Source organism: Streptomyces sp. NPDC059787 (genome assembly GCF_042732315.1).
GTDB lineage: Bacteria > Actinomycetota > Actinomycetes > Streptomycetales > Streptomycetaceae > Streptomyces > Streptomyces atrovirens.
The window spans coordinates 1-57671 of the sequence record NZ_JBHWHX010000021.1 but is presented as its reverse complement, the minus strand read 5'-3'; the positions used below and the strand labels follow the sequence as shown (position 1 = coordinate 57671).

46 protein-coding genes and 2 pseudogenes (1 of these 48 running past the window's edge) are annotated in these 57671 nt (G+C 70.8%); 15 read left to right on the top strand and 33 right to left on the bottom strand.

The window, feature by feature from the left end:
• The 9 genes from ACFV5H_RS21010 to ACFV5H_RS20970 all read right to left on the bottom strand — a co-directional run.
• A protein-coding gene (locus ACFV5H_RS21010) for an ABC transporter ATP-binding protein (RefSeq protein ID WP_385053153.1) crosses the window boundary here: on the bottom strand, positions 1 to 488 show its 5' portion. The gene continues 487 nt to the left of window position 1, outside the view; only the first 488 of its 975 coding nucleotides appear in the window; the start codon lies at positions 486 to 488; its stop codon lies beyond the left edge, outside the window.
• Between the two features lie 6 nt (positions 489 to 494).
• Positions 495 to 1475: an ABC transporter permease gene (locus tag ACFV5H_RS21005; protein WP_385053155.1), complete on the bottom strand. Its 981-nt coding sequence runs from the start codon at positions 1473 to 1475 to the stop codon at positions 495 to 497.
• Entirely contained in the window at positions 1468 to 2391 is a 924-nt protein-coding gene (locus ACFV5H_RS21000; protein ID WP_385053158.1) for an ABC transporter permease, read from the bottom strand. The genes ACFV5H_RS21005 and ACFV5H_RS21000 overlap by 8 nt, the downstream gene beginning before the upstream one ends.
• A 6-nt stretch (positions 2392 to 2397) precedes the next feature.
• On the bottom strand, positions 2398 to 4023 hold the full coding sequence (locus tag ACFV5H_RS20995; protein WP_385196619.1) for an ABC transporter substrate-binding protein: 1626 nt from the start codon (positions 4021 to 4023) through the stop codon (positions 2398 to 2400).
• A gap of 206 nt (positions 4024 to 4229) precedes the next feature.
• Positions 4230 to 5360, bottom strand: coding sequence for an ABC transporter ATP-binding protein (locus tag ACFV5H_RS20990; RefSeq protein ID WP_385053164.1), 1131 nt, complete (start codon positions 5358 to 5360; stop codon positions 4230 to 4232).
• A 27-nt stretch (positions 5361 to 5387) separates the two neighbouring features.
• Positions 5388 to 6449, bottom strand: a complete 1062-nt coding sequence (locus ACFV5H_RS20985; RefSeq protein ID WP_385053167.1) for an ABC transporter ATP-binding protein — start codon at positions 6447 to 6449, stop codon at positions 5388 to 5390.
• 11 nt (positions 6450 to 6460) lie between these two features.
• Positions 6461 to 7438, bottom strand: coding sequence for an ABC transporter permease (locus tag ACFV5H_RS20980; RefSeq protein WP_385053170.1), 978 nt, complete (start codon positions 7436 to 7438; stop codon positions 6461 to 6463).
• Positions 7439 to 7551: 113 nt separating this feature from the next.
• Complete coding sequence (locus tag ACFV5H_RS20975) at positions 7552 to 9351, bottom strand: ABC transporter substrate-binding protein (protein WP_385053172.1); 1800 nt, start codon at positions 9349 to 9351, stop codon at positions 7552 to 7554.
• A 114-nt stretch (positions 9352 to 9465) separates the two neighbouring features.
• On the bottom strand, positions 9466 to 10506 hold the full coding sequence (locus ACFV5H_RS20970) for an ABC transporter permease (protein ID WP_385053174.1): 1041 nt from the start codon (positions 10504 to 10506) through the stop codon (positions 9466 to 9468).
• Between the two features lie 441 nt (positions 10507 to 10947).
• On the opposite strand from ACFV5H_RS20970, the gene typA reads away from it, so the two are divergent.
• Positions 10948 to 12855 carry a translational GTPase TypA gene (typA, locus tag ACFV5H_RS20965; protein WP_385053177.1) on the top strand — a complete coding sequence of 636 codons (1908 nt, stop codon included), beginning with the start codon at positions 10948 to 10950 and terminating at the stop codon, positions 12853 to 12855.
• A 57-nt stretch (positions 12856 to 12912) separates the two neighbouring features.
• Here typA and ACFV5H_RS20960 read toward each other — a convergent pair whose 3' ends face one another.
• On the bottom strand, positions 12913 to 15237 hold the full coding sequence (locus ACFV5H_RS20960; protein ID WP_385196616.1) for an ABC transporter family substrate-binding protein: 2325 nt from the start codon (positions 15235 to 15237) through the stop codon (positions 12913 to 12915).
• 290 nt (positions 15238 to 15527) lie between these two features.
• Between ACFV5H_RS20960 and ACFV5H_RS20955 the strand changes: the two genes are divergently transcribed.
• From ACFV5H_RS20955 to ACFV5H_RS20940, 4 genes are read left to right on the top strand one after another with little or no spacing between them, the layout of a single operon-like run.
• Positions 15528 to 15821: a hypothetical protein gene (locus tag ACFV5H_RS20955; protein WP_385053183.1), complete on the top strand. Its 294-nt coding sequence runs from the start codon at positions 15528 to 15530 to the stop codon at positions 15819 to 15821.
• Positions 15822 to 15867: 46 nt separating this feature from the next.
• A complete protein-coding gene (locus tag ACFV5H_RS20950; RefSeq protein WP_385196614.1) occupies positions 15868 to 16704 on the top strand; it encodes a hypothetical protein in 837 nt (278 codons plus the stop codon).
• Positions 16705 to 16719: 15 nt separating this feature from the next.
• Positions 16720 to 18654 (top strand): fumarate reductase/succinate dehydrogenase flavoprotein subunit, encoded by a 1935-nt coding sequence (locus ACFV5H_RS20945; protein WP_385196612.1) that lies wholly within the window; start codon positions 16720 to 16722, stop codon positions 18652 to 18654.
• On the top strand, positions 18651 to 19427 hold the full coding sequence (locus ACFV5H_RS20940; protein ID WP_385053190.1) for a succinate dehydrogenase/fumarate reductase iron-sulfur subunit: 777 nt from the start codon (positions 18651 to 18653) through the stop codon (positions 19425 to 19427). The genes ACFV5H_RS20945 and ACFV5H_RS20940 overlap by 4 nt, the downstream gene beginning before the upstream one ends.
• A gap of 39 nt (positions 19428 to 19466) precedes the next feature.
• Here ACFV5H_RS20940 and ACFV5H_RS20935 read toward each other — a convergent pair whose 3' ends face one another.
• The 10 genes from ACFV5H_RS20935 to ACFV5H_RS20890 form a co-directional block, all read right to left on the bottom strand.
• On the bottom strand, positions 19467 to 20756 hold the full coding sequence (locus tag ACFV5H_RS20935) for a M48 family metalloprotease (protein WP_385053193.1): 1290 nt from the start codon (positions 20754 to 20756) through the stop codon (positions 19467 to 19469).
• A 134-nt stretch (positions 20757 to 20890) separates the two neighbouring features.
• The gene (locus tag ACFV5H_RS20930) at positions 20891 to 22222 is read right to left on the bottom strand and encodes a hypothetical protein (RefSeq protein ID WP_385196609.1); all 1332 of its coding nucleotides are present in this window, start codon (positions 22220 to 22222) and stop codon (positions 20891 to 20893) included.
• A 91-nt stretch (positions 22223 to 22313) separates the two neighbouring features.
• Entirely contained in the window at positions 22314 to 22874 is a 561-nt protein-coding gene (locus tag ACFV5H_RS20925) for a GNAT family N-acetyltransferase (protein ID WP_385196607.1), read from the bottom strand.
• Between the two features lie 34 nt (positions 22875 to 22908).
• The gene (locus tag ACFV5H_RS20920) at positions 22909 to 25524 is read right to left on the bottom strand and encodes a SpoIIE family protein phosphatase (protein ID WP_385053201.1); all 2616 of its coding nucleotides are present in this window, start codon (positions 25522 to 25524) and stop codon (positions 22909 to 22911) included.
• 266 nt (positions 25525 to 25790) lie between these two features.
• Positions 25791 to 26198, bottom strand: a complete 408-nt coding sequence (locus ACFV5H_RS20915; RefSeq protein ID WP_385196604.1) for an ATP-binding protein — start codon at positions 26196 to 26198, stop codon at positions 25791 to 25793.
• Positions 26199 to 26361: 163 nt separating this feature from the next.
• Positions 26362 to 26775: a (deoxy)nucleoside triphosphate pyrophosphohydrolase gene (locus tag ACFV5H_RS20910; protein ID WP_385053207.1), complete on the bottom strand. Its 414-nt coding sequence runs from the start codon at positions 26773 to 26775 to the stop codon at positions 26362 to 26364.
• Positions 26776 to 26824: 49 nt separating this feature from the next.
• Positions 26825 to 27013, bottom strand: coding sequence for a hypothetical protein (locus ACFV5H_RS20905; RefSeq protein WP_030859980.1), 189 nt, complete (start codon positions 27011 to 27013; stop codon positions 26825 to 26827).
• A gap of 499 nt (positions 27014 to 27512) precedes the next feature.
• The gene (locus tag ACFV5H_RS20900) at positions 27513 to 28265 is read right to left on the bottom strand and encodes a GntR family transcriptional regulator (RefSeq protein ID WP_385196602.1); all 753 of its coding nucleotides are present in this window, start codon (positions 28263 to 28265) and stop codon (positions 27513 to 27515) included.
• 147 nt (positions 28266 to 28412) lie between these two features.
• Positions 28413 to 29612, bottom strand: coding sequence for a DUF4190 domain-containing protein (locus ACFV5H_RS20895; protein WP_385053213.1), 1200 nt, complete (start codon positions 29610 to 29612; stop codon positions 28413 to 28415).
• Positions 29613 to 29843: 231 nt separating this feature from the next.
• Entirely contained in the window at positions 29844 to 30674 is an 831-nt protein-coding gene (locus tag ACFV5H_RS20890) for an SDR family NAD(P)-dependent oxidoreductase (protein WP_385196600.1), read from the bottom strand.
• Between the two features lie 91 nt (positions 30675 to 30765).
• Between ACFV5H_RS20890 and ACFV5H_RS20885 the strand changes: the two genes are divergently transcribed.
• The 4 genes and pseudogenes from ACFV5H_RS20885 to ACFV5H_RS20870 all read left to right on the top strand — a co-directional run bounded on the left by ACFV5H_RS20885 (position 30766) and on the right by ACFV5H_RS20870 (position 35361).
• Positions 30766 to 31698 carry a LysR family transcriptional regulator gene (locus ACFV5H_RS20885; protein WP_385053220.1) on the top strand — a complete coding sequence of 311 codons (933 nt, stop codon included), beginning with the start codon at positions 30766 to 30768 and terminating at the stop codon, positions 31696 to 31698.
• A gap of 145 nt (positions 31699 to 31843) precedes the next feature.
• A complete protein-coding gene (locus ACFV5H_RS20880) occupies positions 31844 to 33115 on the top strand; it encodes a phosphatase PAP2 family protein (RefSeq protein WP_385196681.1) in 1272 nt (423 codons plus the stop codon).
• Positions 33116 to 33185: 70 nt separating this feature from the next.
• Positions 33186 to 34178 (top strand): annotated as a pseudogene (locus tag ACFV5H_RS20875) (hydroxylacyl-CoA dehydrogenase); the annotation flags it as partial.
• A 460-nt stretch (positions 34179 to 34638) separates the two neighbouring features.
• The gene (locus ACFV5H_RS20870; protein ID WP_385196598.1) at positions 34639 to 35361 is read left to right on the top strand and encodes a glycoside hydrolase family 11 protein; all 723 of its coding nucleotides are present in this window, start codon (positions 34639 to 34641) and stop codon (positions 35359 to 35361) included.
• Positions 35362 to 35540: 179 nt separating this feature from the next.
• Here ACFV5H_RS20870 and ACFV5H_RS20865 read toward each other — a convergent pair.
• The 4 genes and pseudogenes from ACFV5H_RS20865 to ACFV5H_RS20850 form a co-directional block, all read right to left on the bottom strand.
• Positions 35541 to 35723 (bottom strand): annotated as a pseudogene (locus ACFV5H_RS20865) (IS5/IS1182 family transposase); the annotation flags it as partial.
• A gap of 249 nt (positions 35724 to 35972) precedes the next feature.
• Entirely contained in the window at positions 35973 to 37187 is a 1215-nt protein-coding gene (locus tag ACFV5H_RS20860) for a nucleotide disphospho-sugar-binding domain-containing protein (RefSeq protein ID WP_385196595.1), read from the bottom strand.
• Positions 37184 to 37984: a MerR family transcriptional regulator gene (locus ACFV5H_RS20855; protein WP_385196593.1), complete on the bottom strand. Its 801-nt coding sequence runs from the start codon at positions 37982 to 37984 to the stop codon at positions 37184 to 37186. Before ACFV5H_RS20855 ends, ACFV5H_RS20860 begins: the two co-directional genes overlap by 4 nt.
• 1043 nt (positions 37985 to 39027) lie before the next feature.
• Entirely contained in the window at positions 39028 to 39756 is a 729-nt protein-coding gene (locus tag ACFV5H_RS20850; RefSeq protein WP_385196590.1) for an SDR family oxidoreductase, read from the bottom strand.
• Positions 39757 to 39904: 148 nt separating this feature from the next.
• Here ACFV5H_RS20850 and ACFV5H_RS20845 point away from each other — a divergent pair, with 148 nt between their 5' ends.
• Complete coding sequence (locus ACFV5H_RS20845; protein ID WP_385196588.1) at positions 39905 to 40411, top strand: NUDIX hydrolase; 507 nt, start codon at positions 39905 to 39907, stop codon at positions 40409 to 40411.
• A gap of 81 nt (positions 40412 to 40492) precedes the next feature.
• Positions 40493 to 41158: an MSMEG_1061 family FMN-dependent PPOX-type flavoprotein gene (locus ACFV5H_RS20840; RefSeq protein ID WP_385196586.1), complete on the top strand. Its 666-nt coding sequence runs from the start codon at positions 40493 to 40495 to the stop codon at positions 41156 to 41158.
• Positions 41159 to 41437: 279 nt separating this feature from the next.
• On the opposite strand, the gene ACFV5H_RS20835 is transcribed toward ACFV5H_RS20840, so the two are convergent.
• The 7 genes from ACFV5H_RS20835 to ychF all read right to left on the bottom strand — a co-directional run bounded on the left by ACFV5H_RS20835 (position 41438) and on the right by ychF (position 52653).
• A complete protein-coding gene (locus ACFV5H_RS20835; RefSeq protein WP_385196584.1) occupies positions 41438 to 42166 on the bottom strand; it encodes a hypothetical protein in 729 nt (242 codons plus the stop codon).
• Between the two features lie 10 nt (positions 42167 to 42176).
• Positions 42177 to 43400 carry a protein phosphatase 2C domain-containing protein gene (locus tag ACFV5H_RS20830; protein WP_385196582.1) on the bottom strand — a complete coding sequence of 408 codons (1224 nt, stop codon included), beginning with the start codon at positions 43398 to 43400 and terminating at the stop codon, positions 42177 to 42179.
• Positions 43401 to 43405: 5 nt separating this feature from the next.
• Complete coding sequence (locus tag ACFV5H_RS20825) at positions 43406 to 45427, bottom strand: protein kinase (protein WP_385196580.1); 2022 nt, start codon at positions 45425 to 45427, stop codon at positions 43406 to 43408.
• Entirely contained in the window at positions 45424 to 46482 is a 1059-nt protein-coding gene (locus ACFV5H_RS20820) for a hypothetical protein (protein WP_385196578.1), read from the bottom strand. The genes ACFV5H_RS20825 and ACFV5H_RS20820 overlap by 4 nt, the downstream gene beginning before the upstream one ends.
• 153 nt (positions 46483 to 46635) lie before the next feature.
• Positions 46636 to 50367, bottom strand: coding sequence for a HEAT repeat domain-containing protein (locus ACFV5H_RS20815; RefSeq protein WP_385196576.1), 3732 nt, complete (start codon positions 50365 to 50367; stop codon positions 46636 to 46638).
• A gap of 8 nt (positions 50368 to 50375) precedes the next feature.
• Positions 50376 to 50762: a hypothetical protein gene (locus ACFV5H_RS20810; protein ID WP_385196573.1), complete on the bottom strand. Its 387-nt coding sequence runs from the start codon at positions 50760 to 50762 to the stop codon at positions 50376 to 50378.
• A gap of 802 nt (positions 50763 to 51564) precedes the next feature.
• Positions 51565 to 52653 (bottom strand): redox-regulated ATPase YchF, encoded by a 1089-nt coding sequence (gene ychF, locus ACFV5H_RS20805; RefSeq protein ID WP_385053226.1) that lies wholly within the window; start codon positions 52651 to 52653, stop codon positions 51565 to 51567.
• A gap of 182 nt (positions 52654 to 52835) precedes the next feature.
• On the opposite strand from ychF, the gene ACFV5H_RS20800 reads away from it, so the two are divergent.
• Entirely contained in the window at positions 52836 to 53417 is a 582-nt protein-coding gene (locus tag ACFV5H_RS20800; RefSeq protein WP_385053229.1) for a DUF6542 domain-containing protein, read from the top strand.
• Between the two features lie 6 nt (positions 53418 to 53423).
• On the opposite strand, the gene ppgK is transcribed toward ACFV5H_RS20800, so the two are convergent.
• The gene (gene ppgK / locus ACFV5H_RS20795; RefSeq protein ID WP_385053232.1) at positions 53424 to 54170 is read right to left on the bottom strand and encodes a polyphosphate--glucose phosphotransferase; all 747 of its coding nucleotides are present in this window, start codon (positions 54168 to 54170) and stop codon (positions 53424 to 53426) included.
• Between the two features lie 71 nt (positions 54171 to 54241).
• Positions 54242 to 55261, bottom strand: coding sequence for a 4-hydroxy-3-methylbut-2-enyl diphosphate reductase (locus ACFV5H_RS20790; protein ID WP_385053235.1), 1020 nt, complete (start codon positions 55259 to 55261; stop codon positions 54242 to 54244).
• A 65-nt stretch (positions 55262 to 55326) separates the two neighbouring features.
• On the opposite strand from ACFV5H_RS20790, the gene xseA reads away from it, so the two are divergent.
• From xseA to ACFV5H_RS20775, 3 genes are all read left to right on the top strand, one after another.
• Positions 55327 to 56550, top strand: coding sequence for an exodeoxyribonuclease VII large subunit (xseA, locus tag ACFV5H_RS20785; RefSeq protein WP_385196571.1), 1224 nt, complete (start codon positions 55327 to 55329; stop codon positions 56548 to 56550).
• Positions 56547 to 56801, top strand: a complete 255-nt coding sequence (locus ACFV5H_RS20780) for an exodeoxyribonuclease VII small subunit (RefSeq protein ID WP_385053241.1) — start codon at positions 56547 to 56549, stop codon at positions 56799 to 56801. The genes xseA and ACFV5H_RS20780 overlap by 4 nt, the downstream gene beginning before the upstream one ends.
• A 154-nt stretch (positions 56802 to 56955) precedes the next feature.
• Positions 56956 to 57546: a malonic semialdehyde reductase gene (locus ACFV5H_RS20775; RefSeq protein WP_385053243.1), complete on the top strand. Its 591-nt coding sequence runs from the start codon at positions 56956 to 56958 to the stop codon at positions 57544 to 57546.
• The last annotated feature ends 125 nt before the right edge of the window (positions 57547 to 57671 follow it).

Here is a 57671-nt window from a genome sequence, read left to right as displayed (position 1 = left end):
ATGATGCGCTGGCGCATGCCGCCGGAGAACTGGTGCGGGTACTGCCCGACCCGCTCCCGGGCGGCGGGGATGCGCACCCGGTCCATCAGCTCGACGGCCCTGGCCCGCGCGTCCTTGCGGGACATGCCCCGGTGCACGGTGAACATCTCGGCGAGCTGGTCGCCGACGGAGAGCACGGGGTTGAGCGACGACAGCGCGTCCTGGAAGATCATCGCCATCTCGGCGCCCCGGACCCTGCGGCGTTCGTCCTCCTTCAGCTTCAGCAGGTCCCGGCCCTGGAACAGCACCTCGCCGCCGGTGATCCGGCCGGGTGGCGTGTCGAGGATGCCCATGACGGCCTGCGCGGTCACGGACTTGCCGGAGCCGGACTCGCCGAGCACGGCCAGGGTCTCGCCCGCGTCCACGCCGTAGCTGACGCCGTCGACGGCCTTCGCGACCCCGTCACGGGTGTGGAACTCCACGTGCAGGTCCCGCACTTCGAGCAGCACGGTGGCTCACCTCAGCTTCGGGTCGAGGGCGTCGCGCACCGCGTCGCCGAGCATGATGAACGCCAGGACGGTGACCGCGAGGGCCCCGGAGGGCCACAGCAGCGCGTGCGGGGCGTTGCGGACGTACGGGGAGGCGGCGGAGATGTCGATGCCCCAGGAGACGCTGGGCGGCTTCAGACCGACGCCGAGGTAGGACAGGGTGGCCTCCAGGGCGATGTAGGTGCCGAGCGCGATGGTCGCGACGACGATGACCGGGGCGACGGCGTTGGGGGCGATGTGCCGGAGCATCAGGCGGGAGTGGGAGGCGCCGAGGGCCCGCGCGGCCTGGACGTAGTCGTTCTGTTTGACGGTGATGACGGAGCCGCGGGCGATGCGGGAGATCTGCGGCCAGCCCAGCAGCACGATGAAGCCGATGACGGGCCAGACGGTGTTGCTGGTGATGACCGACAGCAGCACCAGTCCGCCGAGGACGACCGGAATGGCGAAGAAGACGTCGGTGACGCGGGAGAGGACGGAGTCCCAGACGCCCCCGAAGAAGCCCGCCAGGGCGCCCAGGACGCTGCCCAGGACCGCGACGCCCAGGGTGGCGAGGACACCGACCGTGACGGACGTACGGGCGCCGTGGACGGTGCGGGTGTAGACGTCACAGCCCTGGCCGTCGAAGCCGAAGGGGTGGCCGGCCCGGGCGCCCTCCTGGGCCTTGGACAGGTCGCACTTGAGAGGGCTGCCGGGGGCGATCGCCGAGGGCCACAGGGAGATGAAGACGAGGAAGAGGATGACCAGGCCCGAGACGAGGAAGACGGGGTTGCGGCGCAGGTCGCGCCAGGCGTCGGACCACAGGGAGCGCGGCTTGTCCCGTGGTCCGGGGCCGCCTCGGCCCTTCGGCCGCTTCTCCAGGGGCCCGGCCTCCTCGACGCCCACGTCCACGGTGCCGCCGATGGCGGCCCCCGCGACGGCGGGCTCGGGTTCGTAGTGCTGCTCAGGCATAGCGGATCCTCGGGTCCAGTACGGCGTAGAGGAGGTCGACGACGAGGTTGGCGACCAGGAAGACCAGCACGAGCACGGTGACGAAGCCGACGACGGTCTGGGTGCTCTGCCGCAGGATGCCCTGGTAGAGCTGGTAGCCGACGCCGTGGATGTTGAAGATCCGCTCGGTGACGATCGCGCCGCCCATGAGGAAGCCGATGTCGGCGCCGATGAAGGTGACCACGGGGATGAGGGAGTTGCGCAGCAGGTGCCTCACGACCACCCGGTGGTGGGGCAGGCCCTTGGCGACGGCGGTGCGGACGTAGTCGGAGCGCCGGTTCTCGGCGATGGAGGTGCGGGTCAGCCGGGTCACGTAGGCGAGGGAGACGGAGGCCAGGACCAGGCCGGGCAGGAGCAGTTCGGCGAAGGGTGCCTCGGTGGAGACCGAGGGCCGGATCCAGCCCCACTCCACGCCGAGCAGCAGCTGGAGCAGCAGGCCGGTGACGAAGGTGGGCACGGAGATGACGACGAGGGTGAACAGCAGGACGCCGGTGTCGACGGGGCGGCCCCGGCGCAGGCCGGTGACCACGCCGAGGCTGACGCCGACGACGATCTCGAAGACGATCGCGATCAGGGTGAGGCGGATGGTGACGGGGAACGCCGTCGACATCAGCTCGGTGACCTCCTGGCCGTTGAAGGCCGTGCCGAAGTCGCCGGTGAAGACGTTCCCCATGTAGGTCAGGTACTGCTGCCAGACCGGCCGGTCGAGGCCGAACTCCTGCCGCAGCCGCCCCGCGGTCGCCCGGTCGCACCGGCGTTCGCCGCAGAGGCCCGCGATCGGGTCGCCCATCACGTTGACCATCAGGAAGATCAGCAGCGTGGCCCCGACGAAGACCGGGATCATCTGGAGCAGCCGCTGGACGACGTAGCGTCCCATGGCGGTTCAGCTCACCTTGATCTGGTCGTAGACGGGGACGCTGAAGGGGTTGAGCCTGACGTCGGAGAGGCGTTCGGACCAGCCGGCGCTGCCGTTCTGGTACCAGAGCGGGATGGCGGCCATGTGGTCGCGGACGACCTCCTCGGCCTGCTGGAACAGGCCGACGGCCTTGGCGGGGTCGGTCTCCCGGTTGGCCCGGTCGACGAGGTCGTCGAACTTCTCGTCGGACCACTTGCCGTCGTTGGAGGAGGCGTCCGTGTAGTAGAGCGGCTGGAGGAAGTTCTGGATGAGCGGGTAGTCCATCTGCCAGCCGGCGCGGAACGGGCCGCCCATCTTGCGGCCGGTGATCCGGTTGCGGTAGTCGGCGAAGGTGCCGACCGGTGCGGCGACACAGGCGCGCTCGTCGTCCAGCGCGTTGTTGATGGAGTTGCAGACGGCGTCGACCCAGGCGCGGTGGGAGCCGGTGTCCGCGTTGTAGGTGATGGTCACCTTGCCGCCGGGCAGCCCGCCGCCCTCCTGGACGAGCTTCCTGGCCTCGTCCGGCTTGTACGCGCAGTACTCCCCGCACAGGCCGGCCCGGTAGCCGCCGTCCTCGCCGAGGACCGGGGAGGTCCAGTCGGTGGCGGGGGTGCGGGTCCCGCGGAAGAGCGTGTCGGTGATCTGCTCGCGGTCGATGGCCATGGACAGGCCCTTGCGGACCTTCTCCGCGCCGGGTCTGCTCCAGGCGTCGTCGTAGTAGGGGAAGGCGAGGGTCTGGAGGATGCCGGCGGGGGTGTTGAGGTAGCGGTCGCCGAGGTCGCTCCTCACGTTCCTGAGCTGGGCGGCGGGGACGTCGTCGACCAGGTCGAGGTTGCCGGCCATCAGGTCGGTGTAGGCGGTGTTGCTGTCGGTGTAGACCTTGAGGTCGACGCCGCCGTTGCGGGCCTTGTCGGGGCCGGGGTAGTCGGACCGGGTGCGCAGGGACATCTGCGAGCCGCGGGTGTACGAGTCGACCAGGTACGGGCCGTTGCCGACGGGCTTCCTCACCCAGGCGTCGTGGTCGTCGAAGAAGGCGCGGGGCAGCGGGGCGAAGGCGTTGTAGCCGAGGGTGTCGGGGAAGGTCGAGAACTTCTGGGTGAGCGCGACGGTGAAGGTGCGGTCGTCGACGGCCTTCAGGCCGGACAGGGTGTCGGCGGTCTGCTTGCCGCCGTCCTCGGGGTGGACCTCGTCGTAGCCCTCGATGTAGCCGAAGAAGTACGCGTTGCGCTGGTTGTTCCTCAGGCTCGCGCCGTAGTTCCAGGCGTCGACGAAGGACCGGGCGGTGACCTTCTCGCCGTTGCTGAAGGTCCAGCCGTCCTTGACGGTGACGGTGAAGTTCTGCGAGTCGGAGGTCTCGATCCTCTCGGCGAGCATGTCCTTCGCCTCGCCGGTGACCGGGTCGTACCGCTTCAGGCCCCGGAAGATCATGTCGAGGACCTTGCCGCCCTGGACCTCGTTGGTGTTGGCCGGCTCCAGCGGGTTCTGCGGGTCGCCCCAGGAGGCGCTCAGTACGGCACCGGCGTCGTCGGCGCTGCTCTCGCCTCCGCAGGCGGTCGCGGCGAGGGCGACCGCCACCGCGCAGACGGCCCATCGGGCGTGCGTGGCTCCGCGCATCGGGTGCCTCCTCGTACGTGGGCTGGGTGCGTACGCCGATCCTTTACGTCAATATCGATGCAAAGGGTGCACGGCGCACATGTACGGCACCTGTACGAGGGGGACTCCAGCCGTATGTACGTATGAGACGCCCGAGAAGGGCAGCCGAAAGGGCACGGGTGCCGGAGTCCTGCGCTCCCGCACCCGTGCCCTTCAGAGGGTCGACGTCAGGCCTTGGCCACGTCGTTCTTCTCCAGCGCCTTCAGCCCCGGGTCCATCACCACGTCCTCGGCGCGGGCCTCGGTCGTGGGCTCCTCCGGGAAGTGGCAGGCCGTCAGGTGCCCCGGCTTGCTGCCCTCGATCCGGAGCAGCGGCGGCTCCTGCGTCGCGCACTTGTCCTGCGCCTTCCAGCAGCGGGTGCGGAAGCGGCAGCCGGACGGCGGGGAGATCGGCGAGGGCACGTCGCCCTCGAGACGGATGCGCTCCCGCTTCTCCGCGTCGATGTCGGCGTCCGGGACGGCGGACAGCAGCGCGTGCGTGTACGGGTGGCGGGGGCCGTTGTAGATCGAGTCGCGGTCCGCGATCTCCACGATCTTGCCGAGGTACATCACCGCGACACGCTGCGAGAAGTGCCGCACGATCGCCAGGTCGTGGGCGATGAAGACGAAGGCGATCCCCATCTCCCGCTGCACCTCCTGCAGCAGGTTCACCACCTGGGCCTGGATCGACACGTCGAGGGCCGAGACCGGCTCGTCGGCGACGATCAGCTTCGGCTCCAGCGCGATGGCCCGCGCGACACCGATGCGCTGGCGCTGACCGCCGGAGAACTCGTGCGGGAAGCGGTTGTAGTGCTCCGGGTTGAGACCGACGATCTCCAGGAGCTCCCGGACCCGCTTCTCACGGCCGCCCGGCGGGTTGATCCCGTTGATCTCCATCGGGCCCGAGATGATCGTGCCCACGGTCTGCCGCGGGTTCAGCGCCGTGTACGGGTCCTGGAAGATCATCTGGATCTCGGACCGGATCGGCGCCAGTTCCTTGCGGCCGGCCCGGCTGATGTCCTGGCCCTTGTACTCGATGGTGCCCGTGGTCGGCTCGTACAGCCGGGTCAGCAGCCGGCCGGTCGTCGACTTGCCGCAGCCGGACTCGCCGACGAGGCCGAGGCTCTCCCCAGGGAAGACCTCGAAGTCGACGCCGTCGACGGCCTTGACCGCACCGACGGTGCGCTTGATCGGGAAGCCGCCCTTGATCGGGAAGTGCTTCGTCAGACCACTGACCTTCAACAGCGGTGCGCTGTCACCGTCCCGCTGCTGCGGGACGGTGTCGGCGACCGCCGTGGTCGTCTTGCTGTTGTCGCTCATGGTGATGCCCCAGTCGCCGGTTTCCGCTCAGCCCAGCCGGGGCTGAATCGTCTCGATGAACACCTGCTGCCGCTGCTCCGCCGTCAGGTGACAGGCGGCGGCACGCCCCTGGGCGAGCAGCGGACGCTCGCCCGAACAACGCTCCCCCGAGACCTTGTCGGTGAAGCCGCACCGCGGGTGGAACGGGCAGCCCGAGGGCGGGTTGAGCAGGGAGGGCGGCGATCCCGGGATCGGCATCAGCGGCTCGTCGACGGAGGCGGAGAGCCTCGGCATCGAGCCCAGCAGGCCCCAGGTGTACGGGTGCTGAGGCGCCTTGAGCACCTCGCGCACCGAGCCGCGCTCCACGGCGCGGCCGGCGTACATCACCAGGATGTCGTCAGCCATGTTGGCGACCACACCGAGGTCGTGGGTGATCATGATGATCGCGGAGCCGAACTCCTGCTGCAGGTCCTTGAGCAGGTCGAGGATCTGCGCCTGCACCGTCACGTCGAGCGCCGTGGTCGGCTCGTCGGCGATGAGCAGGTCCGGGTCGCAGGAGAGCGCCATGGCGATCATGGCGCGCTGGCGCATACCGCCGGAGAACTGGTGCGGGTAGTCGTCGACCCGCTGCTGCGGGTGCGGGATGCCGACCTTCTGGAGCAGGTCGATGGCGCGCACCCGGGCGTCCCGCTTGGAGGCGCCGGTGTGCTTCATGAACGGCTCACCGATCTGCCGGCCGACCGTGTAGTACGGCGACAGCGCGGTCAGCGCGTCCTGGAAGATCATCGCCATCTTCTTGCCGCGCAGCGTCTCCAGCTGCTTCTCGCCGGCCGTGGTCAGCTCCTGGCCGTCCAGCGTGATCGACCCGTCGACGGCGGTCTTCTTGCGGTTGTGCAGGCCGAGGACGGCCAGGTTGGTCACCGACTTGCCGGAGCCGGACTCGCCCACGATGCCGAGGGTCTTGCCGCGCTCCAGGTCGAAGGAGAGCCCGTCCACCGCCTTGACGATGCCGTCGTCGGTGGAGAAGTGGACCTTGAGGTCGCGCACCGAGAGGAAGGCTTCCCCCGCGGCGGCGGCCGGAGCCTCTTCGGGCTTGGTCTGAGTGGTCACGGTGGGTTCTCCTAGGACAGACGCACGCGCGGGTCGATGACGGCGTACAGGGCGTCCACGATCAGGTTGAAGACGATGATGAGCGCGGCACTGACCAGCATGACGCCCATCAGCATCGGCAGGTCCTTGTCGATGACGGAGGACAGCGCGAGCCGGCCGAGTCCGGCCAGACCGAACGTCAGCTCCGTCACCATGCCGCCCGACAGCAGCGAGGACAGGTCGATGCCGAGGATGGTGATGATGGGGATGAGGGAGCCGCGCCAGGCGTAGCGGAAGAAGACGAAGTTGCCCGACATGCCCTTGGCGCGGGCCGCCTTCACGTGCTCTTCCTGGAGCTGCTCGATCATCGAGGAACGGCTCATACGAGTGTAGTTGGCGGTGAAGATGGTCGCCATGACGACCCAGGGGATCAGCAGGCCCATGAACCAGCCGCCGAGGTCCTCGGAGAAGGGCACGTACTTCGGCTTGTCGAGCCATCCGGTGCTGTAGACCAGGCCGAGCAGCACCAGCGGGCCGAGGAAGTAGATCTGCATGGAGCTGATGACCAGCGAGCCGGAGCTGAAGCTCTTGTCCACCCAGGTGCCGCGGTACTTCGCGGCGAGCATGCCGGCGCCGAGGCCGACGACGAGGAAGACCAGCAGGCTGCCGACGGTCAGCGAGAGCGTCAGCGGGAAGCGGTCGACGATGGTGTCCCAGACGTTCTGGTCGTTGGCGAAGGAGACACCGAAGCAGGGGGCGGCACAGTGACCGACGGCGAAGTCACGGCCGGCGAAGATGCCGATCAGGAAGTTCCAGTACTGGACGGTGACCGGCTTGTCGAGGCCGAGGTTCTTGTGGATGATCTCCAGCGCGTCCGGAGTGCAGTTCTTGCCACAGGCCAGCAGCGCCGGGTCCTGCGGGATCGCGAAGAACATGAAGAAGGTGAACGCACTGATCAACACCAGGATCAGCGCCGCGCCGAATGTCCGGCGAATGAGGAATGGAAGCATGGCAGGAAGCTGCTCTCAGGACGGCGGCAATTCGGAGGGTGAGTCTGGAGACGTCCGGGGCCCGGTGGTGGGCGCTCCGCCGCGCGCCCACCACCGGGATCCCGGGCCGGCGGTTACTTCTTGAGGAAGACCCGGGTGACGTCCACGTAGCTCGAGTCGGAGCTGTAGCGGATGCCGCCGACGTTCGAACCGAAGATCTGGAAGACCTTGGTGTAGTAGATCGGGGCGGCCGGGTTGACCTCCTTGGCGATGTACTCGCTCAGCTCGGTCCACGCCGTGGTGGCCTCGGCGGTGTCGGTGATCTTCAGGATGCGCTGGATCTCCGAGTTGACGTGGTCGTCGTTGATGTGCGAGTAGTTCGACGCACCGTCCTGGATCTGCGTGCCGTCGTAGAGCGGCGGGACGACCGTGGAGGCGGACGGCCAGTCCTGGCCCCAGCCGGTCATGTACAGGTCGTAGGTGTTCTTGACCTTACCGACCTGCTCGTACCAGGTGGCGCTGTCGATCTCCTTCTTCTGGATGTCGAGACCGATCTTCTCCAGGGCGTCGGTGATCAGGACGGCCTGCTGCTGGCGGACCGGGGTGTTGGCGTAGGCGTAGACGAGGCTCTTGCCCTCGAAGCCGCCTTCCTTGATCAGCTTCTTGGCGGCCTCGATGTCGCCGTTGGGCTTCTTCGAGCGGTTGAACGGGTCGAACGCCTCGCTGTAACCCGGAGTCGTCGGCGAGGTCAGGGAGTTGGCGACCTCACCGCCGTAGGCACCGCCGTCGGCCTTGAAGACCGAGGTGGAGGGCATCGCGAGGGCGATGGCGTCACGGAGCTTCTTGTCCTTGACGCGGTCCATGTTGAAGTTCAGCTGCCACACGTAGGGCGCGTAGCCCTGGATCGTGCGCTTCATGGCCTCCTTGTTGCTCACCACCTTCTGGAGCTGGGTGGTGGCGACCTGGCCCGTGAACATCATCGCGTTCTTGGCCTCGCCCTGGTCGGCCAGGAGCGTCTTGGTCTGGTCCTCGTCGTCGTGGTTCATCGAGATGTCGAAACCGTCGACGTACTGGTGACGCACGGAGTCGGACTTCGCGTCCCACTCGGTGTTCTTGACCAGCTTCATGGACTTGCCGGGCTTGAACTCGGCGATCTTGTACGGACCCGTGGCGACCGGGTCGGAGTCGTACTTCTCCTTGGTGTCCGTCTCCTCCGGGACGACGCTGTAACCGGGCATGGTCAGCATCTGCGGGAGGTCGGGCTGCGCGTCCTTGAAGTGGAAGACGACCGTCTTGTCGTCCGGCGTCTCCAGGACGTCGTTCGGCAGGTGCTTGCCCTTGAACGGGCCCGCGTACGCGTCGCGGTAGGTGGTGCCGGCGCCGGACAGCCACTGCTGCAGGTAGGTCGGACCGTCGGTGATGAACGTGTCGTACAGCCGCTCGATCGTGTGGCGGATGTCCGCCGAGTTGATCGGGTTGCCGTTCTCGTCCTTCAGGTCGTCCTTCAGGGTATAGGTCCAGGTCTTGCCGCCGTCCGAGACCTTGCCCGCGTCGGTGGCGAGGTCGCCCACGACGGTCAGGTTGCCCTGGTCGTCCTCGGAGTACTGGGTGAGACCGCGGTAGATGAGGCGGCTGAGCAGCTTGCCGTCCGAGACGTAGATCTGCCCCGGGTCCAGGTGGGAGAAGTCGTCCTCCTGGTAGACGGCCATGGTGCCGCCCGGCTGGGCGCCCGGGATCTCGGCGGCCGGACCGGTCGACGCCTTCACGTCACCGATCTGCACCGGCTTCGACTGCGACTTGGCGTCCTCTTTCTGCTTGCTGTTGTCCTTGGCCGGACTGTCGCTGCCGCCGCCACCGCAGGCGGTGAGGGTGAGGGCGCCGGCGGCGACCGCGACGATCGCGGCCGAGGCGGCACGGTTACGGAAGATGCTCATGGGGACGGATCCACCTGCCTGTGAGTAGTGAGCACTGCTGGTACACGGCCGGAACCGGGCCGTACGGCGCCGGGGACCGGCCGGGCGGGAGTGTGGGGGGATTTCCCCTGTGGCTCAGCGCCCCGTCTTGGGATCGAAGGCGTCCCGCACCGAGTCGCCGAGGAGGTTGAAGGCCACGACGAAGATCACCATGGCCACTCCGGGGAAGAGCATGTAGTACGGGTCCTGCTCCACGGTGCTGGCGCCGATGGCGAACATCCGCCCCCAGTCGGGGGTGGGTTCGACGTAGCCCACACCCACGAAGGAGAGGAACGCGATACTGAGGATGGTGGAGGGCAGCATGAGCGTCGCCTGCACCAGCGTCGGCGTGACGATGTTGGGCAGCAGCTCCTTGCGGATGATGCGCCAGGGCGAGGCCCCGGAGATCCGCGCCGCTTCGATGAACTCCCGGTCCCGCAGGGAGAGGGTGGCACCTCGGACGATCCGCGCCATGCTCATCCAGCCCAGGAAGGCCAGCACGATGATGATCGCGGAGGTGCGCACGTAGGTGGGCGTCTCCTTGTCCGGGGCGACGAACACCGTGGTGATGACCGGCATCGCGGCGACGAAGAACAGCTGGCTGGGCAGGGCCATGAAGAAGTCGGTCATCCGGCCGAGCCAGTAGTCGATCTTCCCCCCGAAGTAGCCGCCGGCGAGACCGATCAGCACGCCGATCACCGTCATCAGGAGCGTCGCGACCAGCGCCGTGGCGAGCGAGGTCCGGATGCCGTACAGCAGCTGCGTGAACACGTCACGGCCCAGACCGGGCTCGACGCCGAACCAGTACTCCCCGTCCATGCCGCCGAAGGCCTTCGCCGGCATGGTGAACATGTCGAGAAGTTCCGGGTTTTCCTGCCCGTAGAGGGTGTACGGGTCCTTGCCGTACACCTTCGAGATGAGCGGGGCGCACGCGGCGACCACGAAGAAGAAAATCACCACACACGCGGAGACGACTCCGGTACGGTCGCGCTTGAAGCGCTGCCACATCAACTGGCCGGGGGAACGACCCTCGGGCTGCTTTTCACCCTTGGCGACCGTTTTGTCGGTGGTCTCCGCGAGCTCAGGGTCCAAGACAGCCGCGGACCCGGAGCCCTCGGCCTTGATTGGACTGGTCATCGTGTTCGTCCCCCGGGGGGTTGGAGAGTTGAGCGCAGCACAGATACCGGCAGGTTCTGTGGTTTGGGGGAACTTTCGCCAAGACAGTCAACGCGCGTCAAGGGCGGAAGGCATAGGGATCTCCCTACCGTTCATATTTTGAGCGAAAATTGCAAAGATTGACACCTACGCGCGCTTGACACCCTTGGAGAGAAACCGGCAATTCGGACAATTAGGTACAGCTTTTTGTTTACATGTCCGAAACGCGTTCGCGCGCACACCGATATCCGAACGCATCCTCCCGGCTCCCAGGAGTAACAGAGGGCCCACGGGCTCGCGAAGGCGGACCCTCCGGCGGCCCCGTACCATGGGGTGAGGCCGAGGCGTGTTCAGCCCGGCAGGGCCCGCACACCACAGACGCTCGTGCGGGGCATTCCTCAGCACTCCGGGAGTACGCCTTTTATGGCCACGCGCCACGACATCCGCAACGTCGCCATCGTCGCCCACGTCGACCACGGCAAGACCACCATCGTGGACGGCATGCTCAAGCAGGCCGGCGCCTTCGCCGCGCACCAGCTCGACTCGGTCGACGACCGCATGATGGACTCGAACGACCTGGAGCGTGAGAAGGGCATCACGATCCTCGCCAAGAACACGGCGGTGAAGTACCACCCCAAGGACGGCGGGGAGCCCATCACCATCAACATCATCGACACCCCCGGCCACGCCGACTTCGGCGGCGAGGTCGAGCGCGGTCTGTCGATGGTCGACGGTGTGGTGCTGCTGGTGGACGCCTCCGAGGGCCCGCTGCCGCAGACCCGCTTCGTGCTGCGCAAGGCGCTCCAGCAGCGGCTGCCGATCATCCTCTGCATCAACAAGACGGACCGTCCGGACGCCCGCATCGACGAGGTGGTCAACGAGACCTACGACCTCTTCCTCGACCTGGACGCCGACGAGGAGCAGATCGAGTTCCCGATCGTCTACGCCTGCGGCCGGGACGGTGTGGCCTCCCTCACCAAGCCCGAGGACGGCACGGTCCCGTCGGACTCCACCAGCCTGGAGCCGTTCTTCTCCACGATCCTGGAGCACATCCCGGCCCCGACCTTCGACGAGGACGCCCCGCTCCAGGCCCACGTCACCAACCTCGACGCCGACAACTTCCTCGGCCGTATCGCCCTGCTCCGCGTCCACCAGGGCGAGCTGAAGAAGGGGCAGACGGTCGCCTGGATGAAGCGCGACGGGTCCGTCTCCAACGTGCGCATCTCCGAGCTGATGATGACCGAGGCGCTCACCCGCAAGCCCGCCGAGAAGGCCGGCCCCGGTGACATCTGCGCCGTCGCCGGTATCCCGGAGATCATGATCGGCGAGACCCTCGCGGACACCGAGAACCCCGTCCCGCTGCCGCTGATCACGGTGGACGAGCCGGCGATCTCCATGACCATCGGCACCAACACCTCGCCGCTGGTCGGCCGCGGCGCCACCGGCAAGGGCGCGGACAACAAGGCGGTCGTCAAGGACCGCAAGGTCACCGCCCGCCAGGTCAAGGACCGCCTGGACCGCGAGCTGATCGGCAACGTCTCGCTGCGCGTCCTGGACACCGAGCGTCCGGACGCCTGGGAGGTGCAGGGCCGCGGTGAGCTGGCGCTGGCCATCCTGGTGGAGCAGATGCGCCGCGAGGGCTTCGAGCTGACCATCGGCAAGCCGCAGGTCGTCACCAAGGAGGTCGACGGCAAGACGTACGAGCCCGTCGAGCGCATGACGATCGACGTGCCCGAGGAGCACATGGGCGCGGTCACGCAGCTCATGGGCGTGCGCAAGGGCCGGATGGACAACATGTCCAACCACGGCTCGGGCTGGGTCCGCATGGAGTTCGTGGTGCCCTCCCGCGGTCTGATCGGTTTCCGGACGGAGTTCCTGACCCAGACCCGCGGCACCGGTATCGCCCACTCCATCCACGAGGGCCACGAGCCCTGGTTCGGCACCCTGACGACCCGCAACAACGGCTCGCTGGTCGCCGACCGCTCCGGTGCCGTCACCGCGTTCGCGATGACCAACCTCCAGGAGCGCGGCGTGCTCTTCACGGACCCGGGCACCGAGGTGTACGAGGGCATGATCGTCGGCGAGAACTCCCGCGCCGACGACATGGACGTCAACATCACCAAGGAGAAGAAGCTCACCAACATGCGGTCGTCCTCGGCCGACTCGTTCGAGGCGATCGTCCCGCCGCGCAAGCTGTCGCTGGAGCAGTCCCTGGAGTTCTGCCGCGACGACGAGTGCGTGGAGGTCACCCCGGAGGCGGTCCGCATCCGCAAGGTGAACCTGGACGCCCGCGAGCGCGCCCGCGCCGCGAGCCGCGCCAAGCACGGCTGACACGGACACGTGGGCGGCACATCCCCGGTGGGGGTGTGCCGCTCTCGCGTGTGCGCGTCAGTCCCCGGCCGACGGCCCGGCGCTCTCCGCGCCCGGTCCCCGCGCCGGTTTCTTCAAAAAGCCCATGTCCTCGTACACCGGTGTACGGAATCCGAACGCGCCGGCGTTGGCCAGGTTCTTGCGGGCGGCGGTGAGCTGGGGGCGCTGGTAGAGGGGGATGGAGCCGGCCGCCGCCCAGATGCGGGAGTCGGCCTTGCGGAGCAGGGCGCGGCGCTCGGAGGCGTCGAGCGTGGTGACGGCCTGGTCGAAGAGCTGGTCGACCCGGTCGGTGCCGACGCGGGTGTAGTTCTGCTCCACGTTCAGCGAGCCGTCGGCGGCCGGGACCGGTTTGGCGTGGACGGGGCGGGCGTCGGTGGCGGGGTAGGCGGTCGCGGGCCAGGAGTACAGGGCGAGGTCGTACTCACCGGACGCGATGTGGTCCTTGAAGTAGCTCTCGTCGTCGACCTTGGTGATCTTCGTGCCGATGCCGATCCGCTCCAGCATCTTCGAGATCCGGCCGGCCACGGTGCGCAGCGTGTCCGAGCCGGGCCCCGAGGGCAGGACGAAGCGGAGGGTGAGCGCCTTGCCGTCCTTGGCGACACGGGCGTTCCCGGCCCGGGCCGGGGCGGCGGTGCCCTTGGGGGCGTAGGCGCCGGGGGCACCGCCCTGCTTCAGCTGCTTGGTGCTGGTACCGGAGTCCCGCGGGGCCTTGTCGTCTCCCCTGTCGTCACCGTCACCCTGCTCCAGGCGCCCGGCATCGGTGCCGGAGCCCCGCGGGGCCTTGTCGTCGCCCCCGCCGGTGTACGTGCCGCCGCCACCCTGCTCCAGGCGCCCGGCGCCCGTGCCGGAGCCCCGCGGGGCCTTGTCGTCCTCGCCGACGATGTACGTGCCGTCGTCGCCGCCCTCGGACTCGGTGTCCTCCTCGGAGTCCCCGCCCTTCTCGCCCTCCGAGCCGGCCGCCTCCTCCCCCTCGTCCTTCTCCTTCTTCACCGGCCCGCCCGGCTCCCAGCCGGCGTCCGCGAGCAGCGCCCGTGCCTCCTTGGCGTCCTGTTCGCCGAGGGCGCCGCTGCCGTCGGCGTAGGCGGTCTGGCCGAACAGTGCGAGGTGGCTGCCGAGGGGCTCGGCGGGCAGGCCGAGCGGTTTCAGGACCGTCTCGGCGATGGCCTGCCGGTCCAGGGCGCGGGCCACGGCACGACGGACCCGCTCGTCGGCGAGGGGGCCGTCGGCGCCGTTGAGGGCGAGCTGGGTGTAGGCGGGCTCCAGTGACTTGCGCACCTCGAAGCCGGCGAGGGCCTTCTGCTGACGGGCGTACTTCGCCGTCTTCTTGCGCAGCTTGTCGCGGGCGGAGATCTCCTCGTCGGCGGCCTCCTCGTCGGAGCCGTTGGCGACGGCCCAGGAGCGCAGCGCGTCCGCGGCGGACCGGTGGGCGCCGGGGCCCGCCAGCGGACCGCTCTCGTCCCGTGGCAGCGCGGCGGCGGTGATGCGGCGGACGGCGGCCGGGTCGATCTCGGCCAGGTCGACGGTGCCGGCGCTGAGCGCGGAGATCCGCTTGTCGTGGGGCACGGCCCGCAGCACGATCGTGGAGAGCCTCGCCGGGTCGCCCCACCAGCGCGCGTTGCGGGTGAGGGTGACCTCATCCTCCCCGGTGTCGATCTTCTTCACCGTGAAGGGCCCGGCGGTGACCTTCAGCTTCTTGCGGGCCCCGTCGTTGAAGGAGTCCGGGGTGCCCATGACCTCCTTCGGGTACAGCGGCGTGAACAGGGACTTCCAGTCGGCGTAGGGACGGCTGAAGGTGACCTTGACCTCGAGGTCGTTCTTGCCCCGCTCGATCTTCTCGATGCGGTCGTAGCCGGCGTTGCGGGCGGTCCAGTAGGCGGTGTCCTTGCCGGACAGGGCGCGCCACTGGGCGGCGAAGTCGGCGGCGCCGATCTCGCGGCCGTCGCTCCAGACGGCCTGCTGGTCGAGCCGGTAGAGCACCACCTGTCGGGGCTCGGTGTCGACGACCTCGGCGGACTCCAGGTAGTCGGGGTTGCGCACCGGCCGGCCCCGGCTGTCCATCCGGTACATCGACGGCAGGACGGCCTGGGCGATCCGGACGGTGGTGGCGTCGGCGTCCGACTGGAAGGTGTTCAGGGTGTCCGGGACGGTGTCCACGGCCCAGCGCAGGGTGCCCCCGTCGGCGATCCCGGACCGGTCGGCGCGTGCGATGTCCGCTCCCGCGAGAGGCTTGCCCGCCGGGTCGTCGGAGCCGCATCCGGCCAGCGCGGGCACCGCGAGCACGCCAACGGTGAGGAAGGCGAGCGGGCGCAGAGCCGCGCGCGGGCCGACGCCGTCGTGGGACATCTCTGGGTACCTCCGGGAAGCCGCGGGCGTTACGATCACTTTTGGTGGTATTTGGAGCTCATCCGATGTACGCGGCCCACTGAAGAGGAAAGGGTTCGGCAACTCAGGGCGACACGGCGGCCACGGGCGGCAAGCCCACCCGTGCGGCGCAAAGCACCGAAGAGCGCACCCGTGCGCCTCGGCCAATCGATGCACATCCCTTCACAGCGCAAGGTGTGACGCGCAACACTCTCAGGCGCATGAACGTTGCCGCCTTGGGCCTGAAGGACCCGCGGAAGTGAGGGCAAGTCATGTCCGTGCACGACGAACTGACATCGGTCCAGCGCTGTCTCGACGACCTGATCCGGTCGGTGGGGCGCCTGGAGAAGGAAATGGGCAGCGGCGGCCTGGAGATGCGCCGCGTCCGCGCCGACACCAATCACCTGCGCGAGAGCGTCGCGCTGCTGCGGGAGACGGCCCCCGCCGTCGCGGCCTCGCAGAGGCGCCCCGATCTCGTGACCATCTCCGACACGCCGTACGACCCCTCCCTGTGGGTGGACACGGACGACGAGGGTCTCGGCGCGCGCGACCGTCGCGCCCCCTGACCCCCCGCCGATCGCGGCGCCCCCCGACCCCTACCGGAGCGGACAAGTGGCCACTGGCACGGAACCTCCTGCCACCGAACCCCATCCCCGAAGCGGCGGTGTGAGAACCGGCACGCGCGCCGCGATCGCCGCACCGCACCTGCGGACCGACCGCTGGTGGCTGGCCCCGGCCGCCACCGCGGCCGGGCTGCTCGCCTTCGTCGTCTACTCGACCTGGCGGGCCTTCGCCAACGCCGACTACTACGCGGCGCCGTACGTCTCGCCGTTCTACTCGCCGTGCCTCGCGGAGAACTGCGAGCCGATGCGGGCCGGGCCGAACTGGGAGCTGTTCGGAAGCTGGTGGGGCGTCTCGCCGGCGATCATCATCCTGATCTTCCCGCTCGGCTTCCGGCTGACCTGCTACTACTACCGCAAGGCCTACTACCGGGGCTTCTGGGCGTCCCCGCCGGCCTGCGCGGTGGCCGAACCGCACACCAGGTACACCGGGGAGACCCGCTTCCCGCTGATCCTGCAGAACATCCACCGGTACTTCTTCTACGCGGCGATCCCGGTCGCCGGCATCCTGACCTACGACACCGTGCTCGCCTTCCGCGACGAGCACTACGCGTGGGGCCACATGGGTCTGGGCACCCTGGTGTTCCTGGTCAACATCGTGCTGATCTGGGCGTACACCATCTCCTGCCACTCCTGCCGGCACATCGTCGGCGGGAAGCTGAAGCACTTCTCCCGGCATCCGGTGCGCTACCGGATGTGGCAGGCGGTGGGCCGACTGAACGCCCGGCACATGCAGCTCGCCTGGGCGTCGCTGCTGAGCGTGGCGCTCGCCGACTTCTACGTGTACCTCGTCGCGTCCGGTGTCTTCGACGATCCGCGCTTCTTCTAGCTGGGGGACTCAACTGTGTCCGTGGTCGACCGACAGGAGTGGGACGTCGTCGTGGTCGGTGCCGGTGGCGCGGGCCTGCGCGCCGCCGTCGAGGCGCGCGAGCGGGGCGCCCGTACGGCGGTGATCTGCAAGTCGCTGTTCGGCAAGGCGCACACCGTGATGGCCGAGGGCGGCATCGCGGCGGCGATGGGCAACGCCAACCCCGGGGACGACTGGCAGGTCCACTTCCGCGACACCATGCGCGGCGGGAAGTTCCTCAACCAGTGGCGGATGGCCGAGCTGCACGCCCAGGAGGCCCCGCAGCGGGTGTGGGAGCTGGAGACCTGGGGCGCGCTGTTCGACCGGACGAAGGACGGCCGGATCTCGCAGCGCAACTTCGGCGGCCACGAGTACCCGCGCCTGGCGCATGTGGGCGACCGTACGGGCCTGGAGCTGATCCGCACCCTCCAGCAGAAGATCGTCGCGCTCCAGCAGGAGGACTTCCGCGAGACCGGGGAGTACGAGTCCCGGCTGAAGGTCTTCCAGGAGTGCACGGTCACGCGCGTGCTCAAGGACGGCGAGCGGGTCTCGGGGGTCTTCGGGTACGAGCGGGAGTCCGGCCGCTTCTTCGTGTTCGAGGCGCCCGCCGTGGTGATCGCGACCGGCGGCATCGGCAAGTCGTTCAAGGTGACGTCGAACTCGTGGGAGTACACCGGCGACGGGCACGCGCTGGCGCTGCTGGCCGGGGCCCCGCTGCTGAACATGGAGTTCGTGCAGTTCCACCCGACCGGAATGGTCTGGCCGCCGTCGGTGAAGGGCATCCTCGTCACCGAGTCGGTGCGCGGGGACGGCGGGGTGCTGCGCAACTCCGAGGGCAAGCGGTTCATGTTCGACTACATCCCCGACGTCTTCAAGGAGAAGTACGCCGAGTCCGAGGACGAGGGCGACCGCTGGTACGACGACCCGGACCACAACCGGCGCCCGCCCGAACTGCTCCCCCGCGACGAGGTGGCCCGCGCGATCAACGCCGAGGTGAAGGCAGGCCGCGGCTCCCCGCACGGCGGGGTCTTCCTGGACGTGTCCACGCGGATGCCGGCCGACGTCGTCAAACGGCGGCTGCCGTCGATGTACCACCAGTTCAAGGAGCTGGCGGACGTCGACATCACGGCGGAGGCGATGGAGGTCGGGCCGACCTGCCACTACGTGATGGGCGGCATCGCCGTCGACTCCGACTCGGCGGCGGCGCGCGGGGTGCCGGGACTGTTCGCGGCCGGTGAGGTGGCCGGCGGGATGCACGGCTCCAACCGGCTCGGCGGGAACTCCCTGTCCGACCTGCTGGTCTTCGGACGCCGGGCGGGACGGCACGCGGCCGAGTACGCGAGCGGGGCGGGGGCGGCGCGGCCCCGCGTGGACGACGTACAGGTCGACGCGGCCGCCGCGGAGGCCCTGCGCCCGTTCTCCGTGGAGGGCGGGGAGCCGGACGGGGGGCCGCCGGAGAACCCGTACACCCTGCACCAGGAACTCCAGCAGACGATGAACGACCTGGTCGGCATCATCCGCCGCGAGCACGAGATGGAGCGGGCCCTGGAGAAACTCGCCGAGCTGCGCCTGCGGGCCCGCCGGGCCGGCGTCGAGGGGCACCGGCAGTTCAACCCCGGCTGGCACCTCGCCCTGGACCTGAGGAACATGCTGCTGGTCAGCGAGTGCGTGGCCCGGGCGGCGCTGGAGCGCACCGAGTCGCGCGGCGGCCACACGCGGGAGGACCACTCCGGGATGGACCGGTCCTGGCGCAACGTGAACCTGCTGTGCGCGCTCACCGACCCCACGGACGGCCTCACGGACACCGACCCGGCACGCGGCCAGGTCACCCTCACCCGTGAGACCACCGAACCCATCCGCCCCGACCTGCTCGCCCTCTTCGAGAAGGAGGAGCTGGTCAAGTACCTCGCCGAAGAGGAGCTCTACGAGTGAGCAGCTACGAGGCCCGCTTCAAGGTGTGGCGCGGGGACGTCGAGGGCGGCGGTCTGGAGGACTTCGAGGTCGAGGTGAACGACGGCGAGGTGGTCCTCGACATCATCCACCGCCTCCAGGCCACCCAGGCCCCCGACCTCGCCGTGCGCTGGAACTGCAAGGCCGGCAAGTGCGGTTCGTGCTCGGCGGAGATCAACGGGCGCCCCCGGCTGCTGTGCATGACCCGGATGTCGGTGTTCGAGCCGGACGAGACGATCACCGTGACCCCGCTGCGGGCCTTCCCGGTGATCCGGGACCTGGTGACGGACGTCGGCTTCAACTACACCAAGGCCAGGGAGGTCCCGGCCTTCGTACCGCCGGCCGGGGTCGGTCCGGGCGAGTACCGGATGATGCAGGAGGACGTGGACCGCTCGCAGGAGTTCCGCAAGTGCATCGAGTGCTTCCTGTGCCAGGACACCTGTCATGTGGTCCGCGACCACGAGGAGAACAAACCGGCGTTCGCCGGGCCGCGCTTCCTGATGCGGGTCGCGGAGCTCGACATGCACCCGCTGGACGCGGCCGGGGACACCGGCCTGGACCGGAGCCGCACGGCCCAGGACGAACACGGCCTCGGCTACTGCAACATCACCAAGTGCTGCACGGAGGTCTGCCCCGAGGGCATCAGGATCACGGACAACGCGCTGATCCCCCTGAAGGAACGGGCGGTGGACCGCAAGTACGACCCGCTGGTGTGGCTGGGGAACAAGATCCGGCGCCGCTCCTCGACGGGCTGAGCGCCGGCCGGACCCCGGTCGCGGCCCGTCGGGCGGGGTCTAGCCGTCGTAACCCTGCCGGACGATGGTGCGTGCCAAGGTGGTGCGGGCCGCGGCGAGTTCGGCGGTGACGCGTCGTTCCCGGCCGGTGTCCATCGTCACGGCAGCGGGTACGGGCGGGCCGGTCAGCAGGCATTCGCGTCTGAGGTGGGTCGGTGGATGGGTGGAGTCGACGCTGTGCCCGCGGCGTGCACCGGCACGGCGCCGCCGTTCGTACTCGTCCTCGGGAACGGACGCCGCGTAGGCGCCGAGCCGCTCCCAGATCGCTTCCGCGCCGGCCTCGGCCGCACGGATGCCGCGCCTTCCCGTGACGGCCGCCTTGTTGCCCTCGCTCCGGAGGAGGACCTCGATCGAGTTCGTCACCAGGAGCCGGTCCATCAGCTCGACCGCCGCCTCGGTGGACCCTGCGCGGGCGGCCGCACGGTCGGCCAGGTACTCGGCCCGCTGGCCGGCCCGCAGCATCAGGTGGTCGAGCAGGAACAGCACTCCTCGCAGGAACAGGCGCGGTACGGCGAAGAACAGGTTGACGAACAGTTCGACAGCGTCCGGGTGGGGGGTCGGGGCGACGTAGTAGTACCAGGTGGTCAGCGAGCGGTACGCCGTCGCCACGACGAAGCGATGGCGGGTGTCGCCGTTGCTGTAGTGGCCGAGCTCGTGGCCCAGCAGCGCGACCTTCTGCTGCGGCGTGAGCATCTCCCACAAGGGCAGCCCCAGCCGCAGTGCCCGCCGTCCGCGGAGGCCGAACTCCAGGACCCCCGCGTTGACCTCCGCCTCGATCGTGATGCGGTCCACCCCGCGCGTACCCACCACCTCGGCGATCTCGTCGATCAGCGCATAGAGCTCGGGCGCGTCCTCGCGCAGCAGGACCGGGGCCGTGTCGCCCAGTTTCGCCACGCGCGGCCTGAGCGTCCAGGCGGTCGCCAGGAGGAACGCTCCCAGCACCATCCCCAAGCCGCCCCACCCCCGCACGAGACACCAGATCCCACCGAGGGCCAGGGCAACGGTCACTCCGTGCACGACGAGCGCGAGGGCGTGGGCGAACAGCGAGGAGGCGTCACGCCGGGCGCGCAGAGTCCCGCCGGCCGTCACCTCGGCCAGTAGTTTCTCGCCGTGCCGCCGGGCCAGGGCACGGCGAGCGCTGTGCAGTCTGTCCTGTTCCTTCTGCTCCGGGCCCGGATCCGGGTCCACGTTCCAGTCGCAGGCACGGCACCACGTGACGAATCTGGTGTCCGTGCGGACGGCGGCACCGCACTCCGGACATGACCGGGTCTTCTCCTCGGTGGTGCGCACGGCCGCGCCCTCCCCCCGACGCCGGCCCCTCCCCAGAGGCCACCTGTTCATGACAGCCAGAGAAGATCACGCCGCCCGGCCGACGTAAAGATCTTCCCGAGCCGGAAGGCGAACCGTGACCCTAAAGAGACTGCTCAGTTCATCCAACCCTCCCGGTACTCCCTCCAGTTCGTCTCCGTCGCCGCGAAGTCGATGTACGGGGCGACGCCGAAGAGCTCCCGGTCGGGGTCCGTCCGGGAGAGGCCGAGGCGGGCGCCGCGGACGGCGGCGGCGACGGTCTCGGCGTGGCCCCAGTGGCTGAAGTCGCTCTCGTAGTAGAAGGGCAGCCCCATCAGCAGGTGCGTGGTGGGCGGGGTGACCTCCAGGGCGAGGGAGGTCTGCTGGGCCACGTAGCCGCCGTAGGTGCTCTCCAGTGGCCGCGCGGTGTCGTACGACATCACGGCGATCTGGTCGACGCGCCGGGCGACCTGGCCGAAGAACTCCTGGGACCACCACTTGGGGTGGTCGGCGAAGAGACCGGCGACGGTGTGGAGGGCCGGGAGCGGGTCGATCTGGTGTGCGGCCACGGACAGTTGGGCGTCCCGGGCGCGGGTGACGGCGCGCAGGTCGTCCAGGAGGGAGAGGTAGTCCCGGTCGCCGGAGTGCAGGGGCTCCAGGTCGAGGTGGACGCCGTCGTAGCCGGCGTCGAGTACCTGGCGGGCGGAGCCGACGACGGCGGCGCGGGTGGCTGCGCGTTCCAGACGCATACCGTCGGGTCCCTCGGTGGCCAGGACATCACCGAGGAAGGCCTGGACGCGGACGCCGGGCAGCTCCCGGTGCACGGCGTCGATCAGCCAGCGGGCGCGCGGGTACTTCGATTCCGGCAGGGTCCCGTCGTGCTCCAGCGGCCCGGAGTGGACGTACAGGTCGCGGATCCCGGTGTCCTCGAGGCGGCGGGCCAGCGCGGTGACGTCGGCGTCCTTCTTCCGCCCGTCGACCCAGGCGTGCCCCAGCCACATGGCGTCCCGGTCGCGGGTGCGGGTGCCGTCCGCCGGGTCTCCCATGTAGTTGACGCGCAGGGCGGTCTCGACGGCGAGGAGGGGGACGACCAGGAGGAGCGTGACCACGAGGACGGTACGTCTGACCCGGCGGACCCAGGGCCTGCGGCGTCCGCGGGCCGGCCCGTCGGGGGCTGCCGCGGAGTCGCCGTCGGCCGGCTCCCGCGGGGAGCCCGCGTCCCCCGCTCCGACCGGCCCCGGCGGGGAAGCCTCCCCCGGGGCCACCGTCGGCTCGGCCCCCGAGGGCGCGCCGGGCGGTGAGCCGTTCCCGGCCGTGTTCCGCCGGGGAGTCTCACCGCTCGCGTCGTCCGGGGCGCTCGCGCCGACCGGTTCCGGTGAGGGAACCCCGCCCTCCGCGGCGTCGGGGGCCGGTTCCGGGGACGGGGGGTCCGTCGTGGTCGCCGGTTCCTGCGGCTCTGCGTGGTCCATGCCGGCTCCCCTTCGGCTGTCGGCTCCCGTCGGGCAGCCGTGTGGTCGATGTTGAGGGGGAGGACGAGGGGAACGGGTGTTCCGGTTGCGATCATGTGGCGCGGGGCGCCTGCCGTACGTGCCGGTGGCCGTCGAGAGGGAAGGCCGGCGGGGCGGCGGGGAGCAGACCGGACAGTACGAAGCCGCTCTTCTCGGCGACCCGGCAGGAGGCCGTGTTGTCGACCTGGTGCAGCAGCTCCAGGCGGGTCAGGCCCTCCCGGGCGAAGGTGGTGAAGGCCCAGTCGGCCAGGGCCGTCAGGGCTCGCGGTGCCACTCCCCTGCCCCGCGCGTGGGCCGCCGTCCAGTACCCGACCTCGGCCGTGGCGGCGGTCGCGATCGACCGCTTGAGCACGACGTGGCCCGCCGGCCGGGCGTCGGACGCCTCCGTCTCCTCCACGGCGAACGCGAGGCGTTCGCCGGCCTCCCAGCCGCGCCGCTGCTCGGCCACCCAGCGCGCCGCGCCCGTCTCGTCGTGCACGGGCGCGCTCGCCCAGCGGCGCATCGCCTCGTCCTCGTACAGCCCGGCCAGGACGGCCGCGTCCTCGGGTGCCCAGGGGCGCAGGGTGAGGGGGCCGGCCGTCAGGCGTACCGGGGCGATCGGGGTGGTGGGCATGGCGCGAGCGTATACGCGCCGTGCCGACGGGCCGTCAGAACAGGCTCAGCAGCGCCTCCGCCGGGTCGGTGAGGGTGGTGTCGGTGCCGGGGAGGGGGAGTTCGAACCAGACCGTCTTGCCGCGGGGGGTCCGGCGGGAGCCCCAGGCCGCGCTGAGCAGGCCGACGAGCTGGAGGCCCCGGCCGCCCTCGTCGGTGTCGCGGGCGCGGCGGCGACGGGGCTGGACCAGACCCGAGTCCCAGACCTCGCAGACCAGGGTGCGGTCGAGGAGGAGACGGAGTCTGATCTCTCCCTCGCCGTACCGCAGGGCGTTGGTGACCAACTCGCTGACCAGGAGTTCCGTGGTGTCGACCAGGGGCTCCATGTCCCAGCCGATCAGCTGCGCGCGGGCGTACTCGCGGGCGCGGCCCACGCTGCGGGGCTCGCGGGGCAGGGTCCAGTCGCCGACGGACTCGGCGGGCAGTCCCTGGACGCGGGCCATCAGCAGGGCGATGTCGTCCTCGCCGTGGTGGGTGTCGAGGGTGTTGAGGACGTGGTCGCAGACGTCCTCCAGGGGTGCGGAGGGGTCCGTCAGGGCGTGCACGAAGGCCTGGAGGCCCTCGTCGAGGGGGTGGTCGCGGCTTTCGACCAGTCCATCCGTGTAGAGCGCGAGAAGGGCGCCTTCGGGCAGTTCGACCTCCACCTCCTCGAAGGGCTCGCCGCCGACGCCGAGCGGCATTCCGGGCGGTACGTCCAGCATCAGCGCGGGCTCGCCGGGTTCGACCAGGACGGGCGGCAGATGGCCCGCGTTGGCGAAGGTGCAGCGCCTGGTCACCGAGTCGTAGACGGCGTAGACGCAGGTCGCCAGGTAGACCTCGGAGAGGTCGGCCTCGCGGGGGCGGCGGGCGGCCCTGGTGGCCTGCTGGACGCCTCCGGGGGCGCCGAGGCCCCGGGCGATCTCGTCCAACTGGGAGAGCACCTCGGCGGGTTCCAGGTCGAGCTGGGCCAGGGTCCGTACGGCGGTGCGCAGTTCGCCCATCGCGACGGCCGCGCGCAGACCGCGCCCCATGACGTCGCCGACGACCAGCGCGGTGCGGTGGCCGGGCAGTTCGATGACGTCGAACCAGTCGCCGCCGACCTCGCTGGGCCGGCCGGTGGCCACGCTGCCGGGCAGGTAGCGGCAGGCGATGTCGAGGCCGGAGGCCTCCGGGTCGCCGGGCGGGAGCAGCGAGCGTTGCAGTATCAACGCGCGTTCGTGCTCACGCCGGTAGAGGCGGGCGTTGTCGATGCAGACGGCGGCGCGGGCGGCCAGTTCCACCGCGAGTTCGCGGTCGCGGTCGCCGAAGGGCTCGCTGCCCTTGGTGCGGGCGAACTGCGCGAGTCCCACGACCGTGTCGTGGGCGACCATCGGCACGGCGAGCGTGGACTGCACCAGGCCGCCGTCCCCGCCGGGGACGCTCTGCGGGCGGGCGGTGCGCAGGGCGTCCGCGCAGGGCGAGTTGAACGGGTAGTGGTGGACGGCGCCCAGCTTCACCGGCTCCCCGGTGACGCTGAACGGCGCGTCGGACACGGCGCTGGCGAAGGCGACGCGACGCACCTCCGCGCTGCCGTCGGCGAGCCCCGGCGGGGTCTCGTCACCGGCCAGCAGACCCTGGTACAGGTCGACGGTGGCCAGGTCGCAGAAGCCGGGGACGACGACGTCGAGGAGTTCGCGGGCGGTCGTCTCCAGGTCCAGGGAGTTGCCGATGCGGGCGCCCGCGTCGTTGAGGAGGGCGAGATTGCGCCGTGCGGCGGCGGCCTCCCGGGCGGCCGCGCGGCGGGCGGTGATGTCGGTTCCGAGCCAGGCGATGCCGATGGGCCGGCCGCTGCCGCTGTGCACGCGGTAGAGGTTGACGGACCAGTGGCGGCGCTCGTCGGAGCCCGGCACGAAGCCCGTGACGTGCATGTCCGTGATGGAGTCGCCGGACTCCAGGACCCGGCGCAGGGTCGCGGCGACCCGCTCGGCCTCCCCGCGCGGCAGGTAGTCGTGCACGCCCTTGCCGCGGTGGTCGTCGGGGGCGCCGCCGAAGATGGACGCGAACCGCTGGTTGGCGCGGCGTACCCGCAGGTCGGGGTCGATCAGCAGGAAGCCGAACGGAGATTGGCCGAATATGGCCTGCGAGGCGGCGAGATCGGTCTCGATACGGCGCAGGGTGCGGACGTCGACGACGATGCAGACGGCGGCCTTCTCCCCCTCCTCGGTCCGCGTCGGCATGACGTAGACCTCGGCGAGGCCCTCCCGGTCGCGCTCGTCCGCCGCCATGGTGGCCGGCAGCCGGAAGGGCACCACTCCGGTCCACTCCCGGCCGTCGAGGATCTCGGCCATCTTGCGCTGGCCGCGCTCCCGCCGGACGGGCTCGATGAACGCCTCGATGGGGTCCATGCCGACGGCCCGCTCGGCGGGGATGCCGAAGATCTGCTCGGCGCGCAGGCTCCACTGGTCGACCAGCCCGTCCGGGCCGATGGAGAACGAGGCGACCTTGATGTAGTCGTAGATGGAGCCGGGCGGACTGCTCTGCCACATCGCGTCGGCGGACGGAGCATCGCCGAAGACGGGGCCGTCCGCGGCCCCGCTCCTCGCGCCGCCCGACGAGTCCTCGGACTCCGTGGCCTTCGCTGGTATCTCGCTCACGCGAACCGTCCCCTCCAGCTCACCGCGTCCGGCACCGGTCACCGGGGGCGGCTGCCCGCAGTATCCAGCACTACGGCGCCGCACAACACGGTGTTCACGATCACAGCACGGTCCCGATGCTTTTCGGTCCGCGCCGTGAGAACACTTCCAGTCTTCTAACCAGCGGACACGTCGTCGAACCCCCCTCTTCGACAACCTCCACAGCCCTCGACCGGTCACTCGACGGAAGTGGCGGGCGCGTACACCGTGAACGGGCGTGCGATCCCTCATCTCGGCACCGCGAGTTCGAACCACACGGTCTTGCCGGCGGCACCCGCCCGGGTGCCCCAGCGGCGGGAGGCGGAGGCCAGGAGCTGCAGCCCGCGTCCGCCCTCGTCCTCGGGCCGGGCGGCGCGTTCGTGCGGGGGCTCGGGGAGGGGGTCGGAGACCTCCACCAGGAGGACACCGGTGTGGTCCGTGGGGCGCGTCAGGCGTACGCCGACGGGGGCGGTGGCGTGCCGCAGGGCGTTGGTGACCAGTTCGCTGACCAGCAGGGCCGCGAGGTCGCCGACGCTGTCGAGGTCCCAGAGGCGCAGTTGGTCACGGACGGCGCGGCGGGCGGCGCGCACGGTTCCCGGGTCCGCGGAGAAGGTCCACGCGGCGTGGTCGCCGTCGGTGTCGCTCACGCGGATCACTTCCCCGCCGAGGGAGTCCGTCCATGTCCGGTTTCATGGGGTTAATGGGCACATACCCGATATCCCGGACGGAGTACCGCGCCCGACGGCGCATCGTGGCACGAGCGGCGCGGAAAGGCGCCCACGCACCGTCACCTCCGCCTCTGCACGCCGGACTCACGCTTCACACGCCCTCCCGGAGGCCGAGGTGCGTGAGGGTGTCGCGGACGGCGGGCACGTCGTGGTCGAGCCAGTCGACGTCCCAGATCCGGCCGGGAGCGAGCCAGCGCAGCTCGTCGTGGTCCTCCAGGGGCCGGGGTGCGGCGGAGCCGGGGCGCAGGCGCGCGGTCCACACCCGCATCACGTACGGCGTCCGCAGCGGCCACTCCCCCGGGACGCGCTCCACGGCCTCGGCGTCGATCCCGAGTTCCTCGCGCAGCTCCCGCACGACGGCCGCCTCGGGGGTCTCGCCCGGTTCGACCTTGCCGCCGGGCAGCTCCCAGCGCCCGGCCAGTTCGGCGGGTGCGCTCCGGCGGGCGGCGAGCAGCCGCCCCTCGTGCCACAGGGCCGCACCGACCACCACGATCCGCTCGCTCATGCGCCGGAGCCTACGGGAGGTGCGGGCAGGGGCCCGCCGGCGGTCGGGGTCAGTCGGCGGACGTTCCGTTCTGGCCGATCCGCTCGACCCAGTAGAGCTGCTTGTGTCCGCGCCCGTCGAGGCTGTCCGCGATCCTCTCGGCCTCGGCGCGGGTCGCGTACCTGCCCACTCGGTAGCGATTGCCGTTGTCGTCCTGACGTACGACGAGCCAGGGAAGAGTCACCGTGCCGTCGTTCATCGCTCCCCTCCACTTCCCGTCCGCGACCGGTGCCGCGCCCCGCCCGATAAGGAAACCCCAGTCCGCATATGCCCGAGCCTACGCCTTACCTTCACTGAGCGAATACGCCTTTTCACAAAGAGGCACGCAACCAGCCAGAACGCAGGGGGCGCACGGTGGCGGACGCGCCGTGCGGGAAGGCCGACACGTCCGGTCAGCGGCACACCGCCCGGCACACCGCGCTCCGGGGGCGACCTGGGAGAACGGCCAGATTGCTACGGCACGGGGGCGACGACGCCACGGGCGACGCGCCGGGGCGGAGACGAACCGGGGGCGCGGAAGGGCGCGCGAAGGCGCACGAGGATCATCTGGAGAGGGCCTCGGCGGGAGCACGGAGGGCCGAGGAGCGGGTTTCCCCGGGGGCGTGAGGGGCTTCGCCGGGAGCGCCGAGGGCCGGGGTGCGGCGGATCGCCTCCGGGGAGGGAGCGGCGGGGTGGGCGGGCCCGTCCCGCCGGGTTCGCTACTTCACCGGGAGGTGGTAGGCGGCCCGGTAGCGGTCGGCGGGGACGATCACGTCGGCGGTCTCGACCGGCCGGCCCGAGGCGAAGTAGGTGCGCTCGATGACCAGGACGACATGCCCGGGGACGCCGCCCAGCAGCACCAGTTCCTCGGCGAGGCCGGGGCGGGCGCCGACCTCCTCGGTGACGTTGTCCACGATCACGTCGATGGCGCGCATGCGCTCGACGACGCCCATGCCGCCGAGCGGCCCCTCCTCGGGCAGCATCACGGGGGTCCGGCCGGTGAGGGCGAGCGGCTCCCAGGAGGTGGAGAGCATCATCGGCTCGCCGGCCTCCCGGAAGAGGTACCTGGTGCGCATCACACGGTCGCCGGGCTCGATGCCGAGCCGCTCGGCGACGGCGCCGGGGGCCTCGGCCTGCTCGCTGCTGGACTCCCAGGTGCCCCGGACGCCCGCGTCGGCCTGCTCCTGACGGAATGGCGTGGCCCCCCGCTCCGGACGGAACCCGGAGCGGGCCACCCGCCGGGGCACCGGACGCTCGCGCACATACGTCCCCGAGCCGGAGCGGCCCTCGACGAGCCCCTCCGCCATGAGGACCTTGCGCGCCTCCAGCGCGACCGTGTCCGAGACGCCGTACTCCTCGCGGATCCTCGCCTGGGAGGGGAGCCGCGTGTGCGGCGGCAGTCGGCCGTCGACGATCTTCTTGCGGAGATCGCCCGCGACACGCAGGTACGCCGGCTGCTCACCGAATGTCACGGGCCGCTCCCATCAGGTTGTACAGACAGCAACAGCGTGGCAACCGTAGGTTGTCCCAGGCAAGCGAAGGCCAGAGAATCACTCGATGTGATGACATCTGCCGGGTGAGGGCTTTACGCAGGCACTTTCTCCCCGCTATGGCGGCCCTCACACCTTCATTCCGCCGTCGCCGGTGTCGCGCTCGACCTCCTCGTCGTACTCGGGTGGCGTGGAGGTCAGCCCCAGGGCATGGCGCGCGGTGACCGAGACGTAAGGGTCGGTCACGTCCCAGCCCGCGTCGGCGTGCTCGATGTACGTGTCCGCGTCGTCGGCCCCGGCGGCCTTCGCCCACGCCCCTTCCGCCTCCTCCAGGTCGGCGGCGAGGTCCCCCACCGCCTGTTCGGCACCGGCGGGCCACTCGTGCGCACGCAGCATCCGGGTCTCCTCGGCGAGCGCGTCCGCGACCTCCGCCGCCCACTCCCTGTGCCCCGGCAGGTCGTCCTCGGGGTACTCCGACCCGGGGGCCTCGTCCAGCACCGCGTCGAGGACCGCCTCGGCCTCCAGATAGGCCAGTTGGTGCGCGTCGAGGGTGGTCCCGTCCCGGCGCAGCGACCCGGTGAGGGTCTTCCGCGGGTCCTGGTCGCCGAAGACGCAGGTGATCTCGCGGTCGCCGAAGCGCCAGCTCTCCCGGGACGGGACGAGGTAGTACACGTTCACGGTGGCGGGCAGCGCCCAGCCGTCCATGACGTAGGCGTCCCGGAGGTCGTAGCACCGCTCGTCGGCGGTGCCGGTGAGGCTGTCGTCGCCCGGATAGCGGTCGCCGGGAAGGCGGACGACGGCGAAGACCTCACCGTCGTGCTCCCGCGCGCAGGACACCCGGTCGGCGTCGGCGGCCCAGCCCTCCAGCCCGCCGGGCGAGTCGAAGCACTCGCCCTTGGCCAGGGCGAGGACGCTGTTGCCGCGCGCCCCGTCCTTGACGCCCTCCCAGACGTCGGCCAGGACACCGGAGGCGAGGGCCGTCACCCACAGCGCGAGCCCGAGCGACGACAGCACGGTTCCGGCGATCGCCATCCCCCGCCCCCGCTCCCCCCGCCGCCCGATCTGCCGCAGCGCGACCAGCCCCAGCACCAGCCCGACGGCCGGCACCAGGCACAGCACGCCGAACACCAGGGCGGCGACGGCGACACCGTTGACGACGGCCGGCGGCCGGGGACCGTACGGCCCGTAGAGCCCGTACGGCGCGAGACCGGGCCCGCCGCCGTAGGTGAACTGCGGCGGCGGATACGGGATCCGGTCCTGGGGAGCAGGGTGTTGACCCTGCGGGCCCTGAGGTTCCTGCGGGGGCCCGTGGGGCGGAGGTATGGACACGAGCCGCATCGTAGGCGCAGGTGACGGGCCCCGTCCCGGGTCGCCCCCCGTCGGACGGGAGTCCGTGGGTGAGCGGTGTTCCCCGAAGCCGGAACCGCGGCGCCCGGCCGCCCGGCGTCCCACCCCGCGTCACCGCTGACGCACGGTTTCCGGGCGCCGTCGGCCGTCTCGGCGGAGGTTTCCCGCGGGGCCCCGTACGCACGTACGGGTCGGGCGCGGCAGCGGGTGCCGTCAGTCGTCGAAGGCCGTGGCGCGGGCGCGCTTCTCCCAGGCCAGGACCTCCACACGGACCTGGTCGAGGTGGCCGAGGACCGCGCCGACGCCGTCGTCGCCGAGCGGCAGCCGCAAGGGGGTGTCCTCCGCCTCCAGGGCGGCCAGGATCAGGGCCGCCGCCTTCGCCGGGTCACCGGGCTGGGTGCCGTCACCGCCGGCGACGGCGGAACGGGTCTCGCCGACCTTGGCGTAAAGGCCGCTGTCCGGGCTGACCCCGGCCCTGCTCGTCTCGAACAGGCCGGTCCGGAACGCCCCCGGCTCGACGATCAGCACCTTGACGCCGAACTCCCGCACCTCGTCCGCGAGCGCCTCCGACATGCCCTCCAGCGCGAACTTGGTTCCGCTGTACGCCGCGAAACCGGCGAAGGACAGCTGCCCGCCCATGCTGCTCATCTGCACGATCGCCCCCGAGCGCCGCTCCCGCATGCCCGGCAGCACCGCCCGCACCAGCGCGGCGGGGCCGAGGACGTGCACGTCGAACAGCTCGCGCAGCTCGTCGTCGGTGGTCTCCTCGAACGCCCCGACATGGGTCCGGCCCGCGTTGTTGACCAGGACGTCGATCCGGCCGTGCCGCGCCACCACGTCCCGCACCGCGGCCTCGGCGCCCTCGACGTCGGCGACGTCCAGGCGCAGCGCCTCCACCTGGTCGGGGTGGGCGGCGACCAGGTCGTCCAGCGCCTCGGGCCGGCGGGCCGCGCCGATCACCACATCGCCGCCGGCGAGGGCCGCCTCGGCGATCGCCCGCCCGAACCCGCTGCTCGCGCCCGTGATCAGCCACACCTTGTTCATCCCGGCTCCTTGAGTATCGACTGCCCTTCGGTTACGTGAACCACCTTGCCGCCGGGGCGGGTTGACCGTCCAAGACCTTGGCTGATAACCGATGGGCATGATGACGGACGTCCACCTGCGGGATCTGCGCTACTTCCTGGCCGTGGCGGAGGAGCTGCACTTCACCCGTGCGGCCGAGCGCGTGTATGTGTCACAGCCCGCGCTGAGCAAGCAGATACGCGCGCTGGAACGGCAGTTGGGCGTCGAACTGTTCCGGCGCGACCGGCGGGGCGTGGCGCTCACCGCCGCCGGTACGGCACTGCTGCCGCACGCCCGGCGCGTACTGGAGGGCTGGGAGGAGGCCGCCACGGCGGTGGAGCGGGCGCGGGCGGCCCAGCGCAGCACGCTGGTCGTGGGCATGAGCACCAGCCCCGGCCGCGGCGGCCTGCTCCCGGCGATCCGCTCCCGCTTCACCTCCGCGTACCCGGACGCCGCGGTCCGGCTGCGGCAGGTCGGCTGGGAGGACCCGACGGCGGGGCTCGCGGGCGGCGAGGCGGACGTGGCGTTCGTCTGGCTGCCGCTGCCCGACGCCGGCCGCTACGACTGGACGGTGGTCGCCGAGGAGCCGCGCCTGGTCGCCCTCCCCGAGACACACCCCCTGGCCGCCCGTACGGACCTCACACTCGCGGACCTCGCCGGCGAACCGTTCCTGGCGCTGCCCCCGGGCGCGGGCGTCCTGCGCGACCACTGGCTCGCCCTCGACGAACGCCCCGGCGGCCCGCCCCGCGTCGGCGCGGAGATCGCCGGCACGGAGGAGACCTACGAGGCCCTGGTCGCCGGCCTCGGCATCTGCCTGGTGGCCGCGGGCAACGCCCCTCTGATCACCCTCGGCGGCGTCACGACCCGCCCGGTCCACGGCCTCTCCCCGAGCCGGTACGTCCTGGCCTGGCGGGCGGAGGACGGCTCCCGTCCCCTGGTCCGGGGGTACGCGGAGGCGTGCCGCCGGGCGACGGGGCAGCCGCGGCCCGCGCGGGGGCGGCCCTGACTCACATCGGATCCACAGGGTGCCGTTAGCATGTGCGGACTCAGGACGACCACCTGATCACCCGATCACCCGATCTTCACCCATAGACCAGGCAGTGAAAACGGAACCAAGCCGAATACCGGCGCACATACGTCAGCCGCGGGCGATGCTGTGGGCGGCCGCGGGTGTCGCGACCCTCGGATTCCTCATAGCCCTGGAATTCGCCGCGCGCCGCTACGGCCTGCCGGGGCCGATCACCCACCACGCCCGCGAGGTGGTCTTCGCCCCCGACTCGGGACCGCTGCTGTACGCCGGTCTCGCGTTGGCGATGGTGGTGCTCACCTGGCGGCAACGGCTCGTCGCGGCGGGCGCGGCGATCGGCATCGACGTCGTCTTCTTCCTGGTGCGGTGGGCGGCCGGCGCCGAGATGAACTTCGGCAACGGCGCGCTGTGGGTGGTCCTGGGCATCGCGGTCGTCGCCGTCACCCGCCGTACCGGCCCGGAACGCCTGCTGCTGCTGAAGGGCACCGGCCTCGGCCTGCTCCTGGTGGCCGGCCACAAGACGGGCGACACCTGGCTGCTCATCACGTCGAAGACCCGCCCGACGGTGCTCGACCCGTACGTCGCGCTCGCCGACCGCGCGCTGGGCGACCCGTCGTGGCTGGCCGGCCGGATCGTCGAGGCGACGGAGCCGATCGGCCCCTTCCTTCTCCACGTGGTCTACGGTCAGCTCCCGCTGGCGGCGGCGCTCGTCGGGCTGTACCAGCTGCGCCACGTGGCGGTGGAGCGCCGCTTCCCGGCCCACCACCTGGTGCGCACCTTCCTGGTCATCGGCCTGCTCGGACCGGCCGTCTACATGGTCTTCCCGGTCGTCGGGCCGGTCTACGCCTACGGCGCCGACGGCGGCCAGTGGGCGGTGGGCCACCTGTGGCCGGACACGCTGCCGTCCATCGGCACCCCGCACCCGGTCCCGTTCGACGAGATCACCCCGCGCAACTGCATGCCCAGTCTGCACACCGCGTGGGCCGTCACCCTCTTCGTCCATACCCGCAAGGGCTCGCGGGCGATGCGCTGGGCGGGCACGTTCTGGCTGGTCGCCACCCTCTCGGCGACGCTGGGCTTCGGCTACCACTACGGCGTGGACCTCGTCGCCGGTGTGGTGTTCGCGCTCACGATCGAGGCGGCGATGCGTTCGCTCGCACGCGGCTGGGACCGGTCGGCCACCTGGCTGGTCGCCTACGGCACGACGGTCTTCACCGTGCTCCTGGCGTCGTACCGCTGGCTGCCGCAGCGGATGGCCGAGCACCCGTGGGCGTTCGGCCCTCTCCTCGTCCTGGCGACGGTCTCGGTGATCTACGGCTACGTGCGCACCACCGCGCCGTGGGAGACGACGGCCGAACCGGAGCGGCAGCGGGAACCACAGCCGGAACCCGCCTGAGTGGCGTGAGGTGACGTCAGGTACCGGTCGGCGTTGACAACACCGGCCCGGTGAGCGAACGCTGACGCGCATGACGGACCGCTGCCTCACGGTCCGGGAGGTCACCGAGTCGGCGGGACGGCCGACCACCCGGTTCCCGGGGACCTGCCGCCCGCGCCGGATCGGGACGTCCCGTGCGGGCCGCCCGATCCGGATGCTGTCCGTGGGACACGGGCCGCGCCACGTCCTGGTGGCCGCCCGTCCGCACCCCGACGAACCGGTCGGTGCCGTGACCGCGCCGGCGCCGGCGGAGTGGACGGCAGACGGTGAGCGACTGTCCGCCGCGGCCGATCCCGCCCTCGTCACCTGGGACTTCATCCTGTGCCCGGCCCCGGACGGCGCCGCGCTGAGCGAGGGCATCGAAGCGGCCACGGCCGGCCCCGGCCCCACCCTGGCGGACTACTACCGCAGCGCCTTCCGCCCGGTCACGGCGGAACAGCCGGAGTGGGCACCGATCGTTCCGCGGCGACTCCCCGAGAGCCAGGCCCTGTTCGACGTGATCGACGAACTGCGGCCGTTCCCCCAGTGCTCCCTGCACGGCGTCGAAGCGGGTGGCAGCGGGGTCCGAGAACATCGGGCTGTCCACCTGGTGCGCACCCGCGCGGTACGGGGGGTGTCACGGCGATCGTCGAAGTGCCCATGTGGGCGAGCGACATGGCCGACGACCCGTCCCCGCACCCGGAGACCGCTCGCGTTGCGCGACCTCTCCGGGCTGGTCCGGGAGGGCGGACGGCAGGTGGCCGCCGTCTTCGACGCGGCACGCGGATTCCTGCCGCCGCCCGGGGACAGCGCACCCGGGCGCGTACTGGAATGGATGGCCGAGGGCCTCTACGACCTGGTCGCCACGTCCCGGGAACCCCTCGCCCTCCAGGCCGCCGCCGAAGGTCGCCGTCTGACGACGGCCGAGATCTTCCCCCTGGACGTCGTGGTCCGCCGCCAGCCGCTCCGCGCGGCGGGCCCGCTCCTACGACTGCTGAGGGCGTCGGACGACGTGACCGCCCCGGCACTGCACCGCGAACTCGACCCGGAGGGCAAATCGCCACACGTTGAAGCGGAACCGTCCACGACAACGCCGCCCCCTGCCGGCCTCGGCAGGTGGGCGGAGCGCCGGAGTACCCTCCTCCCGCCTTCGAAACTTTCGAATTGACCGTACATACTTGCGTTCCGACCTGGTCCGAATCTCCCTTCGGGCCGCATGTCGATCCATGCTATCAGCTGTCTGAGCAGGCAATATGCGCCCATCAAACACTCCCGTGAGCGCAGATATGTTTCCGAAAGAATGCCGAAAGCATTGACAGGGTCATGAAAGTCTCAGAAAACTGAGGCCGCCGAAGCAGCGGACCGCGGTCCCCCGCGACCCGCGACGGGGCCCGGTCGCCCGGTACCGCACGACGGCGGGCACTCCGTCGCGTCCCATGCAAGGCCGCCGGGCGGCAGAAGGCCGCGCGGTCCCCCACCTGCCTTCATCGGAAGGAAACAGCAGCATGCACCAGGACGGCACGCAGCAGGACCAGACCCGGCAGACGATCATTCCCCCCGGCCTGAGCCGCCGGGGCTTCCTCGGTGGCGCCGGCGCCGCCACGCTGGCCACCGCGTCCGGGCTCCTGCTGCCCGGCACCGCCCACGCCGCCACCACCATCACCACCAACCAGACCGGTACCGACGGCATGTACTACACGTTCTGGACCGACGGCGGCGGCTCGGTCTCCATGACCCTCAACGGGGGCGGCAGCTACAGCACCAGGTGGACCAACTGCGGCAACTTCGTCGCGGGCAAGGGCTGGGCCAACGGCGGGCGCAGGACGGTCCGTTACACCGGGTACTTCAACCCGTCGGGCAACGGCTACGGCTGTCTCTACGGCTGGACCTCGAACCCGCTGGTCGAGTACTACATCGTCGACAACTGGGGCAGCTACCGGCCCACCGGCACCAAGAAGGGCACCGTCACCAGCGACGGCGGCACGTACGACATCTACGTGACGACACGTAACAACGCCCCGTCCGTGGAGGGCACCAAGACGTTCCAGCAGTACTGGAGCGTCCGCCAGTCGAAGGTGACCAGCGGCTCCGGCACCATCACCACCGGCAACCACTTCGACGCATGGGCCCGCGCGGGCATGAACCTCGGCCAGTTCAAGTACTACATGGTCATGGCGACCGAGGGCTACCAAAGCAGCGGCAGCTCGAACATCACCGTCAGCGGCTGACATCCGTCCCACGCGCGACCGGCTGCGGGCCCCGTCCTCATGACGGGGCCCGCAGCCGGCGTCGCCCCCTGAGGCCGAGGAGCCCGGCGATGCCGGTCGAAGCTGAGGGCAGCCTGAACCGGGAGGTGCCGGGAGAGCGGGAAGCGGCCCCGACAAAGCCGGGACGTGCCAGTACTGCCAGATGGTGCGGGTCCGGCGAGCGAGACGGCGATGGAGGCGCAGTGGACGCGGGAGGCCGCGTTGCCGGGTCGGTGGCCGTGGTCGCGGGCGAAGCGCCGGTGCAGCATGAGGGTGCCCTTGACCTGCTCGACCACCCGCCGCTTCGGTTGCGGGACGAAGCCCTTGCCCTCGTCGTCCGGGTACTCGCCGTGGATGTGCTGGGCCGGATCATCGGTGTGGTGATCCTCGCCGCGGGCGCTCAGGGCGACGAGGCCGGTATCGCCCTGCCGGACCAGGCAGCCGAACGATGCAGCCGGGCGTCTTCCTGTTCGCGTCCGGTCCCGTCGTCTCCTTCGGCACCGCGTCAGGCCGCACGGCTCCGACCTGAGGTTTCGCGCCCTGCACCGTCGGTTCGTGTCCGCCGGCGTCGGGTGGTCCGGAAGCCCGGGGTGTCATCCCTCGGTCAGTCGCCGGACGGCGTCGAGTGTCCGCCGTGCTCCGTTTTCGGTCGCCAGATGTCGTGCCGCTCTTGCGGCGGATCGGCTGTGCGCCTGCTGCTTCACTACTTGGCCGAGGGAGTCGGCCAGCCGTTCGGCGGTGAGGGACCGGAAGGGGATGGGGGCGGTGGCGGCTCCGAGGGCGGCGAGCCGCCTCGCCCAGAACGGCTGGTCCGCGGTGACCGGCACGGGGACCGCGGGCACTCCGGCACGCAACGCGGCGGCGGTGGTGCCGGCTCCGCCGTGGTGGACCACCGCGGCCAGCCGTGGGAACAGCAGGGCGTGCGGTACGTCCCCGATGGTGAGCACGTCGTCCCCGTCGGCGGTGAGTCCGGCACTGCCGGCCTGGAGAACGCCGCGCAGCCCGGCACGGCGCAGGGCTCGCACAGCGATCTCGCTCAGCCGTTCCCCGTCGCCGGACGCCATGCTCCCGAAGCCGATGAGGACGGGCCGGGGCCCGGCGGACAGGAAGTCCTCGAGGCCGGACGGCAGCCGCTCGGCCGGATCGTGATGGGGCCACCAGTTGCCCACGACTTCCAGGCCGGGGCGCCAGTCGGAGGGGCGGAGCACCAGGGCCGTGCTGAAGCCGTGCAGGACGGGCCAGTTCGCCTGTTCCTGTCGTCGGCGCGTCTCGGAGGGGGAGGCCGGGGGCAGCTGGAGGCGGTGGCGCAGCTGTGCGACCGCCTGTTCGTAGACGCGGTCGGCCATCCGCAGCGCGAAGCGTCCGGTTGCCCGGTTGGCGAGTCGGCCCAGTGAGCGAGAACCGGTCACGACGGGTGGGAAGTCGCCGGTCGGCACGGTGGGCTGGAGGTACACGCCGAGGCTCGGTGTGCCGGTGGCCTCGGTGAGGTGCCAGCCGAGCGGGGCCGTGGTGGTCGACAGCAGGAGCAGGTCCGTGCCTTTGTCCACCACGTCGGCGAAGCCCTGCCCCAGTTCGGTGATGAACGCGGCGGCGGTGCGCATCAGTTCACGTCTGCCTGTGCCGCCGCCGCGCATGCGTGTGTCGGCGGGCAGGCTGCGGAATTCCAGCCCCGCGTCGCGTGCGAGGGGCGCGAAGGTGTCGGTGGCGGCGAGGGCGACGTCGTACCCGGCTCGGCGCAGTTCGGTGCCCAGGCCGGTGTAGGGCGCGACGTCGCCGCGCGATCCGGCCGCGGCGATCATGATCCTCATCGGTCCTCCTCGGAATCGGTGCCGTCGCCTGTGTGACGGGCCGCGTTGGCGTAGACGGCGTCACGCGTGTAGGCGGCCAGGCCCGGCCGTTGCTGCGAGGGCGGAACGACCAGAGCGAACGCGCGCGAGTCGGCGACGAAATCGTCCGCGATGCGCCGGTGAATGTCGGGCGGGCAGGAGGTGAACCAGCGTGCGATGTGCAAGCGGTGTTCCTCGGCGAGGTCCATGGCCCGCTCGCCGTCGCTCGGCTCCCCCTCGTCGAAGGCCGCGAGCAACTCCGCGCGCCAGGCGGCGGCCTCGCCCATGAGCCGGCGCCAGTCCTCCTTGGTGTGGGCGGTCGCGCGCGCCATCGCCTCGCGCTGTCCTTGCGAGTGCGCCCACTTCAGCTCTGCCTCGGTGGCATAGCTCAGGTCGAAGGTGATCTCACCGAAGACCTCGGAGCGTTCCTCGGGTGTCAGGGGCACCCCGGTCTTCTGGACCTCTATCGCCCGTTCCGCCACCTTGGCCAGCCGTTGCAGCCTGGCGATCTCCTGGTTCAGCTGCCGCTGCCGGGCAAGCAGCCGCTCCAGGGCGTTGGCCTGCGGATCCTCGAAGATCGCGGCGATCTCCTCGAGCGGGAAGCCGAGCTCACGGTAGAAGAGGATCTGCTGGAGACGGACCAGGTCGGCCTCACTGTAGAGCCGGTAACCGGCGTGGCTGCGCTCGCCGGGTGAGAGCAGTCCCGCCTTGTCGTAGTGGTGCAGCGTCCGCACCGTCACGCCGGCCATGGCCGCGAGCTGCCCCACGGAGTAGCTCATCCACCTGCCCTTTCGTCGGTACACAGCCTCGAGCCTGACGTAGGGGGAGGGTCAACTCGCGTTCGGCCGAGGGCATGGCGAGGGGCGCGGGGGAGCCCTGTGCCGGTCGGGTGGCGCAACGCGCCCCCCGGACAGTGTCGGAGACTCGTTCCTGCAAGGGCGTGCCGAAGGGGGAACGGTGAGAAGTCGGCGTTGGGCGGGCGTCACCACCGCAGTCATCTGCACAGCGGCCCGCACCGGTCAGGGGGCGGCCCTGCCATGCCGGAGAACGTGACGGCCACACCCTCGTGGCGGTTCTCGGCCGGCCCCGACAGCTCACTGTCCAACGACGCCGAAACCCGCCCCACGGTGAGCCTGGACATCACCAGCCGGGCAGAACGCGACGCCGTGGTGCACATCCGTGTCGGCCGCGCCGATCCCCAAGGCCCTCCGCCGACACTGGAGCAGAGGTCCGGCATCCACACCTGGCGTCCGGTCACGCCGACCACACACGCACACGACGCCACCGGCTCCTTCCCCCTGGATGTCCTCCCTGGTCAGAATCCGGCGTCGCTGCGGATGGATCCGCACGCACGCCCTGCCGAGCAGGGCACCGCCATCCCCGTGGACATCACAGCGCGCGACGGCAGCCACGCCCTCGGCCGCGAGCACCCGCGCATCGACATGACCGCTCTCACCATCGTGGCGACTGCTCCCGACCAGCCGGCAGACGACGTTCCCACGATGCGGCGCGACGGCGGGTGGAAGCCGGTCGAGTACACGATCACCAATCACGCGCGCAGTGACGTCCCGCCATCCGCATGCGACTGGAACTCACGTGCGAGCCGGATGCTGCCGGGTCATGGGACCAGCCGCCGACGGCAGCCATCACACACTGGTCGAGGCGGTCGGCCGACGCCTTCACCTACGCTGAAACGATTCGGGTGGGCCGGCGCCCGGCGGCAGGAGGAGGCAGAAGAGCACGCCCTCGTGACCGGGAGCCATCGGCGGTGGGCTTTCGGACCTGACGCCGGTTGTCGTGCGTCGACATGCGGGCGCATGGGTCAGACCTGTTCGTAGTGGAACGCCTTGATGAAGCAGTCGCGGGGCTGGGCGACGGCGAAGAGGACGCACTCCACGAGCGAGTGCGCGGTGAGGGCGCTCTCGGCCTCGCGTGGTGTGGTCTCCCACTCCTCGGAGAGCGGGTCGGGGTTGACGAAGTCGGGCGGGTAGAGCGAGATCACCCGGACTCCTTGGGAACGCAGGCGCTTGGAGAGGATGTCGGTGAACCCTGCCTGGGCGCTCTTGGCCGCGTAGAAGGCGTCGTGCGCGTCCGACCGGTGGTGGCCCGGTGTTCCGCATGCGGAGACCATCGTCACGACATCCGGTGTCTCCGAGTTGAGCAGGAGGGGGAGGAAGCTCTTCGTGGTCAGGACGGTGCCGGTGACGCCGGAGGCGATGGTGTCGACGACGTCGGCGTCGGTCGCGGACAGCAGGTCCGGCCCTTCGAGGTAGCGAGAGCCGTTGTTGACGAGTACGTCGATACGGTCCGTGTGTTCCGCGACACCGGAAGCGAAGTCGCGGATGGAGGCGGGGTCGGTCAGGTCGCAGGCGAAGGCGTGCACCCGCTGATGGCCGCGGTCACGGATCTCGTCGCCGACTCGTCGGGCGGCGGCGAGGTGGCGTGCCGAGAGGAAGACCTCGGCGCCGAGGTCCGCGAGGCGGATGGCCAGCGTTCGCCCGAAGTCCCGTCCGGCGGCCGTGATGACGACGCGGCGGTTGTCCCACCCCATGGTGTCGCTCCTGGTTCGTGATCGGTTGGTACGGTGCACGGCGGCTGACGTCCGCGTCGTTGGCGGCCCGCTCTCCGGCTGCTGTTCGCTGCCACCGACCACGCCGAAACCGGCAAGCCGCGCAAGGGCCGGCTCTACGCTACCGGTCATGCCCACTCACAAACGGTCGTTCACCGTCAACGATGGTGTCGAGGTGCCCGCCCCCGGCGCGGACGAGGTCTGGACCGTCGGTGCTGTCATCCTCAACCGGGAGGGTCACGCCTTCGCCCAGAAGCGGAGTTCGGACCGTCGCCTGTTTCCCGGTGCCTGGGACATCGTGGGCGGTCATGTCGAGGAGGGGGAAACGCTCCTGGCGGCTCTCGCACGCGAAATCGAGGAGGAGACCGGCTGGCGCCTGACCCACGTGCGGCGGTTGCTCGGCACCACGACCTGGACGGGGAACGACGGCGGTGGCCTGCGTCACGAGGCCGACTACCTGGTCGAGGTCGACGGCGACCTGGACCGCCCCAGGCTGGAATGGTCCAAGCATTCCGCCTACGACTGGTTCGGCCCCGGCGATCTCGCCCGCCTCAAGGAGAACTGCGGACCAGGGGAGTTCATGATCCACGGCCTCGTAGCACGTGCCATCGAGGATCGCCCGGACACGTCCCGGTGACCTGCGTCGGAGGTTCTTCGGGCAGGAGGTCGTTCCAGTTTTCCGGCCCAGGTCACCAGGTCACCTTCTAGGGTCGTCCGTATGATGATCGACGCCGATGCCGCCGGCTTGCTCTTCGAATCCCTCCGGGCGGACGCCCTCACCAGCCCGGACCAGCTGCGCGAGCTGTACCCGCAGCCGAACCCGAACGCGCTCCGCAAGGAGACCGACCGCCTGACCGAGGAGACCCGGGCGCTGATCGCCTGTTCCTCACTGGTGTTCGTCGGCAGCGCGGACGCCGAGGGCCGGGCGGACGTGACACCGCGCGGCGGCCCGGCCGGGTTCGTCTCGGTGCTCGACGAGCAAACCCTGGTCATCCCCGACGCGACCGGCAACAAGCGACTCGACACCCTGCACAACGTGCTGCGGACCGGACGCGTCGGACTGCTCTTCCTCATTCCCGGCCGCCCGACCACGCTGCGGGTCAACGGCCGCGCCTGCGTCTCGGCACGTCCGGAGCTGCTCGCCCGGCTCACTCCCGTCGGCAAACCGCCGGTCACGGCAATCGTGGTGCAGGTCGAACAGGTCTATCCGCACTGCCCGAAGTCACTGATGCGCGCCGGCGCCTGGAAACCGGAGCAGTGGGTACCCGCCGACGCCCAGCCGACCAGCGCCGAGGTGACCCTGGCCCAGCTGGACCTGCCGGGCCTGACCGTCGACCAGATCGAGGAGGCCGAACGGGAGTCACTGCGCCTGCGCTACGAGTGAGTCCGGTCCGGGAGGGCGTTCACGTGGCGCGTCCGGCGATTCGGCGCTCGACGGGACGCGCACCGACGGTCAGCCGGTGAACGGAATGCCTGCGGCCCCGGCGCCCACCACGCGGTCCGCTTCGGCCGGTCCGGCGGCCTCTGGAAGCAGGGAGTCAACGCCCTGGCCCGCCTCCGCGACCACCCCGGTCACCCCCTGCCGGGCACCGCCGCTGGACGGACCTCCACCACGCCTTCGCCGACGGCTGGACCCGGCCGGCCGTGCCGGTGCCGTCGGCCGTCAGTGGAAGCGGTGGTGACCGCAGGCGACATGACGGAGGGTGAGCATGTCGGCGGCGCCGAGCAGACCGCGGGTCAGGAAGTACTCGGCGAGTTCGGCGCGGCTGGGACGCGTGGCGGTGTCCGGCCACAGCTCCGCCCTGACCTCTTTGAGTACCTTGTCGACGTAACCCACGCTGAAGCCGGCACACTGCGCGGCCACCGCTCGGTCCCTCAGGTCCTGGAAGGCGGGGTCCCCGGACAGCCAGGGGGCCAGGACGGCGACCAGAACGGTTCTGGACGACTGCTGAACGAGCATGCGCTCCACCTGGGGGGTGGGTTCGGGGCCGCGGTAGGTCATCGTCCCCGACTGGGTCTCGGCCTCCCCGTCCGGTTCGGCCGCCGGCCCGATCACGACGCCGACCTGGATCTCGCCGTTCGGCCCGAAGTAGAGGACGGTCCGGCCGGGGCCGAGGCGGACCGCTCCGCCCTGGCCGACCTCTTCGTACCCGCCGCGCGGGAAGGCGACCCTGACGCGCCGGCTCCCGGACTCGTTCAGCAGCATCCAGCGGTCGGCGAGGTACCTGATCAGAGCGCAGTTGGGCCGGCGTGAGATGAAACGGCCCCTCTCCTCGTCGTCCGGGGCGATCACCTGCCGGGTGAGGTAGAAGGTCCGCTCCGGAACGAGCTGGTAAGACCGCAGACCACTCGGGCTCTGGAGCTCGATGGCCGCTCGTGGTGCGACGTGCATGACCCCCCGATCATTCACTGAACAGAAGTGGCTGCTCGATTGATCCGCTGAGGACCACATCGGCGACAATTACGGTGATATTATCTGTTCCTCCCGCTTTGAGAGCAGACTTCATCAGAATCGAAGCGGCTTCCGCGGGCGCCATGTCGGCGGTCGCCAGAATCAGCCGGTGCAGCTCCCGCTCGTCCAGGTCGGCCGGCAGCCCGTCGCTCGACAGCACCAGCCGGGTGTCCGGACAGGCGTCGATCGCCCACAGGTCGGGACGGACCGGTACGGATGAGCCGATCATCCTCAGCAGCGGACCCTGCGGAGCGGAGTGCGGCATGGTGATCTGTCGCACCGCCGTCCGCTCGGGAGGCACCGCCCAGACGTAGCCGTCTCCGACGTGCGCCCCCATGATCCGGTCGCCGATCACGGCGCAGGCGTCCAGGGTCGTGGCCATGCCCCGCAGTCGTGGATTGCCCTTGACGTGCTGCAGGACGGCCGCGTTGGCGTCCCGGAAGCCTCCCTGGAGGTGATGGTGGGTATGCTGCGCGCCGCGCCGCCAGGCCTGGACCACCGCCTCGACGGCCAGCTTCGACGCGACCTCGCCCGCCGGAGCACCGCCGACACCGTCGGCCACGACCAGCAGATCCGTGTCCGCGAAGTGGGAGTCCTCGTTCCGTCGCCGGTGCCGGCCGGCCGTGGTCGCCGCTCCGGCGTGCAGCCACACCTCGGCGCCGTCCTCGCACTGACGCTGCGGGACCGTCTCCGGCAGTTGCACCGACTCCCGTGGAGCCCCGGCGTCCGGGGCCTCCGGACGCTTCTCGGGTGGCAGCGCGGGCAGCGACCTGCGGGGGGTCAGGATCGGTTCGGCCGGGTGCTGCTCCTCCGCGGAGGTCTCGTCCTGCGCGGGAGGCCGCCCGGCGGAGGCCGCCGGCGGACTGAGCGCCGGCAGTGTGCGCGACGGCTCCCGCAGCCGGGGCGGGGCACCGTGGCCGGGTGTCCCGGGGGTGTGCCTCTTGGCAGGCGTCGCCGCACGGACCCCCTTCTTCGGCGCACCGCGATCGGCCGGCGGTCGGCCGTGCGGTGGCGCGGACGGTTCACCGGGCCCGGCCGGGGCGTCGTTCCGGGGCCGGGGACGGTGTACGAGGGGGAGACGCAGTTCTCTCACCATGAGGATCACCACCGTGAGAAGGGAGACGGTCACGACGACGGCCGCGACGACGGCCATGAGGTTCGCGAGTTTCAGCATGGCGGCTACTCCGACTCCGTCTCGGTGTCCGCCTCGTCGCTGAGGCTCTCCTCCGCGCCGCGGGGCAGGCCGCTGAGCGCGATGTCCGGTCCGACGGACATGGCCAGTGCGTTCGGATCGTCCCGTATCAGTTCCTGGGTCACCTGGTGCAGCATGAGCAGCGCGTTCTTGGCCGGTGTCGCCTCCTCGTTCTCGGTGAGGCGCTGGTGCCGATCGTAGGAAAGCCACTGGTCGGCCAGGTCCGCGACGTTCTTGGGCAGGCCCGGGACCAACTCGTCCAGCCGTGCCGGACGGTGGCTGCGCTTCATCAGTTCCGCGATGTGCATCATGTCCGGGTCCTCGGAGAGGGTGTTCGCCTCGCGGGACAGGGCGGGTTTGCCGGAGATCAACCAGTACAGCAGGCTGCCCATGGCGTAGATGTCCGACAGCCGGGACCGGTCGTCGCGGAACTTGGTCACCGTCATCTGCTCGTAGGACATGTAGAACGGGGTGCCGCGCGGGCGGTCGCTCTGAGTGGAGTTGGCTTGCGAGAACTGCTTGGCCAGGCCGAAGTCCGCGAGCGCGGGACGCAGATTGCGCTGCTCGTCGTCCTCCCAGGACAGCAGGACGTTCTGCGGCTTGATGTCCAGGTGAGCGATGTCCTGCTCGTGGACCGCGTCGAGACCCCACAGCAGCTGATCGACCATGATCAGGCACCACTCCAGGGGCCTCGTCCTGACCACGCCGCGTCCGTAGACCGCGAGCGAACCCGGTACGTAGTGCGGGGTGACCGTCCACAGCCACTTCCCGGTCGCGCCGCTGTCGAGCACCTTGACCGCCCAGTCGCTGCGCACCTTCTCGGCGGCCTCCAACTCCCTGCGCCACTCCTTGGCGTTGCGGCCTTCCTTCGACAGCAGCTTGATGACGAAAGAGGCCGGAGTCCCCGGCTGGTGCAGGTCCCGGCAGAGCAGGACGGCGGCCGCGTATCCGGGGGTGTCGGCGTTCGGCAGATCGCCCACGACCTGCCACCGGCCGGCGAAGGTGCTGCCGGGCGGCACCACCATGACCGGTGCGTCCACGTCGTCACTGACGCTCTCGGCCGGTCGCTCCCCGGGCTGTCCGGACGGGTCCTTTCCGTCCACCCGGACGCCGGTCCCGGACCGCCGTCGCCAGGAGGCGTCCCCGCCGCCGAGCCGGGCCACGGCGTCCACGGTGGTGGGGGTGATGACCGACGCGTTGCGGTGCGCGAGGTCGGTCACCATCCGGACCGGCAGCAGGAGCAGCCGGAGGGCCACGTGCACCAGCGCCACGAGCAGCAGCCACACACCCATCAGCGCGTAGTCCACCGCCCAGCCCACGGCGAGCGACCCCACGCTGGTGATGGCGGCCGTGGCGCCACCGGCCGCGTACGCGGCCACGCTGTCCATCCCGGTCGCGGCCTTGTCCCCGCTGGTGGTCAGGTAGGCGCGGTAGCAGCCGAGGATGATCGAGCCCACCACGGCCACCACCGACAGCACGTAGACCGCGCCGGTGACGGCACGCTTGACGCTGCGCGGCTGCTGGTCGAGCGGACCGACCCGGTGCGAGTTGCGGTCGGCCAGGACGAACGGCAGTCCGCCCAGCACCAGCGTCCCGCCGACGAACACCCAGGCCACCGACTCGGCCATCTCCAGTTCCGGACCGCCGGCGTGGATCACGCCCTTGGTGGGGTGGTACTGGTCGGGGGCGAAGATGGCCTTCGCGGTCAGCGAGACCAGGTAGTACTCGGACCTGACGAACAGGAACGCCCCGGTCACCGCGATGATCGCAGCGATCAGCGGCCACACCGGCCAGCCGCCCTTGGAGATGCCGTGCCGGGCGGCGGACACCGCGCGGCCGGTGTTGTCGGCGGCTGCCTGGAGATCCGCCGTCACCAGCCCGAGGCAGTACGCGCACCACTCGGCCACGGCGACGGCGACAGTGTGCAACTGCCTGCGCAGGAAGGCGGACAGCGGCAGCAGCAGGAGACAGGCGACGCCTGCCCAGACGACGACCGGAATTCCGCTCACGCGCCGCCTCCGGTGGAACCGGCGGAGTTCTCGAAAAGGTGCTCGGGATATCCGGGACGAGTGATGGAGACCGTGGAAGCGCCGAGCTCACGGAACTTCTTCGTCCACCGGGTTTTCCGCGCATCACACCGGACGGCCTGCGAACAGGAGAAGTTCACCACCGAGACCGTCGCTCCGGCCATGCGCGCCGTGGACTGCTGCTGCAATCCGTCGGGGTCGAGGTCGGACGCCATCACGAGGTGGCGGGGGCCCTTCCGGGACGGGTCGGCGAACTGCTCGGACGCGTTCTTGAGGCAGCCGCCGAGGTCCGTTCCCGATTCGGACGCCGACACCTTCAGGGAGTTCAGCCTCCGCCCTTCCGCGCGGGCGGAGGAGACCGCCTGATCGTGCAGTTCGTCCCATCGCTCGACGAATTCCTGCGCGTTTCCGGAGACCCGGCTGCCCTGAAATGGAGCGGAACTCGCGCCGACGGCGGCCGGCCTGCCCCGCAGGGCCGGGATGTCCAGCTTCAACTTGGGCGGTTCGCCGTACGTGTTGACCCCGATCGTGTAGACGTAGACGGTGCTGGCCTTCCGACCAGGTACGACGAGCTTCGGCAAGGCCTTGGCGACCGCGCTTCGCGCCGACTCCCGCTCGGCGGTGGGGTAGGAGCTCGACGTGTCGAGGCAGACCACGACGACGGCGCCGGGCCGGGTCGCAGCCGGAAAGGAGTCGTCACTGATGCTGGCCGCCCCGGAGTTGGAGCTCCCCGACGGGGAACACGCCGCACAGACCGACGCAGCGATCAGAAACGAACCGGAAAGAAGAATTCTCCGCAGTCGCCGACCGCGAAACGTAATGCGCATGATCAACCCCCACGCATGATCTTTCACCGAAGGGTGCGTGAAAGCACCGACGGACGTGACGGCATGAACAGCCGTCGCAGACGAGAAACGAAGAGACGAGAACCGCGCCGTCACGGTCGACGGCGAACTCACACAGCCGGCGTGCTCCGCGTGAACCCCCGGCGCCACAGCCCTTGACCCCGTGACGACAATTCCAGCATTGCCGTCCATGCGGCGGCCAGTACGAAGCCTCGTACTCTTTCGGCGACCCCCCGCCGCCGTACCCCTCCCTCGGACTTTCCCTTGCCATCTTGCCGAAAACAACCGTTCCGGAACGGTCTTTCGGTGAAACCGGTGCGGCCGGTCCGGCGCCGGCCGCCCGTCTCAGACCAAGTCCCCGGCGTCCGGCTGCTCCCGCAGGGCGGTGAGAACGGCAAGGTGTTCCCCGGCCGACAGCCCGACCGGCCACGGCTGCTCCTGCCGCAACGCCTCTTCCACCGTCTCCGCCGTTCCCGGCAGGTGCGGCCATTGCCAGACCAGCATCCGCATCGCCAGTTCCCGCAGAACGGGATCGGGATCGTGGCGTGCCCGGTCGTGGACCAGGGCCTCCGCCTCCTCCTGGCCCAGCAGCCAGTGCCGGAAGGCAGCTTCGCGCGGAAGTCGCATCAGGTCGTTCGCCGCCCGGTCGGCGAACAGCGCCCGCACCTCCTCGTCCGCCGGGTACCGCTCACCGAGGAGGTCCAGCGCCGTGGCACGCGGCCGGGCGTCGGGGTCGTCGACGGCGCGCTCGATCAGCAGGCGGCGCACCTCGGGATCGTCGGGCCACTGGGTTCCCAGCATCTGGAGCGCGACCACCCGGGGATGGCTGTCGGGCTCGTCCACCGCCCGCTCCAGCAGCAGCTCCCGGGCCCGAGTGTCACCGTCGGGCCACTGACCGGCCAGCAGCCGCACCGCGGCGGCGCGCAGCAGCGGATCACCCTCCCCGACGGCACGGACCAGCAGCAGATCCGCGGCCCGCTCGTCGGTGAGCCGCCGTCCGGCGACGATCCGCAGCGCCTCCAGACGGGTCGCCCCGTTGCGGTCGTGAGCCGCGCGGTCCAGCAGCACGGCGGCCACCCGCTCGTCGTCGGTCCGGCTCTCGCCGAGCAACCGCAGCAGAAAGGCACGCGTCCCGCTGCGCGGGTCCTCAGCGGCCCTGCCCAGCAGGAACTCCCGTACGTCCGGGTCGGCGGAGCACCGGTCGGCCAGTGCGCGCAGCGCGGCCTCGCGCACCGAGGTTTCGCCGTCCTCCACGGCACGCTCGCGCAGCAGGGCGGGGTCCAGGGTGTCCTGCGGCCACTGCTCCGCCAGCAGCGTCAGCGCGGTGGAACGGACCAGCGCGTACTGGTCGGAGGCGGCGCGCTCGCGCAGCAGGGCCGGGACGTGCTCGCGCGGCTCATAGTGCTCGGCGACCATCCGCAGCGCACCGGCTCGTACGGCGCCGACCGCGGAGCCGAGCGCGCGGTACGCGAGCGCGCGTACCTGCGGACGGCCGGCCCAGTGCTGACCGAGAAGTCCGAAGGCGATCCGCGCCACATGCTCGGACCCCGTGTTCTCGGCCTGCGCGCAGAGCACCTCGGGAGTCCGCTCGTCGTCCGCCCACCGCTGGGCCAGCGTCATCAGCGCGGCACCGCGGGCGTAGTCGCTGGGCTCTTCGGCGATGCGTCGCAGCAGCAGCGCCCGCACCGGCTCCTCGCGCCACCAGTGCTCGCCCAGCATCTGCAGCGCGGTACGGCGCACACGGTCGTCGCGGTCGGTGACGGCGCGCTCGAGCACCAGCTCCAGACCACGTCCGTCCCGAGGGTGACGCTCGGCCAGCACGCGCAGGGCGGCTGCCCGGATGCCACCGCCCTCGTGGAAGCGGGCCAGTGTCCGCAGCCGGGCCGGCTCCTCGTACAGGTGGCAGGCCAAGTGCGCGGCGGCGGACTCCTCCGAGATGACCAGCCCGCCGTCCTCGTAGAAACGGTACTCGGGAACGAACTGTCCGCTCAGATGGAACCAGCGCAGGTAGCGGGCCCGCCCCTCCCACGACTCGGGCAGACCGGCGAGGACCGGTCCCAGCTCCCTCAGACCGTCGCCGGAGCCGACCGACAGGGCGGTGGTGAGTTCGTCGACGACCATCCTGCTCTGTGCGGCGAGCAGTTGCGGCCGGCCGAACTCGGCCAGACAGCGCGTCGCCAGGACGAGGATGCCGGGATCGGCGCTGCGCCGGTACAGGGCGAGCAGGTGCTCGACCATGGCCGCCGCCTCGCGGTCGTTCAGCTGACCGGCGAGCAGCAACAGCACCTCACGCCAGGAGGGGTCGGCGGCGTGCCGGGTGACGACTTCGTCCAGCAGGTCCCGTACGTCGGTCCAGCTCCGCCGGTCCCGGTAGCGGGCGGCGATGTCCCGGGCGACCAGGTACTCCAGGAAAGCCCGGTGGACGAAGCCGTACACGTCACCGCCGTAACGTGCCAGGATGAAGTTGCGTCGCCACAGATGGGCGAGGAGCGCGCGGGCACCGGCCCGCACGTCCGGCTCGGACAGCGTGTACTGCTCCAGGAACTCCCGGAAAATGGCTTCGAGTTCGCTCCTGTGGATCTGGTTGCCGGCGATGCCGAAACGGCCCCCCTGCATGCGGCGGGCCAGGAACTCCAGCAGTTCCATGCGCTCGTCGGGCCCCAGTACGTCCGCCACGGCGGCCGGCAGCGTCTCGTCCAGCAGCTTGGCGTCGAGGTCCCAGTGCGCGACGAGCACGCTCACGGCGTGGTCGTAGACGCCCCGGCGGTGCCTGGGCAGCGAACGCCGTCGGCCGATGATGGCGAGGATGGTCAGCAGCAGCGGATTGCCGGCCAGTTCCCTGATCTGCCGGGACCGGTGCAGCGCGCCGACCAGCCGGCCGCTCAACTGGTCGGCCAGTCCAGGATCGTGTGGGCAGGCGATCGCGTACCAGCGGCGGACGAACGTCTCGATCTGCGGCTCGTCGAGATCCTGGAGCACATGGTGCCCGAACCCGGCCTCGTCCAGTACCGCGTCCTCGTACCCGATCGTCCGGGAGGTGACGACGACCCGGGCCAGAGGGTTCGCCCTGGCGAACTCGGCGATCCTGCGCTCCATTTCCCGGCGCAGACGCGGAGCGAAGATTTCGTCAAGACCGTCGAAGACGACCAGGGCCCGTCCCTGTTCCAGCCGTAGACGCAGGACCTCGTACGGGACGGACAGCCCCTCCTCGCTGTGCAGATGGCGCAGCAGAGCCTCGAAACCGACCTCGTGCCAGCGGGGTTCAGCAAAGCGGCGCAGCTCGATGATGACGGGGAGGGTGCCGGCGAGCGCGTCGAGGGCGGTGTGCCCTCCGCCAGGGGCAGGGCGGGGCGGTTCGGCGTCGGCCAGAAGTGTCAGTGCCACGTACCGCGCGACGGTGGACTTGCCCGATCCGGGATTGCCGAGCAGGACGACGCAGCGGTTTCCCGGTGCGGCCAGCAGGGAGAGCACGGACTGGCGGAGCCGCCCGAGGTGGGCGCCGCGCGCGCGGACGGAGGTAAGCGCGTCCGTCGGCCAGGTGAGTTGATCCGCCGACAGTTCACCCTGCTCCAGCAGCCGCCGAACCAGTTCCCTGGGCAGGTCCGTCGGCCGGGACTCGGCCCGCACCACAGAAGGGACGAACACGTCCTGGAGACGGACGACCGGCTGCGGGTGCTGGTCGTCCAGCGGGGTGATCACAGCGAGGTCGAGGCGTCCGTAGGTTTCGCGCATGCGGTGCGCGTACTTGCGGATCGCTGCGTCGATCTCTTCGGGGGACGGTTCGGGTGTCGGGTCGGGGGCCACGGTGAGCAGGACGTTTCCATCACCGGTGATGATGGGGCCGACGTCCCGGGTGACCACGACGGCTCGGTCGCCCTGTGCCTGGGCCGTGAGGGCGGGGGTGGCAGGGAGAAGAGGAATAGCCGTGGTGACGGGAGGGGCCGGTGCGGGGACGGGTGGTGCGGGGACGTGCGGCTCCGGCACGGCGGGGGCGTCGGCCGACGGCCCGGAGGCGGGTGCCTCCAGGGCCGTCGCGGCGTCCGTGCCCGGAGAGCGGCGGCGGAACAGACCGGTCATGTGGCGTATCAAAGGTGCGTACCATCCCCCGTGATGATCTCCTCGGCGTTGCCGTCCACCGCCACAGCGCGTTTTCCCGACGCCGACACGTCCGGCCGGGGGGCTGGGGAGGGCGTCGCCGGGAGAGTGGCGGGGGGCGTGGCCGGAGGAGCCGGCGCCGGTGCCGTGGGCTGGACCGTATTGTGGTCACCGGTGATCACCCGCCCGGCGTTGCCCCTGACGGCGGCCGCCCGTTCGCCACCCGCACTCACCGTGCCGCCGATGTGGTCGCCCGCCTTCACCAGGGTGAACACGGACAAGGCGAGACCGGCCAGCGCGACCACTCCGCTGACCACACTGGCGACGGCACCGGCCGTGCCCAGATCCACCACGATCGCCACGACGATCAAGGCCACGATCGCGGCTCCGCAGACGAACCCCACGACCCAGGGCCATAACCGACGCGTAGGTGTTGGTGCCATGTTCGCTCTTTCCCTGAAATACGCCCTGTTTCCCGGCTTCTGCACGCGGGCGCACCACTGTAGGGGCCTCACCACCCTTCCGACAGTGATGGAGAGCAACTTGGGAGGCGCCCGCGGCGATCGCGCGGGCCGAATACGACCGAGGGGCTGGACGGCCGTCCGTCATCCGCCGTACACAGCGCTCAGCCACCTGGCAACGGCGGCATCGGTGTTCAGGATTCAGGGAGAACCGGGCATCGTCAGGTCGTGACCCCGCCCGCGGCGAGCCGGTCACTTCCCGGCCACGGACGGCGGGTGAACTGAGCATCGAGCCGCGGGAACCGGTGGGCACGCATCGCCGCTTCGAGGTGGTTCCCGGAGCTCAGACCAAGGTCGACCGGGGAGACGGGGGACAAGATCCTCTCGCACGTCCGCCCCGGGTGCTCGGCGTGGACGACTTCGCGCCCTCGGCTACCCGCAGAAACGCCGGAACGAGGGCGAGCGCGGCGCCAGGAGCCCGCACCAGGAGCTCATCGCCGGGGGAAGGGATCAGTAGGTCCGGCGGCCGGGCAGGGTCGCGTAGCGGACCGGGTCGCTCACCCCCGTCGCACGGCACGCCCGCCCGTGGTACCCGCGCAGCACGTCGGCGTCCAGCACGAATCCAGCACGGCAGAGATCCAAGGGCCTGACCCCGAAGAGCCAGACCCCACTCGGCCTGCATGTCCGCCGGACCAGCGAAATGGTGTCAGGTCACCCGCTACACGTTGAAGCGGAACTCCACCACGTCCCCGTCCTGCATCACGTACTCCTTGCCCTCCATGCGGGCCTTGCCCTTGGCGCGGGCCTCGGTGACCGAGCCGGTTTCGACCAGGTCCTCGAAGGAGATGACCTCCGCCTTGATGAAGCCCTTCTGGAAGTCGGTGTGGATGACACCGGCGGCCTCGGGGGCGGTGGCGCCCTTCTTGATGGTCCAGGCGCGGGATTCCTTCGGGCCGGCCGTGAGGTAGGTCTGCAGGCCGAGGGTGCGGAAGCCGACGTGGGCGAGGGTGGCGAGGCCGGGCTCGTCCTGGCCGACGGACTGGAGGAGTTCGAGGGCCTCGTCCTCGTCCAGCTCGGCGAGGTCCGCCTCCAGCTTGGCGTTGAGGAAGATCGCCTCGGCGGGGGCGACCAGGGCGCGCTGCTCGTTCTTGAAGTCCTCGTCGGTCAGCTCGTCCTCGTCGACGTTGAAGACGTAGAGGAAGGGCTTCGTCGTGAGGAGGTGCAGGTCGTGGAGGAGTTCCGCGCGCTCGGTGCCCTGGACGATGCCCTGGGAGAAGAGGGTGTCGCCCTTCTCCAGGATCTCCTTGGCCTCCTCGACCGCCTTGACCTTCGGCGCGATGTCCTTCTTGATCCGCGACTCCTTCTGGAGGCGGGGAAGGACCTTCTCGATGGTCTGGAGGTCGGCGAGGATCAGCTCGGTGTTGATCGTCTCGATGTCGTCCTTCGGCGAGACCTTGCCGTCGACGTGCACGACGTTCTCGTCCTTGAAGGCACGGATGACCTGGCAGATCGCGTCGGACTCGCGGATGTTCGCGAGGAACTTGTTGCCGAGGCCCTCACCCTCCGACGCGCCGCGCACGATGCCGGCGATGTCGACGAAGTCGACCGTGGCCGGGAGGATCCGCTGGGAGCCGAAGATCCCGGCCAGCTTGGTGAGGCGGGGGTCGGGGACACCGACGACGCCGACGTTCGGCTCGATCGTGGCGAACGGGTAGTTGGCCGCCAGCACGTCGTTCTTGGTCAGGGCGTTGAACAGGGTCGACTTGCCGACATTCGGCAGACCGACGATTCCGATCGTGAGCGACACGTTGCGACTTCCCGTACGTGAGGATGGGGGACGAGGACCGGCCGACTGGGCTGTGTGGGCCGATCCACCAGTCTACGGCGTGGCCGCCCGCGGCCCGGCGACCCGTCGAACGTCCGGCCGGACTGCGATCCCCGGCGTGTCTGATGGACCGTTCGGCACATAAAACGACCTACGTTGGTTCAGTGGAGCAACACAGGACACGACCCGCGCGGTACGGACGGTACGGACCGCGACGTGACAGGCCGGCCGAGCCGCCGCTGCCTCCGCAGGCGGGGCGGACGGGGGGCGGGGTCGCGCGGGCCGCCCGGCCCGTCCGTGTGCCCGAGGGCCGGCCCGCTCCCCCGCCCGCGATCCGGCAGCTGCCCAACCCCCGGCTCACCGGGCTGGGCCTGAGCCTGTTCTGCGGGCTGGTGATGCTCGTCCTCGGTCTGCTGACCGAGGCCCTGTTCGGGGCGTCACAGACTGTGTACGGCGTGCTCTTCCTGCCGGTGTGCGTGCTGACCGCGCTGTGGGTGCGCGAGGGGGACCTGCTCATCGCGCCCGTCGTGGTGCCGATCGCCTTCGCCCTGGGGCTGGTCCCGCTCACCGACGAGGGCGGCGGCGGCACCGCCGACCGGCTGATGGGGATGGTGACGGGCCTCGCCACCCAGGCCGGGTGGCTCTACGGCGGGACGCTGGTCGCGAGCCTGCTCGTGCTCGGCCGCAGGGTGCGCCGGGTACGCGTGATCAACCGGCGCGCCGCGCGGAACCGTCCCCGCCCCTGACGTCCCTCAGACGCCCGTCGCCGCGCGCATCGCCGCGCCCACGATGCCCGCGTTGTTCTGGAGCTGGGCCGGGACGATCTCCGCCTTGATGCCCTGGATGTGGTCCAGGAACTTGTGGGACTTGCGGCTGACGCCGCCGCCGATGACGAACAGCTCGGGCGAGAACAGCATCTCCACGTGGGCCAGGTACTTCTGCACCCGGTGCGCCCAGTCCTCCCACGACAGGTCGTGGTCCTCCCTGGCCTTGCTGGAGGCCCGCTTCTCCGCGTCGTGGCCGTGCAGCTCCAGATGGCCCAGCTCGCTGTTGGGGACGAGGACGCCGTCCACGAACAGGGCGCTGCCGATGCCGGTGCCGAAGGTCAGCAGGATCACCGTGCCCCGGTGGTGGCGTCCGGCGCCGAAGTGCATCTCGGCGACGCCGGCCGCGTCCGCGTCGTTGACCACCGTCACCGGCAGGCCGCCCAGCCGGTCGCCGAGCAGCACGCGCGCGTCGGTGTCGATCCAGCTCTTGTCGACGTTGGCCGCCGTACGGATCGTGGTGCCGCCGGTGACGACACCCGGGAAGGTGACCCCGACCGGTCCGGTCCAGCCGAAGTGGTCGACGACCTGCTTCACGCCGTCGGCCACCGCGTCCGGTGTGGCCGGGTGCGGGGTGAGGACCTTGTGGCGCTCCTGCGCCAGGTCCCCCTTGTCCAGGTCGACCGGGGCACCCTTGATCCCGGAACCGCCGATGTCCACGCCGAAGATCTGCATGTCCCTACGTTACGACGTACGACGGACAGTCACGTCAGGCGGCCTCCGTGACCGTCACACCCACTCCGCCGTCACCGCGCGGAATCCGTCCCGGAGCCGCCGCGCTCGGCCACCAGGGCCGCCGCCTCCTCGCGCAGGTCGCGGCGGAGCTCCTTGGGCAGGGAGAAGATGATGGACTCCTCGGCGGCCTTGACGAGCTCGACGTCCTCGAAGCCGCGCCCCGACAGCCATTCCAGCACCTGCTCGACGAGGATCTCCGGCACCGAGGCGCCCGAGGTGACGCCGACCGTGGTCACGCCCTCCAGCCAGGCCTCGTCGATCTCGTCGGCGAAGTCCACCAGGTACGCCGCGCGGGCGCCGGCCAGCTTGGCGACCTCCACCAACCGCTTGGAGTTGGAGGAGTTGCGCGAGCCGACCACGATCACCAGGTCCGCCTCGGCACCCATCTGCTTGACCGCGAGCTGGCGGTTCTGCGTGGCGTAGCAGATGTCGTCGCTGGGCGGGGAGATCAGCTGGGGGAACTTCTCCTTCAGCGCGTCGACGGTCTCCATGGTCTCGTCGACGCTCAACGTGGTCTGGGAGAGCCAGACGACCTTGGAGGGGTCGCGGACCTCGACCTTCGCGACGTCGCCCGGCCCGTCGACGAGCTGGATGTGGTCGGGGGCCTCGCCGGAGGTGCCGATGACCTCCTCGTGGCCCTCGTGGCCGATCAGGAGGATGTCGTAGTCGTCGTTCGCGAAGCGGACGGCTTCCTTGTGGACCTTGGTGACCAGCGGGCAGGTGGCGTCGATGGTGGCGAGGCGGCCGCGCTCGGCCTCCTCGTGGACGACGGGGGCGACGCCGTGCGCGGAGAACATGACGATGTTGCCCGGGGGGACTTCCTCCGTCCGTTCGACGAAGATCGCGCCCTTCTTCTCCAGGGTCTGCACGACGTACTTGTTGTGCACGATCTCGTGCCGGACGTAGACGGGAGCCCCGTACTGCTCCAGGGCCTTCTCGACGGCGATCACGGCGCGGTCCACCCCCGCGCAGTAGCCACGGGGGGCGGCGAGCAGGACACGGCGGCCAGGCGAAGCGGTCATGCGTCCCATCGTAAGGCCGCGCCCGGGGGCGCGGTCACGGTGCGTTGTCGGTGGGGCGCACTACTCTCGCGGACATGGCTCTCAACACGTCTGCGGAAGCGCCGCTGCCCGTCGGTGAGGTGTCGCGGCTGATCGGGGGGTGGATCGACCGGCTCGGCGCGGTGTGGGTCGAGGGGCAGATCACCCAGCTGTCGCGGCGGCCGGGCGCCGGGGTGGTGTTCCTGACGCTGCGCGACCCGTCGCACGACATCTCGGTGGGCGTGACCTGCTACCGGCAGGTGTTCGACGCCGTCGCGGACGTGGTGAGCGAGGGCGCGCGGGTGGTGGTGCACTGCAAGCCGGAGTGGTACGCGCCGCGCGGGCAGCTGTCGCTCAGGGCCGCCGAGATCAAGCCGGTGGGGGTCGGGGAGTTGCTGGCGCGCCTCGAACAGCTGAAGAAGTCGCTCGCGCGGGAGGGTCTGTTCGCGCCGGAGCGGAAGAAGCCGCTGCCGTTCCTGCCGCGGCTGATCGGGCTGGTGTGCGGGCGCGCCTCGGCGGCCGAGCGGGACGTGCTGGAGAACGCCCGGCTCCGGTGGCCCGCCGTCCGTTTCGAGGTGCGCAATGTGCCCGTACAGGGGGTGCACGCGGTGCCGCAGGTCGTCCAGGCCGTGAAGGAGCTGGACGCGGTCGACGACGTGGACGTGATCATCGTGGCTCGGGGCGGCGGCAGCGTGGAGGACCTGCTGCCGTTCTCCGACGAGCAGCTGGTGCGGGCGGTGGCGGCGTGCCGTACGCCGGTCGTCTCCGCGATCGGGCACGAGCCGGACAACCCGCTGCTCGACCACGTGGCCGACCTGCGCGCCTCCACGCCGACCGACGCCGCGAAGAAGGTGGTGCCGGACGTGGGCGAGGAGTACGAGCGGGTACGGATGCTGAGCGACCGCGCGCGGCGCTCCGTCCGGGCACTGCTGGACCGGGAGGAGCGCGGGCTGGCGCACGCGCTGGCCCGGCCCTCGCTGCAGGATCCGCACCGGATGGTCGACGCGCGCGCGGAGGAGGTCACGGCGCTGCTGGAGCGGAGCCGGCGCAGTCTGCGGCACCAGCTGGACCGGGCCGACTCCGAGCTGACGCACACGCACGCGCGCGTGGTGGCCCTGTCCCCCGCCGCGACGCTGAAGCGCGGGTACGCCGTGCTCCAGCGGGCGGACGGGGGCGCGGTGCGGGATCCGGCCGAGGTGGAGGCCGGTGAGGTGCTGCGGGCGCGGGTGTCCGAGGGCGAGTTCACAGTTCGAGTCGATACACAGAGGGTGGACGGATGACCGGCAGGACGGAGCAGACGGCGGCGGCCGAGGCGCTCGGGTACGAGCAGGCGCGGGACGAGCTGATCGAGGTCGTACGACGGCTGGAGGCGGGCGGTACGACTCTGGAGGAGTCCCTCGCGCTCTGGGAGCGGGGCGAGGAGCTGGCCGGGGTGTGCCGGCGCCGGCTGGAGGGGGCGCGGGCCCGGCTGGACGCGGCGCTCGCGGAGGAGAAGAAGGAGGGTGGGGCGGAGGACGCCGGGGATGTCTGAGCTGTGAAGTGGATCACCGGGCTCCATATTTAGTTGAGCGTTGAACTTCATAGGCGTACCGTCGAACCCGTCAACCGGTCCGTGGTTCCTACACGGACATCCGTGGCCCCGCCACGGACAGACGGGCCGACGTACCCCCCAAGAAGGTTCACGCATGTCACTCGCCCTTGACCCCGCCGCCCAGGACCTGCTGTTCCGCGAGGCGCGCACCGCCAACACGTTCACCGACGAACCGGTGACCGACGAGCAGGTGCGGGCGATCTACGACCTGGTCAAGTACGGCCCCACCGCCTTCAACCAGAACCCCCTGCGCGTCACCCTGGTCCGCTCCCCCGAGGCCCGCGAGCGCCTGGTCGCGCACATGGCCGAGGGCAACCGGCCCAAGACGGCCTCCGCCCCGCTGGTCGCGATCCTCTCCGCGGACAACGAGTTCCACGAGGAGCTGCCGCAGCTCCTCCCGCACTTCCCGCAGGCCAAGGACGCCTTCTTCAGCGAGCGCCCGGTGCGTGAGGGTGCCGCCGCGGTGAACGCCGCCCTCCAGGCCGCCTACTTCATCGTCGGCGTGCGCGCCGCGGGGCTGGCCGCCGGCCCGATGACCGGCTTCGACTTCGAGGGCGTCCGCAAGGAGTTCCTCGACGACGACCACACCCCGCTGATGATCGTCAACATCGGCCGCCCCGGGCCGGACGCGTGGTTCCCGCGCTCCCCGCGGCTGGAGTACGAGCAGGTCGTCACGACCGTCTGAGCATCAGTACGGCGCATGTGGGGCGGGGCCCCCCCCCCGCGGGGGGGGACGCGCGGGCCCCGCGCCGCGGGGGGTGCGGGCCGGGGGGAGGGGGGGGCGCGGACCGCGGGGGGGGGGGAGCAGGG

Excerpts from the sequence above, each read along its gene's own strand:
- ACFV5H_RS21005 (WP_385053155.1), bottom strand. The coding sequence starts at position 1,475 with ATGCCTGAGCAGCACTACGAACCCGAGCCCGCCGTCGCGGGGGCCGCC.
- ACFV5H_RS21000 (WP_385053158.1), bottom strand. The coding sequence starts at position 2,391 with ATGGGACGCTACGTCGTCCAGCGGCTGCTCCAGATGATCCCGGTCTTC.
- ACFV5H_RS20995 (WP_385196619.1), bottom strand. The coding sequence starts at position 4,023 with ATGCGCGGAGCCACGCACGCCCGATGGGCCGTCTGCGCGGTGGCGGTC.
- ACFV5H_RS20990 (WP_385053164.1), bottom strand. The coding sequence starts at position 5,360 with ATGAGCGACAACAGCAAGACGACCACGGCGGTCGCCGACACCGTCCCG.
- ACFV5H_RS20980 (WP_385053170.1), bottom strand. The coding sequence starts at position 7,438 with ATGCTTCCATTCCTCATTCGCCGGACATTCGGCGCGGCGCTGATCCTG.
- ACFV5H_RS20975 (WP_385053172.1), bottom strand. The coding sequence starts at position 9,351 with ATGAGCATCTTCCGTAACCGTGCCGCCTCGGCCGCGATCGTCGCGGTC.
- ACFV5H_RS20970 (WP_385053174.1), bottom strand. The coding sequence starts at position 10,506 with ATGACCAGTCCAATCAAGGCCGAGGGCTCCGGGTCCGCGGCTGTCTTG.
- typA (WP_385053177.1), top strand. The coding sequence starts at position 10,948 with ATGGCCACGCGCCACGACATCCGCAACGTCGCCATCGTCGCCCACGTC.
- ACFV5H_RS20960 (WP_385196616.1), bottom strand. The coding sequence starts at position 15,237 with ATGTCCCACGACGGCGTCGGCCCGCGCGCGGCTCTGCGCCCGCTCGCC.
- ACFV5H_RS20955 (WP_385053183.1), top strand. The coding sequence starts at position 15,528 with ATGTCCGTGCACGACGAACTGACATCGGTCCAGCGCTGTCTCGACGAC.
- ACFV5H_RS20930 (WP_385196609.1), bottom strand. The coding sequence starts at position 22,222 with ATGGACCACGCAGAGCCGCAGGAACCGGCGACCACGACGGACCCCCCG.
- ACFV5H_RS20925 (WP_385196607.1), bottom strand. The coding sequence starts at position 22,874 with ATGCCCACCACCCCGATCGCCCCGGTACGCCTGACGGCCGGCCCCCTC.
- ACFV5H_RS20910 (WP_385053207.1), bottom strand. The coding sequence starts at position 26,775 with ATGAGCGAGCGGATCGTGGTGGTCGGTGCGGCCCTGTGGCACGAGGGG.
- ACFV5H_RS20905 (WP_030859980.1), bottom strand. The coding sequence starts at position 27,013 with ATGAACGACGGCACGGTGACTCTTCCCTGGCTCGTCGTACGTCAGGAC.
- ACFV5H_RS20890 (WP_385196600.1), bottom strand. The coding sequence starts at position 30,674 with ATGAACAAGGTGTGGCTGATCACGGGCGCGAGCAGCGGGTTCGGGCGG.
- ACFV5H_RS20885 (WP_385053220.1), top strand. The coding sequence starts at position 30,766 with ATGGGCATGATGACGGACGTCCACCTGCGGGATCTGCGCTACTTCCTG.
- ACFV5H_RS20880 (WP_385196681.1), top strand. The coding sequence starts at position 31,844 with ATGCTGTGGGCGGCCGCGGGTGTCGCGACCCTCGGATTCCTCATAGCC.
- ACFV5H_RS20870 (WP_385196598.1), top strand. The coding sequence starts at position 34,639 with ATGCACCAGGACGGCACGCAGCAGGACCAGACCCGGCAGACGATCATT.
- ACFV5H_RS20860 (WP_385196595.1), bottom strand. The coding sequence starts at position 37,187 with ATGAGGATCATGATCGCCGCGGCCGGATCGCGCGGCGACGTCGCGCCC.
- ACFV5H_RS20855 (WP_385196593.1), bottom strand. The coding sequence starts at position 37,984 with ATGAGCTACTCCGTGGGGCAGCTCGCGGCCATGGCCGGCGTGACGGTG.
- ACFV5H_RS20850 (WP_385196590.1), bottom strand. The coding sequence starts at position 39,756 with ATGGGGTGGGACAACCGCCGCGTCGTCATCACGGCCGCCGGACGGGAC.
- ACFV5H_RS20845 (WP_385196588.1), top strand. The coding sequence starts at position 39,905 with ATGCCCACTCACAAACGGTCGTTCACCGTCAACGATGGTGTCGAGGTG.
- ACFV5H_RS20840 (WP_385196586.1), top strand. The coding sequence starts at position 40,493 with ATGATGATCGACGCCGATGCCGCCGGCTTGCTCTTCGAATCCCTCCGG.
- ACFV5H_RS20835 (WP_385196584.1), bottom strand. The coding sequence starts at position 42,166 with ATGCACGTCGCACCACGAGCGGCCATCGAGCTCCAGAGCCCGAGTGGT.
- ACFV5H_RS20830 (WP_385196582.1), bottom strand. The coding sequence starts at position 43,400 with ATGCTGAAACTCGCGAACCTCATGGCCGTCGTCGCGGCCGTCGTCGTG.
- ACFV5H_RS20820 (WP_385196578.1), bottom strand. The coding sequence starts at position 46,482 with ATGGACGGCAATGCTGGAATTGTCGTCACGGGGTCAAGGGCTGTGGCG.
- ACFV5H_RS20815 (WP_385196576.1), bottom strand. The coding sequence starts at position 50,367 with ATGACCGGTCTGTTCCGCCGCCGCTCTCCGGGCACGGACGCCGCGACG.
- ppgK (WP_385053232.1), bottom strand. The coding sequence starts at position 54,170 with ATGCAGATCTTCGGCGTGGACATCGGCGGTTCCGGGATCAAGGGTGCC.
- ACFV5H_RS20790 (WP_385053235.1), bottom strand. The coding sequence starts at position 55,261 with ATGGGACGCATGACCGCTTCGCCTGGCCGCCGTGTCCTGCTCGCCGCC.
- xseA (WP_385196571.1), top strand. The coding sequence starts at position 55,327 with ATGGCTCTCAACACGTCTGCGGAAGCGCCGCTGCCCGTCGGTGAGGTG.
- ACFV5H_RS20780 (WP_385053241.1), top strand. The coding sequence starts at position 56,547 with ATGACCGGCAGGACGGAGCAGACGGCGGCGGCCGAGGCGCTCGGGTAC.
- ACFV5H_RS20775 (WP_385053243.1), top strand. The coding sequence starts at position 56,956 with ATGTCACTCGCCCTTGACCCCGCCGCCCAGGACCTGCTGTTCCGCGAG.